The sequence below is a fragment of the Kineococcus rubinsiae genome, assembly GCF_011839805.1.
GTDB classification, from domain to species: domain Bacteria; phylum Actinomycetota; class Actinomycetes; order Actinomycetales; family Kineococcaceae; genus Kineococcus; species Kineococcus rubinsiae.
In genome coordinates this window covers 1-57,671 of the sequence record NZ_VWPY01000013.1, presented here as the reverse complement: position 1 = coordinate 57,671, position 57,671 = coordinate 1, and the positions used below count along the sequence as shown (strand labels likewise).

The 57,671-nt window shown below is 74.4% G+C and carries 52 protein-coding genes (1 of these 52 running past the window's edge); 34 read left to right on the top strand and 18 right to left on the bottom strand.

Going from position 1 to position 57,671, the window contains the following annotated elements; genetic code table 11:
• The 3 genes from rlmC to F1544_RS09430 form a co-directional block, all read right to left on the bottom strand.
• Nucleotides 1-216, bottom strand: the beginning of a protein-coding gene (gene rlmC, locus F1544_RS09440; RefSeq protein WP_167584559.1) for a 23S rRNA (uracil(747)-C(5))-methyltransferase RlmC. 909 nt of this gene lie to the left of the window's left edge; 216 of the gene's 1,125 nt are visible here — the first part of the coding sequence; it begins with the start codon at nucleotides 214-216; its stop codon lies off the left edge, out of view.
• Nucleotides 217-249: 33 nt separating this feature from the next.
• Nucleotides 250-1,065: an endonuclease domain-containing protein gene (locus F1544_RS26270; RefSeq protein ID WP_167584556.1), complete on the bottom strand. Its 816-nt coding sequence runs from the start codon at nucleotides 1,063-1,065 to the stop codon at nucleotides 250-252.
• 160 nt (nucleotides 1,066-1,225) lie between these two features.
• On the bottom strand, nucleotides 1,226-2,578 hold the full coding sequence (locus F1544_RS09430; RefSeq protein ID WP_208971578.1) for a dihydrolipoyl dehydrogenase family protein: 1,353 nt from the start codon (nucleotides 2,576-2,578) through the stop codon (nucleotides 1,226-1,228).
• Between the two features lie 83 nt (nucleotides 2,579-2,661).
• On the opposite strand from F1544_RS09430, the gene F1544_RS09425 reads away from it, so the two are divergent.
• From F1544_RS09425 to glgX, 5 genes are all read left to right on the top strand, one after another.
• Entirely contained in the window at nucleotides 2,662-3,612 is a 951-nt protein-coding gene (locus F1544_RS09425; protein ID WP_167584553.1) for an ABC transporter ATP-binding protein, read from the top strand.
• Nucleotides 3,605-4,495, top strand: a complete 891-nt coding sequence (locus F1544_RS26265; protein WP_167584550.1) for a hypothetical protein — start codon at nucleotides 3,605-3,607, stop codon at nucleotides 4,493-4,495. The genes F1544_RS09425 and F1544_RS26265 overlap by 8 nt, the downstream gene beginning before the upstream one ends.
• Entirely contained in the window at nucleotides 4,492-5,430 is a 939-nt protein-coding gene (locus F1544_RS26260; protein WP_167584547.1) for an ABC transporter ATP-binding protein, read from the top strand. Before F1544_RS26265 ends, F1544_RS26260 begins: the two co-directional genes overlap by 4 nt.
• Nucleotides 5,430-6,161, top strand: a complete 732-nt coding sequence (locus F1544_RS09410; protein WP_167584545.1) for an ABC transporter permease — start codon at nucleotides 5,430-5,432, stop codon at nucleotides 6,159-6,161. The genes F1544_RS26260 and F1544_RS09410 overlap by 1 nt, the downstream gene beginning before the upstream one ends.
• Before the next feature lie 73 nt (nucleotides 6,162-6,234).
• Complete coding sequence (gene glgX, locus F1544_RS09405; protein WP_167584543.1) at nucleotides 6,235-8,271, top strand: glycogen debranching protein GlgX; 2,037 nt, start codon at nucleotides 6,235-6,237, stop codon at nucleotides 8,269-8,271.
• Between the two features lie 80 nt (nucleotides 8,272-8,351).
• On the opposite strand, the gene galK is transcribed toward glgX, so the two are convergent.
• The 3 genes from galK to F1544_RS09390 are packed head-to-tail and all read right to left on the bottom strand — an operon-like array spanning nucleotide 8,352 to nucleotide 11,514.
• A complete protein-coding gene (gene galK / locus F1544_RS09400) occupies nucleotides 8,352-9,593 on the bottom strand; it encodes a galactokinase (RefSeq protein WP_308469972.1) in 1,242 nt (413 codons plus the stop codon).
• Entirely contained in the window at nucleotides 9,590-10,690 is a 1,101-nt protein-coding gene (galT, locus tag F1544_RS09395) for a galactose-1-phosphate uridylyltransferase (protein WP_167584629.1), read from the bottom strand. Before galT ends, galK begins: the two co-directional genes overlap by 4 nt.
• A 32-nt stretch (nucleotides 10,691-10,722) precedes the next feature.
• The gene (locus F1544_RS09390) at nucleotides 10,723-11,514 is read right to left on the bottom strand and encodes a DeoR/GlpR family DNA-binding transcription regulator (RefSeq protein WP_167584541.1); all 792 of its coding nucleotides are present in this window, start codon (nucleotides 11,512-11,514) and stop codon (nucleotides 10,723-10,725) included.
• Nucleotides 11,515-11,764: 250 nt separating this feature from the next.
• Here F1544_RS09390 and F1544_RS09385 point away from each other — a divergent pair, with 250 nt between their 5' ends.
• The 3 genes from F1544_RS09385 (at nucleotide 11,765) to F1544_RS09375 (ending at nucleotide 15,054) form a co-directional block, all read left to right on the top strand.
• Nucleotides 11,765-13,108: an ABC transporter substrate-binding protein gene (locus F1544_RS09385; protein ID WP_167584539.1), complete on the top strand. Its 1,344-nt coding sequence runs from the start codon at nucleotides 11,765-11,767 to the stop codon at nucleotides 13,106-13,108.
• Between the two features lie 66 nt (nucleotides 13,109-13,174).
• A complete protein-coding gene (locus F1544_RS09380; protein ID WP_308469970.1) occupies nucleotides 13,175-14,140 on the top strand; it encodes a carbohydrate ABC transporter permease in 966 nt (321 codons plus the stop codon).
• Nucleotides 14,137-15,054 carry a carbohydrate ABC transporter permease gene (locus F1544_RS09375; protein WP_167584537.1) on the top strand — a complete coding sequence of 306 codons (918 nt, stop codon included), beginning with the start codon at nucleotides 14,137-14,139 and terminating at the stop codon, nucleotides 15,052-15,054. The genes F1544_RS09380 and F1544_RS09375 overlap by 4 nt, the downstream gene beginning before the upstream one ends.
• Nucleotides 15,055-15,133: 79 nt before the next feature.
• Here the strand turns inward: F1544_RS09375 and F1544_RS09370 are convergent, their stop codons facing one another.
• Entirely contained in the window at nucleotides 15,134-17,161 is a 2,028-nt protein-coding gene (locus tag F1544_RS09370; protein ID WP_167584535.1) for a beta-galactosidase, read from the bottom strand.
• A gap of 9 nt (nucleotides 17,162-17,170) precedes the next feature.
• Here F1544_RS09370 and F1544_RS09365 point away from each other — a divergent pair, with 9 nt between their 5' ends.
• From F1544_RS09365 to F1544_RS09315, 11 genes are all read left to right on the top strand, one after another.
• Entirely contained in the window at nucleotides 17,171-20,254 is a 3,084-nt protein-coding gene (locus F1544_RS09365; protein ID WP_167584533.1) for a glycoside hydrolase family 2 TIM barrel-domain containing protein, read from the top strand.
• Nucleotides 20,247-21,263, top strand: coding sequence for a tryptophan--tRNA ligase (gene trpS, locus F1544_RS09360; RefSeq protein ID WP_167584531.1), 1,017 nt, complete (start codon nucleotides 20,247-20,249; stop codon nucleotides 21,261-21,263). The genes F1544_RS09365 and trpS overlap by 8 nt, the downstream gene beginning before the upstream one ends.
• Nucleotides 21,260-21,802, top strand: a complete 543-nt coding sequence (locus tag F1544_RS09355) for a 2'-5' RNA ligase family protein (protein ID WP_308469968.1) — start codon at nucleotides 21,260-21,262, stop codon at nucleotides 21,800-21,802. Before trpS ends, F1544_RS09355 begins: the two co-directional genes overlap by 4 nt.
• Nucleotides 21,803-21,829: 27 nt before the next feature.
• Nucleotides 21,830-22,948 (top strand): YihY/virulence factor BrkB family protein, encoded by a 1,119-nt coding sequence (locus F1544_RS09350; RefSeq protein WP_167584530.1) that lies wholly within the window; start codon nucleotides 21,830-21,832, stop codon nucleotides 22,946-22,948.
• A gap of 4 nt (nucleotides 22,949-22,952) precedes the next feature.
• On the top strand, nucleotides 22,953-23,186 hold the full coding sequence (locus F1544_RS09345) for an SCO4848 family membrane protein (protein WP_167584529.1): 234 nt from the start codon (nucleotides 22,953-22,955) through the stop codon (nucleotides 23,184-23,186).
• A gap of 13 nt (nucleotides 23,187-23,199) precedes the next feature.
• Complete coding sequence (locus F1544_RS09340; protein WP_167584527.1) at nucleotides 23,200-23,946, top strand: DNA-formamidopyrimidine glycosylase family protein; 747 nt, start codon at nucleotides 23,200-23,202, stop codon at nucleotides 23,944-23,946.
• Nucleotides 23,947-24,098: 152 nt separating this feature from the next.
• The gene (fdhA, locus tag F1544_RS09335; RefSeq protein ID WP_167584525.1) at nucleotides 24,099-25,361 is read left to right on the top strand and encodes a formaldehyde dehydrogenase, glutathione-independent; all 1,263 of its coding nucleotides are present in this window, start codon (nucleotides 24,099-24,101) and stop codon (nucleotides 25,359-25,361) included.
• 213 nt (nucleotides 25,362-25,574) lie between these two features.
• The gene (locus tag F1544_RS09330) at nucleotides 25,575-26,573 is read left to right on the top strand and encodes a TauD/TfdA family dioxygenase (RefSeq protein ID WP_167584523.1); all 999 of its coding nucleotides are present in this window, start codon (nucleotides 25,575-25,577) and stop codon (nucleotides 26,571-26,573) included.
• 155 nt (nucleotides 26,574-26,728) lie between these two features.
• On the top strand, nucleotides 26,729-27,271 hold the full coding sequence (locus F1544_RS09325; protein ID WP_167584521.1) for a SigE family RNA polymerase sigma factor: 543 nt from the start codon (nucleotides 26,729-26,731) through the stop codon (nucleotides 27,269-27,271).
• Nucleotides 27,268-27,921, top strand: a complete 654-nt coding sequence (locus tag F1544_RS09320; RefSeq protein ID WP_167584519.1) for a hypothetical protein — start codon at nucleotides 27,268-27,270, stop codon at nucleotides 27,919-27,921. The genes F1544_RS09325 and F1544_RS09320 overlap by 4 nt, the downstream gene beginning before the upstream one ends.
• A gap of 29 nt (nucleotides 27,922-27,950) precedes the next feature.
• The gene (locus tag F1544_RS09315; RefSeq protein WP_308469967.1) at nucleotides 27,951-28,973 is read left to right on the top strand and encodes an amidoligase family protein; all 1,023 of its coding nucleotides are present in this window, start codon (nucleotides 27,951-27,953) and stop codon (nucleotides 28,971-28,973) included.
• 131 nt (nucleotides 28,974-29,104) lie between these two features.
• On the opposite strand, the gene F1544_RS09310 is transcribed toward F1544_RS09315, so the two are convergent.
• The gene (locus F1544_RS09310) at nucleotides 29,105-31,183 is read right to left on the bottom strand and encodes a S53 family peptidase (RefSeq protein ID WP_167584517.1); all 2,079 of its coding nucleotides are present in this window, start codon (nucleotides 31,181-31,183) and stop codon (nucleotides 29,105-29,107) included.
• A 177-nt stretch (nucleotides 31,184-31,360) separates the two neighbouring features.
• The gene (locus F1544_RS09305; RefSeq protein ID WP_167584515.1) at nucleotides 31,361-33,016 is read right to left on the bottom strand and encodes an ABC1 kinase family protein; all 1,656 of its coding nucleotides are present in this window, start codon (nucleotides 33,014-33,016) and stop codon (nucleotides 31,361-31,363) included.
• Nucleotides 33,017-33,205: 189 nt separating this feature from the next.
• On the opposite strand from F1544_RS09305, the gene F1544_RS09300 reads away from it, so the two are divergent.
• Nucleotides 33,206-34,672 carry an HNH endonuclease signature motif containing protein gene (locus tag F1544_RS09300; protein WP_167584513.1) on the top strand — a complete coding sequence of 489 codons (1,467 nt, stop codon included), beginning with the start codon at nucleotides 33,206-33,208 and terminating at the stop codon, nucleotides 34,670-34,672.
• A 10-nt stretch (nucleotides 34,673-34,682) separates the two neighbouring features.
• Here the strand turns inward: F1544_RS09300 and F1544_RS09295 are convergent, their stop codons facing one another.
• From F1544_RS09295 to sdhC, 5 genes are all read right to left on the bottom strand, one after another.
• Nucleotides 34,683-35,354 (bottom strand): hypothetical protein, encoded by a 672-nt coding sequence (locus F1544_RS09295; RefSeq protein ID WP_167584511.1) that lies wholly within the window; start codon nucleotides 35,352-35,354, stop codon nucleotides 34,683-34,685.
• 115 nt (nucleotides 35,355-35,469) lie between these two features.
• Nucleotides 35,470-36,315 carry a succinate dehydrogenase iron-sulfur subunit gene (locus tag F1544_RS09290; RefSeq protein ID WP_167584509.1) on the bottom strand — a complete coding sequence of 282 codons (846 nt, stop codon included), beginning with the start codon at nucleotides 36,313-36,315 and terminating at the stop codon, nucleotides 35,470-35,472.
• Nucleotides 36,315-38,147 (bottom strand): succinate dehydrogenase flavoprotein subunit, encoded by a 1,833-nt coding sequence (gene sdhA / locus F1544_RS09285; protein WP_167584507.1) that lies wholly within the window; start codon nucleotides 38,145-38,147, stop codon nucleotides 36,315-36,317. Before sdhA ends, F1544_RS09290 begins: the two co-directional genes overlap by 1 nt.
• A 32-nt stretch (nucleotides 38,148-38,179) precedes the next feature.
• Entirely contained in the window at nucleotides 38,180-38,674 is a 495-nt protein-coding gene (locus F1544_RS09280) for a succinate dehydrogenase hydrophobic membrane anchor subunit (protein ID WP_167584505.1), read from the bottom strand.
• Nucleotides 38,675-38,685: 11 nt separating this feature from the next.
• Nucleotides 38,686-39,102: a succinate dehydrogenase, cytochrome b556 subunit gene (gene sdhC, locus F1544_RS09275; protein WP_167584503.1), complete on the bottom strand. Its 417-nt coding sequence runs from the start codon at nucleotides 39,100-39,102 to the stop codon at nucleotides 38,686-38,688.
• A gap of 312 nt (nucleotides 39,103-39,414) precedes the next feature.
• Between sdhC and F1544_RS09270 the strand changes: the two genes are divergently transcribed.
• From F1544_RS09270 to F1544_RS09215, 11 genes are all read left to right on the top strand, one after another.
• Nucleotides 39,415-40,545 carry a mannose-1-phosphate guanylyltransferase gene (locus F1544_RS09270; protein WP_167584620.1) on the top strand — a complete coding sequence of 377 codons (1,131 nt, stop codon included), beginning with the start codon at nucleotides 39,415-39,417 and terminating at the stop codon, nucleotides 40,543-40,545.
• A gap of 49 nt (nucleotides 40,546-40,594) precedes the next feature.
• The gene (locus F1544_RS09265; protein ID WP_167584501.1) at nucleotides 40,595-41,815 is read left to right on the top strand and encodes an amidohydrolase; all 1,221 of its coding nucleotides are present in this window, start codon (nucleotides 40,595-40,597) and stop codon (nucleotides 41,813-41,815) included.
• A 66-nt stretch (nucleotides 41,816-41,881) separates the two neighbouring features.
• A complete protein-coding gene (locus F1544_RS09260; protein ID WP_167584499.1) occupies nucleotides 41,882-42,982 on the top strand; it encodes a BMP family lipoprotein in 1,101 nt (366 codons plus the stop codon).
• 1 nt (nucleotide 42,983) lies between these two features.
• On the top strand, nucleotides 42,984-44,555 hold the full coding sequence (locus tag F1544_RS09255) for an ABC transporter ATP-binding protein (protein WP_167584498.1): 1,572 nt from the start codon (nucleotides 42,984-42,986) through the stop codon (nucleotides 44,553-44,555).
• A complete protein-coding gene (locus tag F1544_RS09250) occupies nucleotides 44,552-45,724 on the top strand; it encodes an ABC transporter permease (protein ID WP_167584496.1) in 1,173 nt (390 codons plus the stop codon). Before F1544_RS09255 ends, F1544_RS09250 begins: the two co-directional genes overlap by 4 nt.
• Entirely contained in the window at nucleotides 45,721-47,028 is a 1,308-nt protein-coding gene (locus F1544_RS09245) for an ABC transporter permease (protein WP_308469966.1), read from the top strand. Before F1544_RS09250 ends, F1544_RS09245 begins: the two co-directional genes overlap by 4 nt.
• On the top strand, nucleotides 47,025-47,456 hold the full coding sequence (locus F1544_RS09240; RefSeq protein ID WP_167584494.1) for a cytidine deaminase: 432 nt from the start codon (nucleotides 47,025-47,027) through the stop codon (nucleotides 47,454-47,456). Before F1544_RS09245 ends, F1544_RS09240 begins: the two co-directional genes overlap by 4 nt.
• 4 nt (nucleotides 47,457-47,460) lie before the next feature.
• Nucleotides 47,461-48,753: a thymidine phosphorylase gene (locus tag F1544_RS09235; RefSeq protein WP_167584492.1), complete on the top strand. Its 1,293-nt coding sequence runs from the start codon at nucleotides 47,461-47,463 to the stop codon at nucleotides 48,751-48,753.
• A gap of 416 nt (nucleotides 48,754-49,169) precedes the next feature.
• A complete protein-coding gene (locus F1544_RS23445; RefSeq protein ID WP_208971575.1) occupies nucleotides 49,170-50,129 on the top strand; it encodes a nitroreductase/quinone reductase family protein in 960 nt (319 codons plus the stop codon).
• A gap of 46 nt (nucleotides 50,130-50,175) precedes the next feature.
• Nucleotides 50,176-51,249 (top strand): medium chain dehydrogenase/reductase family protein, encoded by a 1,074-nt coding sequence (locus tag F1544_RS09220; protein ID WP_208971574.1) that lies wholly within the window; start codon nucleotides 50,176-50,178, stop codon nucleotides 51,247-51,249.
• Nucleotides 51,246-51,986 (top strand): TetR/AcrR family transcriptional regulator, encoded by a 741-nt coding sequence (locus tag F1544_RS09215; RefSeq protein ID WP_208971573.1) that lies wholly within the window; start codon nucleotides 51,246-51,248, stop codon nucleotides 51,984-51,986. The genes F1544_RS09220 and F1544_RS09215 overlap by 4 nt, the downstream gene beginning before the upstream one ends.
• A 19-nt stretch (nucleotides 51,987-52,005) precedes the next feature.
• On the opposite strand, the gene F1544_RS09210 is transcribed toward F1544_RS09215, so the two are convergent.
• Nucleotides 52,006-52,224 carry a hypothetical protein gene (locus F1544_RS09210; RefSeq protein WP_167584490.1) on the bottom strand — a complete coding sequence of 73 codons (219 nt, stop codon included), beginning with the start codon at nucleotides 52,222-52,224 and terminating at the stop codon, nucleotides 52,006-52,008.
• A 153-nt stretch (nucleotides 52,225-52,377) separates the two neighbouring features.
• Here F1544_RS09210 and F1544_RS09205 point away from each other — a divergent pair, with 153 nt between their 5' ends.
• Nucleotides 52,378-53,460: an adenosine deaminase gene (locus tag F1544_RS09205; RefSeq protein ID WP_167584606.1), complete on the top strand. Its 1,083-nt coding sequence runs from the start codon at nucleotides 52,378-52,380 to the stop codon at nucleotides 53,458-53,460.
• 54 nt (nucleotides 53,461-53,514) lie between these two features.
• Here the strand turns inward: F1544_RS09205 and F1544_RS09200 are convergent, their stop codons facing one another.
• Nucleotides 53,515-54,459, bottom strand: coding sequence for a helix-turn-helix transcriptional regulator (locus F1544_RS09200; RefSeq protein ID WP_167584488.1), 945 nt, complete (start codon nucleotides 54,457-54,459; stop codon nucleotides 53,515-53,517).
• Nucleotides 54,460-54,520: 61 nt separating this feature from the next.
• Between F1544_RS09200 and F1544_RS09195 the strand changes: the two genes are divergently transcribed.
• Both F1544_RS09195 and F1544_RS09190 read left to right on the top strand, forming a co-directional pair.
• Nucleotides 54,521-55,132: a TIGR03086 family metal-binding protein gene (locus F1544_RS09195; RefSeq protein WP_167584486.1), complete on the top strand. Its 612-nt coding sequence runs from the start codon at nucleotides 54,521-54,523 to the stop codon at nucleotides 55,130-55,132.
• Nucleotides 55,133-55,153: 21 nt separating this feature from the next.
• Nucleotides 55,154-55,750: a P-loop nucleotide/nucleoside kinase family protein gene (locus tag F1544_RS09190; protein ID WP_208971572.1), complete on the top strand. Its 597-nt coding sequence runs from the start codon at nucleotides 55,154-55,156 to the stop codon at nucleotides 55,748-55,750.
• A 33-nt stretch (nucleotides 55,751-55,783) separates the two neighbouring features.
• Here F1544_RS09190 and rsgA read toward each other — a convergent pair whose 3' ends face one another.
• Together rsgA and F1544_RS09180 are read right to left on the bottom strand one after the other, a co-directional pair.
• Nucleotides 55,784-56,812, bottom strand: coding sequence for a ribosome small subunit-dependent GTPase A (gene rsgA, locus F1544_RS09185; protein ID WP_308469964.1), 1,029 nt, complete (start codon nucleotides 56,810-56,812; stop codon nucleotides 55,784-55,786).
• A 197-nt stretch (nucleotides 56,813-57,009) separates the two neighbouring features.
• The coding region (locus tag F1544_RS09180; RefSeq protein WP_167584484.1) for an aldehyde dehydrogenase family protein at nucleotides 57,010-57,671 on the bottom strand (662 nt) is incomplete at its 5' end.

The following is a 57,671-nucleotide window of genomic DNA, read 5'->3' as shown; positions in this document are numbered from 1 at the left end:
GATGGTCGGCGCGTCCACGGTGCCGCCGACGACCATCTTGGCCTTGTTCCGGTAGTCCGACTCCGGGCTCTCGACGGGCGGCAGCCACGTCGTGCCGGGGTGCGCGGCGAGGACCTCGCGCACGCGGTCGCCGCGCCCGCTCAGCTGCAGGGGGTACGGCGTGCCCATGAGGGTGCACGAACGGCACGCACCGGAGTCGAAGTAGTCGCACTGCACAACCCCTCCAGGGTAAGCCCGCCACGCACCGGCTCAGCGCGGTCCGAGCACGTCGTGCACGACGCCGAGCCACCACTCCCGGCGGTGCACCACCTGCTCGAAGCTGAAGCGCAGCACCAGCAGGCCGAGCCGGTGCAGCTCCGCGTCCCGGCGCAGGTCCTCCGAGCGCTGCCGCGCGCTCGCGTGGAACGCGTAGCCGTCCACCTCCACCACGAGCCGGTCCTCGACGACGAGGTCGACCCGGCCCGCGGGCTCGATGCCCTGCTGGGTCCGCACGCGCAGGCCCGCCTCCAGCAGGTCCACGCGCGCCACCGTCTCCAGCGCCGACCCCGACCGCGGGTCGGCCATCCGCAGCAGCGCCCGGCGCGGGTCCCGGCGGTTCATCCGGGTGGCCGCGAGGTGCAGGTCCTCCACCGTCAGCCGGCCGGTGCGCAGGGCGCTGTCCGCCGGGACCAGCGCTTCACGCCGCGGCAGGCAGCGCAGGCAGTCGAGCACCGTCGTCAGGACGTCCGTGCAGCCGTCGAGGTCGGCGACCCGCCGGCGGTGCACCACGCTCCCGCGCCAGGTGCCGCGCGAGCCGGGCGGGCACGTGACGTGCGGCGTCGCCTCGACGTGCAGGACGTCGAGACCCAGGGCCACCGCGGCGCTCTGGCACGAGCGCACCCCGCGCGCCGCCGCCGCGGCGAGCACGTCGGGTGGGCAGCCGGGCACGCAGTAGAGGCCGGCCACCGGCCGCAGCAGCTCACCCGCGGCGACGGCGGCGACCAGGGCGCGCCGCGGGGTCAGACGCACGAGGCGTGCGGCGCGCGCGGCGCCCCCGCACGCGTGCACCGCCTCGACCGCCTCCACGCGCGAGACCCTGCCGCGGCGGGGCGTGCCCGCGCTGCAGCCTTGTGGACAAGGACGGGAGCCGTGCCGGAACGCTGGCCCCATCCGCCGACACGCCGCTCCTGCAGGGGCCTGCTGCGGCGTGTCCCGCGATGACGCCAGCGTTCCGGTACGCGCCTCGTCAGGCGCGGGCGTCCAGCAGGTCCCGCAGCGCGGGGTAGATCGCCTCCGACCAGGTCGGGAAGGCGCGGACGTGGTGGGCGAGCACGTCGACGTCGAGGCGGGCGCGGACGGCGAGCGCCAGCTCCGCACCCCAGGAGTCCGCCTCCGGGCCGAGGCAGGCCGCGCCGACGAGGACGCCCGTGGCGGTGTCGGCCACGAGCTCGACGCGGCCGCCGGTGCGCTTGCCGCGGGCGCCGGCCACGCCCTCGACGAGGTGCGCCCGGGCGACCTCGCCCACGTCGAAGGACGCCCGCAGCACGCCCTCGGTGCGCGCGGTGTCGCCCACGCAGAACACGGCCGGGTCGGTGTAGACGACCCGGGGAACCCCCGAGTAGTCGGCGTCGCGCCCGTGGCCGAGGACCTCCGCGACGACGGTCCGCGCCTGGTGGTTGGCGGAGTGCGTGTACTTCGAGACGCCCGTGACGTCGCCGACCGCGAAGAGCCCGGGGACCGGCTCCCCGTCCGCCAGGACCCGGCAGCGGGCGTCGACGGTCACCTCGTCGAGGCCCGGCGGGAGGTTCGGCGCCCGGCCGGTCGCGAGCAGGAGCCGGTCGAAGGGCAGGTCCGAACCGTCGTCCAGCGCGAGGGCGAACTCGTCGCCGGTGCGCACGACGGCCTTCGCCGAGGCGCCCGTGCGGACGTCGACGCCCTTGCGGCGCAGCGACTCCGCGAGCTGCTCGCCGACCCATGCGGGTTCGCCGGAGAGCAGGTGGCCGCTGCGCTGGACGAGCACGACCTCGCTGCCGAGGCCGCTGTAGGCCTCGGCGAGCTCGCAGCCCACCGCGCCCGCGCCGAGCACCACGAGCCGGGCGGGCAGCTCGGCGGAGGACAGCGCGTCGACGGAGGTCCAGGTGGGGGCGCCGTCGAGGCCGTCCACGGGCGGGCGCACGGGCGCGCTGCCGGTGGCGACGACCACGACGGGGGCGCGCACCTCGGTGTCGCCCACGACGACCCGCCCGCGGCCGGCCAGGCGGCCGAAGCCCCGCAGCACGTGGATCCCGTCCTCGACGAGCCCCTCGGTGGCGGCGGTGTCGTCGCGCTGCTGCGACGCCTCGTCGCGCACGGCCGCGGCCGCGGTCCACGGCAGGCCGGCCCGCGCGGACAGCAGCAGCGACTTCGCGGGCACGCACGCCACGTACGGGCAGTCCCCGCCGACGCGGGTGGCCTCGACGACGGCCACCGAGCGGCCGGCGCGCGCGAGCTCCTGGGCGACCATCTTCCCGCCCGAGCCGGTGCCCAGGACCACCACGTCCACCTCGAGGGTGCCCTCGTCCGTGCGGTGCGGTGCCTGTCGTCCCGGGGTGGTGGTCACCCGGTGATCGTCGCCGATGAGCCGACCCGCGGCGCGCCGATCGGCGGACGAGGCGGCCGGGCGCTGCGTGGTTGTGTGTCCGCGTGAGCATCGAGACCGCCGCCCCGCCGGGGCTGGAGTGCGTGCAGGTCAGCAAGACCTTCGGATCCGTGACGGCGCTGGACCACCTCAGCGTGACGTTCTCCGCGCCCGCGACCGGGCTGCTCGGCGCGAACGGCGCCGGCAAGTCCACCCTCCTGCGCACCGCGCTCGGCCTCGCCCGGCCGGACTCGGGGCAGCTGCGCGTCCTCGGCCTCGACGCCGTCGCCGACCGCCGCGAGGTCCGCCGCCGGGTCGGCTACATGCCCGAGCACCCGTGCCTGCCCGCGGACCTGTCCGCGCAGGACGTGTGCGTGCAGCTCGCCCGGATGCGCGGCCTGGGGCGGCGCGACGCGGTGCGCCGCACCAGCGAGGTCCTGTTCGCGGTCGGGCTGGAGGAGGAGCGCCGCCGCCCGGTGGGCTCCTACTCCCTCGGCATGCAGCAGCGCACCAAGCTGGCGCAGGCCCTCGTGCACGGCCCCGACCTGGTCCTGCTCGACGAGCCGACCTCGGGCCTCGACCCGGCGGGGCGCGAGGAGATGCTGACCATCGTGCGGCGGCTGTCCGCCGACCTGGGCATCCGCGTCATCGCCAGCTCCCACGTGCTGGAGGACATCGAGCGCACCTGCGACGAGGTCGTCGTCCTGCGCTCGGGAGCCCTCGCGGCGCAGCGCCCCGTCTTGGTGGAGCAGGCGCTCACGGGTCCCGTGGACCTCCTGGTCTCCGGCGACGTGGGGGAGTTCGCCCGCGCGCTGGAGCCGCTGCTCGCCCCGCTGGGCATCCGCGTCGCCCCCACGGCGACCGGGGACATCGGCCTCAACCGCAGCTCCGACGCCGCGCTCGACGTGGTGCGCGACCTGGCCGCCGAGCGCGGGGTCGGCCTGCGCCACCTCGTGCCCGCGGCCCGCGGGCTCGAGGACGTCGTCGTCGACGCCATGGGGGTGCACGGTGGCTGAGGACCTCGCCGGAACGTCGCAGGAGGTGGGGCCCCGCGCCGTCCTGCACGACATCCGCTACTCCCGCTACAGCGGCTCGCTGCGCCCGCGCTCCTCGGCGGTCGCGAGCTTCGTGGCCTCCAGCGTCCGGCGCCCGCTCGGCCTGCGCCGCAGCGCGGGCTCGAAGGTCTGGCCGTTCCTGCTGCTCGCCGTGGCCTACCTGCCGGCGCTCGCCGTCGTGGCGGTGCCGCTGCTCGTGCCGCAGGTGACGCTGCAGCCCACCGAGCTCATCAGCTACCCGAACCTGCTGGCCACCAACGGGGTCGTGCTGCTGGCCTTCGTCGCCACGGCCATCCCCTCGATGCTGACGCGCGACCGGCGCGACCGGGTCCTCGCCCTGTACTTCGCGACGGCGGTGTCGTGGCTGGAGTACCTCGTCGGCACGGCGCTCGCGGCGCTGTCGCTGCTCGCGCTCATCGTGCTAGGCCCGATGCTCGTGCTGTTCGTGGGCTCGATCGCCACGGCGGACGACCCGGGGCGGTGGATCGCGGACAACATCGGCGACCTGCCGCGCATCGTGCTGGCCGCGGCCGTGGTCGTCGTCTTCCACACGGTGCTGGGGCTGCTCGTCGGCTCGCTCACCTCGCGGCGCGTGTTCGCGGTCGGCGGCTACCTCGCGGTCGTGCTCGTCGCGCCGGTGGTCACGGTCCTGCTCTCCACCGTCCTCTCCGACGAGTGGCCGCTCGCGCTGGACCCGGCCAGCGGGCCGATCCGGCTCGCGGCGGCGATCGTCGACGGCACGGTCAGCGGCCCGGGCGGTCTCGCCTGGGTGGTCTGGACGGCCGTCGTCGTCGGCGGCTCCCTGGTCGTCGCGGCCCGCTACTCCCGCGGGAGCGACGCGTGAGCGCCGTGGTGGAGCTGACCGGGGTCAGCAAGTGGTTCGGCGACACGGTGGCGCTCTCGGACGTGTCCTTCGCGCTCGGGGCCGGCGTCACGGGCCTGCTCGGGCACAACGGAGCCGGCAAGTCGACGGCCCTGTCGCTGCTCGCGGGGTTCAGCCGCCCGAGCCAGGGCAGCGTGCGGGTGCTCGGCGTCGACCCGCACACCGACGCGGGCGTGAACCGCGGCCTCGGTGTCGTCTCCGACGGGGAGGGCACGTGGGCCCACGCCAGCGCGCGCTCGCAGGTGGAGTTCCTGGCCCGCCAGCGCGGGGTGCGCGACCCGCGGGCCGCGGCGCGCGCCGCGCTGGCCCGGGTGGGCCTGACCGAGGCCGCCGACCGGCGCGTCGGCGGCTACTCCAAGGGCATGCGGCAGCGCGTGAAGCTGGCGCAGGCCCTCGTGCACGACCCGCAGGTGCTGCTGCTGGACGAACCGCTGAACGGCCTCGACCCGGCGCAGCGCCGGGCCGACGTCGACCTGGTCGCGGCGCTGGGCGCGGAGGGCCGCACGGTCCTCGTCTCCTCCCACGTGCTGGCCGAGGTCGAGCGGATGGCGGGGCGGGTCCTCGTCGTCGTCAACGGCCGCCTCGTCGCCGAGGGGGAGCCCGCGGGCATCCGCGACCTCCTCGTCGACCGCCCGCGCACGCTGCGCCTGGACGGCACGCGCGTCGCCGAGCTCGCCGGCCTGCTGCTGGCCGAGGGGCTCGTGGTCGCCGTGCGCACCGACCCGGACGGGCGGGGCGTCGTGGTGGAGACCCCGCGCGGGGCCGGGCTGGCCGACGCCGTGCCCGTGCTGGCCCGCCGGGCCGGCGCGACCCTGCGGCGGGTCGAGCCCGTCGGGGAGGACCTGGAGAGCACGTTCGCGCACCTCGTGCGCGCCGCGAGAGGAGCAGGTCGCTGATGGGCACCACGCTGTTCGGCTTCAGCCTGCGGGGCATCCTGCTCCGCGGCCGCACCGCGGCCTTCGCGGCGCTGCCCCTGCTCGTCGCGGTCGTGGCGGTGGTCGTGATCGCCGTGACCAGCGTGGCCGGCCGCTACGGCGTGCAGTCCACGCTGACGGCGACCCTGCTCACGGGCCTCGTCGTGCCGATCGTCGCGCTCGTGCTGGGGATCGGGGCGTTCGGCGACGACCGCGACAGCCGCACCCTGCCGCTGCTGCGCGGCGTGGCGCGGCCCCGCTGGCACCTCGTCGTCGCCCGGTTCACGGCGGCGTGGCTGTCCACGTTCCTCGTCGTCCTGCCCGCGAGCCTCGCGTGCATGGCGGTCGGGATCTCGATCAACCTGCCGGTGGGGCACGTCGTCGGCGGGATCCTGCTCGCCACCGCGCTGACGTCCGCGGCCTACACCGGGGTGTTCGTCCTGCTCTCGCTCGTGACCCGCCGCGGGCTGCTCGCGGGGCTCGCCTACGTGGTGCTGTGGGAGACGTTCCTGGCCGGGCTCGCGCCCGCGCTGCGCGGTCTCTCGATCGGTTCCTACGGCCGGCGCGTGGCCACGCTGGCCATCCCGGGCGACGTCCCGGTCGGCACGGTGGCGACCACGGGCGTCACGACGTCGGTCGTCGTGCTCGCCGCGGTGGCCGTCGTGTCGGTGGTCCTGAGCTCGATCCGCCTGCAGCGCATGGACGTCGGCTAGGCGGCGGCCCCGGTCCCGGGGGGCGGGGCGTCGTGGGATCGCGGGGGCGGTTGCCCCCGGTTACCGTTGAACCGTGGACCATCCCGCTGCCGGACGCAGCACCCCGTACCCCCTCGGCCTGACCCTCCGCCCGGACGGCCTCAACGCCGCCGTGTACTCCGAGACCGCCGACGCGGTCGACGTCGCCGTCTTCGACGACGACGGGAAGGAGACGCGGCACCGGCTGGAGCAGCGGACCGGGCACGTCTTCCACGGCCTCGTCCCCGGTGGTGTCGGCACCCGCTACGGGCTGCGCGTGCACGGGGAGTGGGAGCCGGCCGAAGGCCTGCGCCACAACGCCGCCAAGCTCCTGCTGGACCCGTACGCCCAGGCCGTCGAGGGCCAGTGGGGGGCCGGGGAGGAGACCTTCGGCCACCGCTTCGACGACCCCGAGGAGCGCAACGACGCCGACTCCGCGCCGTCCGTGCCGCGCGGCGTGGTCGTCGACCCGGCCTTCGACTGGGAGGGCGACGAGGCGCCGCGCACCCCGACGGAGGAGACCGTCGTCTACGAGGTCCACGTCAAGGGGTTCACGCAGCTGCACCCGGACGTGCCCGAGGAGGTGCGGGGCACCTACGCGGGTCTCGCGCACCCGGCCGCGATCAAGCACCTCACCGACCTCGGCGTCACCGCGGTGGAGCTCCTGCCGGTGCACCAGTTCGTGCAGGACTCGCACCTGCTCGAGAAGGGGCTGCGCAACTACTGGGGCTACAACTCCATCGGGTTCTTCGCGCCCCATAACGAGTACAGCTCCGCCGGTGACGGCGGCGGTCAGGTCGCCGAGTTCAAGGCGATGGTCAAGGCGCTGCACGCCGCGGGCCTCGAGGTGATCCTCGACGTGGTCTACAACCACACCGCCGAGGGCAACCACCTGGGCCCGACGCTGTCGCTGAAGGGCATCGACAACGGCTCCTACTACCGCGTCGTCGAGGAGGAGCCGGAGAACTACTTCGACACCACCGGCACCGGCAACAGCCTCAACGTGTCCCACCCCGCTGCGCTGCAGCTGATCCTCGACTCGCTGCGCTACTGGGTGACCGAGATGCACGTCGACGGGTTCCGCTTCGACCTCGCGACCACCCTGACGCGCCAGTGGGGCGAGGCGCACGCGCACAGCGCCTTCCTCGACATCGTCCACCAGGACCCGGTGCTCGCCCCGGTCAAGCTGATCGCCGAGCCGTGGGACACGCAGGGCTACCAGGTCGGTGGGTTCCCGGCGCGCTGGGCGGAGTGGAACGGCAAGTACCGCGACGACGTGCGCGACTTCTGGCGCGGCGAGGGCTCCCTCGGCGCCCTCACCCAGCGGATCACCGGCAGCCCCGACGTGTACGAGGCCGACCGCCGCTCCCCGCTGTCGAGCGTCAACTTCATCACCGCCCACGACGGCTTCACCCTCGCGGACCTCACGGCCTACGACGAGAAGCACAACGACGCCAACGGCGAGGACGGCAACGACGGCGAGAGCGACAACCGCTCCTGGGGCGGTGGGGCGGAGGGTCCCACCGACGACGAGGCCGTGAACGCGCTGCGCGAGCGCCAGCGCCGCAACCTCATGACCACCCTGCTGCTGTCGGCCGGGATCCCGATGATCCTCGGCGGTGACGAGCTGGGCCGGACGCAGGGCGGCAACAACAACGCCTACTGCCAGGACGACGAGATCTCCTGGTTCGACTGGGCGGCGGTGGACACCGACCTGCTCGGCTACACCCGCGAGCTGCTGACGCTGCGCCGCGAGACGCCGGCCCTGCGGGCGCGGCGCTACCGCGGCAACGGCGAGGACGGCAGCCTCGACGCGGTCCTCGCCCTGCGGGCGGACGGCAAGCCGATGACACAGGACGAGTGGGACGACGGCAACGCCCGCGCCTACGGCATGCAGTTCAGCGCCGAGGACTCGGCGACCGTGCTGCTGCTGGTCAACGGCGCGACCAACCCCGTCGAGTTCAGCGTCCCGCCGGCCCCGGCCGGCGCGTGGAAGCTGGTCGTCTCCTCCGACCCGCAGCAGGAGGTCGGCCGCGAGGTCTCCGACCTGCTCGTGGGCGAGTGGTCGACCACGGTGCTGCGCTCGGCCTGAGCCCGGCGGTCCCACCGCGACGACGACGCCCTCCTCCCCGAGCACGGGGAGGAGGGCGTCGTCGCGTGTGCGCGTACCCGTCAGAGGTCGCGGGCCGCGCCCTGGCTCGGCAGGGCCGAGAGGAACTGCGGCGCCCGCAGCCCCGCCTCGGCGAAGGCCGCGGCCACGGCGCGCGCGACGGGCTGCACGGCGTCGACCTCGACGAGGGCGATGGCCGAGCCGCCGAAGCCGCCGCCCGTCATGCGGGCCGCGAGGGCACCCGCCGAGCGCGCCGTGTCCACCGCGAGGTCCAGCTCGCGGCAGGACACCTCGTAGTCGTGGCGCAGCGACTCGTGCGAGGCGTCGAGCAGGCCGGCGATCTCCCGCTCGCGGCCCGCGCGCAGCAGCTCCGCGGTGCGGCGCACCCGGTCGATCTCGGTGACGACGTGGCGCACGCGTCGGCGCAGCTCGTCGTCGCCGAGGCGCTCCAGCGCCTCGTCGAGGTGCGCGGGGTCGACCTCGCGCAGCGTGGGCACGCCGAGCAGCTCGCAGGCCCGCTCGACGCTGGCCCGCCGGGCGCCGTACTCGCCGCCCGCGTGGGAGTGCTCGGCGCGGGTGTCCATCACGAGCAGCGCGAGGCCCGCCGCGGCCAGGTCCAGCGGGACCTGCTGCACCGTGTCGTCGCGGGTGTCGAGCAGGATGCCGCCGCCCTCGGTGCAGCGCAGCGACGCGGCCTGGTCCATGCCGCCCGTCGGGGCGCCCGCGACCTCGTTCTCGGCCTGCACGCACGCCCCGGCCAGGACGGCGCGGCCCGCGTCGTCCAGCGGCAGCCCGGCCAGCTCACCGAGGGCGACGGCCACGGCGCACTCCAGCGCGGCGGACGACGAGAGCCCCGAGCCCAGCGGCACGTGGCCGTCCACGACGGCGTCGAACCCGCCGCTGATCGCGGAGCCGGTGAGGCCGCGCTCCCACATCGCCCACGGGACGCCGGCGACGTAGGCGGCCCAGCCCTGCGGCGACCCGGGCCCGACCTCGTGCAGGGACACCTCGGCGCCGGCGCCGGCCTGCAGCGAGCTGACCCGCACGACCCCGTCGGTGCGGGGCCGCAGCGCCACGAAGGTGCGGTGCGGCAGGGCCAGGGGCAGGCAGAGGCCCCCGGTGTAGTCGACGTGCTCGCCGATGAGGTTCACCCGTCCGGGCGCCGACCAGACCCCGGCGGGCTCGCCGCCGTGGGCGTCGCGGAAGGCGGCCGCCACCCCGGCCGCGGCCTCGGCGCGCTCCGGCGCGGGGGAGAACTCGGGACCGGACGGCGTCGCCGTGGACCCGTCGTCGTGCGTGCTCACTGCGAGACCTCCCGCAGCCGGGCGGCGACCCGCTCCGGCGTCGTGTCGTTGACCCAGGCGGCCATGGCGGACTCCGACCCGGCCAGGTACTTGACCTTGCCGGGACCGCGCAGCACCGAGAACACCTGCAGGTGCAGGCGGAACTCGTCGCGGCCGGTGTGCACGGGGGCCTGGTGCCACCCGGCGATGTAGGGCAGGGGGTGGTCGTCGGGGTAGTAGCGGTCCAGGCGCTGCAGCAGGTCCAGGTACGCCGTGACCAGGTCGGCCCGCTCGGCGTCGTCCAGGGCCGGCAGGTCCGGGACGTCGCGGCGCGGCGCGAGGTGGACCTCGACGGGCCAGCGCGCGGCCGCCGGGACGTACGCCGTCCAGTGCTCGGTCTCGAGCACGACGCGGGTCCCCGAGCGGCGCTCGGCGTCCAGGACGTCGCGGAACAGGTTGCGGCCCGTGGCCTCCCGGTGCTCCGCGGCCCGGCGCAGCATGGTCGCGGTGCGCGGCGTGACGAAGGGGTAGCCGTAGATCTGCCCGTGCGGGTGCGGCAGCGTCACGCCGATCTCCGGGCCGCGGTTCTCGAAGCAGAAGACCTGCTCGACGCCGTCGACCTGCGCGAGCGCCTCGGTGCGGTCCACCCACGCCTCGACGACCGTGCGCGCGCGGTGCGGGCTGAGCTGGGAGAAGGACCCGCTGGGCTCGGACGTGAAGCAGATGACCTCGCAGCGCCCCGTCGCGGGGCGCGTCGGGTAGACCTCCTCGCCGTCGACGAGGCCGAACTCGCCCCCGATGCGGGTGGAGAAGGAGGGGAAGCGGTTCTCGAAGACGACGACGTCGTAGCTGGAGTCGGCGATCTCGGTGGGGAACCTCCCCGGCAGCGTCGGGGCGAGCGGGTCCTCGTCCGGGGGCGGCATGAGGGTGCGGTCGTTGCGGTGCGAGGCCATGGCGATCCAGTCGCCGGTCAGCGGGTCGTAGCGGACCTGCGACCCGCCGCGGACGACCTCGTCGGCCGGGGGCAGCGGGCGGTGGTCGACGGCGTCGCGCACGGCGTCGCCCGACAGCCACGGCTCGGTGTCGTCGAAGTACAGCAGCTCGCGACCGTCGGCCATCCGGGTCGAGGTGCGGCGGAAGGCGTGCGGGCTCACAGGTGGTTCTCCTCCGTGGTGTGCGCCAGCAGCAGCCTGCCGACGCGGTCGGTGACGACGGCACGGGCGTCGTCCGGCAGTCCGGTGTCCGTCACGAGGACGTCGACGTCGTCCAGGTCGGCGATCGAGCTGAGCCCGACGACCCCCCACTTGGTGGAGTCGGCGACCACGACCACCGACGAGGCCGCCGCCATGAGGGCGCGGTCGGTCTCGCCCTCGACGAGGTTCGGGGTGGTCAGGCCGGCGCCCGGGGCGATGCCGTGCACCCCCAGGAACAGCCAGTCGACGTGCAGCGACTCGAGGCTGCGCACGGCCACGGGCCCGACGAGCGCGTCGGAGGGGGTGCGGATGCCGCCGCACAGGATGACGGTGCGGTCGCGGCGGGCGGGCTCGTGCAGCGCCTCGGCCACGGGCGGGGAGTTGGTGACGACGGTGAGGTCGAGGACGTCGCGCAGGGCCAGCGCGACCTCGACCGTGGTGGTGCCGGCCGACAGCGCGACGGAGGCGCCGGGCTCGACGAGGCTCGCGGCCAGCGCCCCGATGGCGCGCTTCTCCGCCTGCTGCAGAGCGGACTTGGCGGCGAAGCCGGGCTCGTCGCTGCTGCGCGCGTCGGTGGAGGCCGCGCCGCCGTGGACCCGGTCCACCAGCCCGCGGCGGGACAGCTGGGCGATGTCGCGGCGCACCGTCATGTCGGAGACGCCCAGGCGGTCGACGAGCTCCGAGACGCGGACGCTGCCGCGCGACCTGACCTGCTCGAGGATCAGGTCCTGGCGCTGTCGTGCGAGCACGGCGTCCACCCTCCCACGGCAGGGTCGCCCGGGGACGTCCACGGGCCTCGGCAGCACTGCACCGAGGCAGGATGACGAGTCTTCCACAGCCAAGTCAACAGCGCTGAACACGGTTGCACATTCGTGATGTCCGAGTCTGCGCGATTCGCTTGACAGAGATCGTGGGGCACCTCAGTCTCGGTCCTGCCCCTGCGCGATCGTGTGCACGGGTACCGGGGCGCCGACGCCCCCGAACGACGAAGGAGTCGCCATGACCCGCCCCTCCACGCAGGACGAGTACCTCGCCGGCCTGATCCCCGACTCCGTGCGCGCCACGTCGTTCAGCCGACGCGGCCTGCTGCGCGGCTCGCTGCTCGCCGGCGGCATCCCCGCCCTCCTCGCCGCCTGCGGCGACGGTGGCGGCACCACCGGTGGTGGCGGTGGCGGCGGCGCCCAGGTCACCCTCGGGTCGAACTTCTCCGACCCGGTCCCGGTCAAGGCCATGGACGCGATGGTCGCCGCGGCGCAGAAGGCCCAGGGCATCACCGTGAAGGTGAACAAGGTCGACCACACGACCTTCCAGAACAACATCAACAACTACCTGCAGGGCAGCCCGGACGACGTCTTCTCCTGGTTCGCCGGCTACCGGATGCGCTTCTTCGCGGGCCAGGGCCTCGCGGGCGACATCTCCGACGTGTGGGAGACCATCGGCGGCGACTACACCGACGCCTTCAAGAAGGCCTCCACCGGTGACGACGGCAAGCAGTACCTCGTGCCGACGACCTACGGCCCGTGGGCCGTCTTCTACCGCAAGTCGCTGTGGGCGGAGAAGGGCTACCAGGCCCCCACGACCCTCGACGAGATGACCGCGCTGTCCAAGCAGATGCAGACCGACGGCCTCGTCCCGCTCGCCTTCGCCGACAAGGAGGGCTGGCCGGCGATGGGCACGTTCGACCAGCTCAACATGCGCATCAACGGCTACCAGTTCCACGTCGACCTGATGGCCGGCAAGGAGGCCTGGACCGACCAGAAGGTCAAGACGGTCTTCGACACCTGGCGCTCGCTGATCCCCTACCACCAGACCGACGCCCTCGGCCGGACCTGGCAGGAGGCGGCCACCGGGGTCGTCAACAAGACCTCCGGCATGATGGTCATCGGCTCCTTCATCGGTCAGCAGTTCCCGGACACCGACCAGGAGGACATCGACTTCTTCAACTTCCCGGAGGTCGACCCGGCCGTCGGCGCCGACGCGGTCGAGGCCCCCCTGGACGGGTTCATGATGTCCAAGCGCCCCCGCGAGGAGGAGGGCGCGAAGAAGCTGCTCACCTTCTTCGGCTCGCCGGAGGACGGCGAGGTGCAGACCAAGGCCGACCCCTCGGGCATCGCGGCGAACACCAAGTCCGACCAGTCCGGGTACACGACGCTGCAGAAGAAGTGCGCGGAGTTCGTGGGCAGCGCCAAGTCCATCTCGCAGTTCATGGACCGCGACACGCGCCCGGACTTCGCCTCCACCGTCATGATCCCCTCGCTGCAGACCTTCCTGCAGAACCCGGCGGACATCGACGGCCTGGTCAACTCGATCGAGAGCCAGAAGAAGAGCATCTTCGCCTCGTGATGACCCGCCGGACCCGTCCCGACCTGTCCTGCACCGCACTGCCCCGCACCGACCACGGAGGTCGTCGTGTCGTCTCCTGACCTGCCCCTGGTGGCGCCCCAGACGGCGCAGCCACCACCCCGCGGGGGTTCGCACACCGGTGCCGCGAAGTCGGGCCGGGTCCGGCGCCTCAGCGGCTCGGACCGGATCGTCGTCGTCCTCATGGTGGCGATCCCGACCCTGATCGTCGTCGGCCTCATCTGGCTGCCCGCGATCGCGTCCGTGCTGCTGTCGTTCACCAACTGGAACGGCATCGGCGGCCTGTCCGACATCAAGGTCGTCGGGCTGAAGAACTACACCGACGTCTTCACCATCTACCCGCCCTTCAAGCCGGCGGTGGAGCACAACCTGCTCTGGCTCGTGGTGATGTTCGTGGTGGCGACGCCGCTGGGCATCTTCTTCGCGGTGCTCATCGACAAGGACCTCAAGGGCAGCCGGTTCTACCAGACCGCGCTGTACCTGCCGGTCGTGCTGTCGCTGGCGCTGATCGGCTTCATCTGGCAGCTCATGTACTCCCGCGACCAGGGCCTCATCAACGCCGTGCTGGGCACGCAGGTCGACTTCTACGGCGACCCGAAGTGGAACATCTGGGCGGCGCTGTTCGCGACGTGCTGGCGGCAGGTCGGCTACGTCATGCTCCTCTACTTGGCGGGCCTGAAGGGTGTGGACGCCTCGCTCAAGGAGGCCGCCCAGATGGACGGCGCCACCGAGGTCCAGACCTTCTTCCGGATCGTCTTCCCCGTGATGCGGCCCATCAACATCATCGTGCTCGTCATCACGGTCATCGAGTCGCTGCGCGCCTTCGACCTCGTCTGGGTCATCAACCAGGGCCGCAACGGCCTGGAGCTGCTGGCCACGCTCGTGACGCAGAACATCGTCGGTGAGGCGAGCCGCATCGGCTTCGGCTCGGCCCTGGCCACGATCATGCTGCTCATCTCGCTGGTGTTCATCAGCATCTACCTGAACGTCATCATGCGGGAGGACGAACGATGAGCACCTCCACCGCCCAGGCCGCCCGGCGTCGCACCGAGAGCGCGCCGGACCAGGCCCGTCGCCCGCTCACGCCGGCGCGCGTCGTGCTGTACGTCTTCCTGGTCGCCGCCTCCGTGCTGTGGCTGTTCCCGCTGCTGTGGGCCCTGTTCAACTCCTTCCGCGACTACAGCTACACGCAGGCGAACGGCTACCTGTCCTTCGGCGGGTTCACGCTGCACAACTACACCGAGGCGTGGGCTCAGGGCGACTTCGGCCAGCACTTCCTCAACTCGGTGATCATCACGGTGCCGTCCGTCGTCCTGGCGCTGCTGCTGGCCTCCTCGATCGGCTTCGTGGTCGCCCGGTTCAACTTCAAGTTCAACCTGGCGCTGCTGGGCCTGTTCACGGCGGCGAACCTGCTGCCGCCGCAGGCCCTGCTGATCCCGCTCTACCGGCTCTTCCGCTCGGTCGAGGTGCCCTACTGGTTCAGCTACTCGGGCACCCTGCTCGACAGCTACTGGGCGCTGATCATCGTCAACACGGCCTTCCAGACCGGCTTCTGCGCCTTCGTGCTGAGCAACTACATGAAGACGCTGCCGTACGAGCTGTACGAGGCCGCGCAGGTCGACGGCCTGAGCGTGCTGCGGCAGTGGTGGCAGATCACCCTGCCGCTGTGCCGGCCGGCGCTGGCGGCCCTGGCGGTCCTCGAGATCACCTGGATCTACAACGAGTTCTTCTGGGCCACCGTGCTGCTGCAGTCCGGGGACAAGTTCCCGATCACCAGCTCGCTGAACAACCTCAAGGGCCAGTTCTTCACCGACTACAACCTGCTGTCGGCGGGCTCGGTGCTCGTGGCCCTGCCGGTGCTCGTGGTCTTCTTCGCCCTGCAGAAGCAGTTCGTCTCGGGGCTGACCCTCGGCGCCACCAAGGGCTGAGGCACCCACCCCGAGGGGGGGGACGACGACGGCCGGCTGGATCCTCCAGCCGGCCGTCGTCGTGCGTGTGGGGTGCTGCTCAGGGGCGCGGGGTCTCCGCCACGACGGCGCTGGCCCCGGGGGCCAGGTGCAGCGTGCCGTCGACGTCGGCGCCCGAGACGGCGTCCACGCCGCTCACCCGGACCGTCGCGGTCTCCTCGCCGTGGTTCAGGGCGAAGAGCCAGCTGCGGCCCGTCGTCGCGTCGCGGCGGCGCACGACGTCGACGAACCCCGTCGCCGGGGCCGCGGGGGCGACGCCGCCCGCGGCGCAGACCGCCTGCAGCAGACCGTCGAGGGCCTCGTCGTCCAGCGTGGTGCCCACGTACCAGGCGGCGCCGCCGCCGGGCAGGGCGCGGCGCGTGAGGGCGGGGGAGCCCGCCACGGCGCCGTCGCCGTAGGAGGCCAGGACCTCGACGTCGGCGGCCACCGTGGCGCGCTCGGACCACACCTCGCCCGTGGACCCGTCGTCCAGGGCGGTGCCGACGCCCTCGAGCAGCGGGTGGAACTCCTCGACCCGCACGCCCAGCAGGTCGCGGAACGCGCCGGGGTAGCCGCCCAGGCGCACGCGGACCCGCTCGTCGACGGTGCCGGACAGGTACGTCACGACGACCTGCGCGCCGGCCTCGGCCGCCGCGGTGACGGCCGCGGCCGTGGCGTCGTCGCACAGGTACAGCGTGGGCACCACGACGACGCGGTAGCGCGCCAGCACCTCGGCCAGGTCGTCGGGGTGGGCGCCGACGGCGACGACGTCGGCCGTGGTCTGCCGCTCGCACAGCAGGCGGTGCACCTGGTGGGCGACGTCGAGGTGGCCCACGCGGGCCGACGGCAGCGTCGGGGCCTCCAGGGCCCAGGCGTTCTGGTAGTCCACGAGGACGGCGACGTCGGCCTCGACGTCGCTGCCGCGCACGTCGGCCAGGCGCTGCAGGACCGCGCCCAGCTCCACGACCTCGCGGAAGCGGTCGCTGTCGCGGCCCGCGTGCGGAACCATCCCGGAGTGCCACTGCTCGGCGCCGCCGGAGCTGGCGCGCCACTGGAAGAACATCACGCCGTCGGCGCCGCGGGCCACGTGCGCGAGGGAGTCGCGCAGCATCTCACCCGGCGCCTTGGCGACGTTGACGGGCTGCCAGTTCACGGCGCTCGTGGAGTGCTCCATGAGCAGCCACGGGCCGCCCGCGACGCCGCGGGTCATGTCCGCGGCGAAGGCCAGCTCGGCGCGGGGGTCGCCGAGGGCGTGCACGAGGTAGTGGTCGTTGGACACGACGTCCTGCTCGCGGGCCCAGCGGCCGTAGTCCATGGCCGTCTGGCCGGCCGAGACCATGAAGTTGGTCGTGGTCGGCACGTCGGGGGTGACCCGGCGCAGGACGGCCTGCTCGGCCAGGTGCTGGCCCAGCAGCTCGTCGGAGGAGAACCGGGCGAAGTCGAGGGCGTGCGCGGGGTTCGGGAACGAGCTCGACAGCGCGGGCACCTGCACCTGGTCGAACGACGTGTAGTGCTGGCTCCAGAACGCCGTGGCCCACGCGTCGTTCAGCGCGTCCACGCCGGAGTAGCGGCGCTGCAGCCACTCCCGGAACGCGGCGGCGCTCACGTCGCAGTAGCAGCGAGCGTTGTGGCAGCCCAGCTCGTTGCTGATGTGCCACAGGCGCAGCGCCGGGTGGCTCCCGTAGCGGGTGGCCAGCGCCTCGACCAGGGCGAGCGAGCGCTCCCGGTACACCGGCGAGCTGGGGCACCAGCTCTGCCGGCTGCCGAACGTGTGGCGGCGGCCGTCGTGGTCGACGGGCAGCACCTCGGGCCACCGCTGCGACATCCACGCCGGCGGCGAGGCCGTCGCCGTGGCGAGGTCGACCCCGATGCCTGCGCCGTGCAGGTCGTCGAGGACCCGGTCCAGCCAGCCGAAGTCGTAGCGACCCGGCTCCGGTTCGAGCAGGCCCCAGGAGAAGATGCCGACCGAGACCAGCGTGACGCCGGCCTCGCGCATCAGCTCGAGGTCCTCGCACCGCACCTGCTCGGGCCACTGCTCGGGGTTGTAGTCCGCACCGAACGCGATGCCGTCCTCAGTCCAGTTCCGCACGCGCCCAGCATGGCAGCAGGCCGTCGCCCGGGACGCCGACGCGACGAACAGGATCGAACACATCTTGACATCCGGAAACACCGCGGGGAGGGTTCCCCGGTGACCGACGACAGCGCCGCCGCCCGGACCAGCAGCACCGCCACCTGGATCGAGGAGCACACCCCGTCGCGGGGGGCGCTGCCCGCGCGCGCGTGGCTGCGCTCCGACGCCCCGCGGGTGGACCTGAACGGTTCCTGGCGCTTCCGGCTGTCCCCGCGCGCCGACGTGCCCCTGGACGCCACGGGCCCGGGGTTCGACGACAGCGCGTGGGACCGGATCACCGTCCCGGGCCACTGGCAGCTGCAGGGCCACGGCTCGCCGGCCTACACCAACGTCACCTACCCGTTCCCCCTCGAGCCGCCCTTCGTGCCGGCGGAGAACCCCACGGGCGACTACCGGCGCACCTTCGGCCTGCCGTCCGGTGAGGGCCGGGTCGTCCTGCGCTTCGAGGGCGTCGACTCCGCGTTCTCCGTGCACGTCGACGGCACCGAGGTCGGCCGCTCGGTCGGCAGCCGCCTGCCGGTGGAGTTCGACGTCACCGACGCCCTCGCCGCGGGGGAGGAGCACCAGCTCGCGGTGCGCGTGCACCAGTGGTCCTCCGGCAGCTACCTCGAGGACCAGGACATGTGGTGGCTCTCGGGCATCTTCCGCGACGTGGCGCTGCTGCGCCGCCCCGCGGGCGGCGTCGACGACGTGTTCTGCCACGCGGGCTTCGCCGACGGCGCGGGCACCCTGCGGGTCGACGTCGCCACCCGCGACGGGGCCGCGGCCCGCGTGCTGGTGCCCGAGCTGGGCCTGGACCTCGCCGCGGGCGAGGAGGCCGCCGTGCCCGGCGCCCAGCCGTGGTCGGCCGAGGTCCCGCGCCTGTACGACGCCGAGGTCGTGACGGGCACCGAGCGGATCGCCCTGCGGATCGGCTTCCGCACGGTCGCGATCGTCGACGGCGTGTTCACCGTCAACGGCCTGCCGGTCACCCTGCACGGCGTCAACCGCCACGAGGCGCACCCCGACCGCGGCCGCAGCGTCACCCGGCAGGACATGCTCGACGACGTCCTGCTCATGAAGCGGCACAACGTCGACGCGGTCCGCACGAGCCACTACCCGCCGCACCCGGAGTTCCTCGAGCTGTGCGACGAGTTCGGCCTCTGGGTCGTCGACGAGTGCGACCTCGAGACCCACGGGTTCTTCTTCGTCGACTGGCGCGACAACCCCTCCGACGACCCGCGGTGGGCCGACGCGATGGTCGACCGCATGCGCCGCACCGTGGAGCGCGACAAGAACCACCCCAGCATCGTGCTGTGGTCGCTGGGCAACGAGAGCGGCACGGGGCAGAACCTGGCCGCCATGGCCCGCTGGACGCGCGAGCGCGACGGGTCGCGGCCGATCCACTACGAGCACGACTGGTCCTGCCCCGACGTCGACGTGTACTCCCGCATGTACGCCGACCACGCCGAGACCGCGGCCATCGCGACCCGCACGGAGGAGCCGCTCGCGGACGCCGAGGCCGACGCCCGCCGCCGCGCGATGCCCTTCGTGCAGTGCGAGTACGCGCACGCCATGGGCGTCGGGCCCGGCGGTCTGGAGGAGTACCAGGAGATCTTCGACTCCTCCGAGCGCTGCATGGGCGGGTTCGTCTGGGAGTGGATCGACCACGGCCTGCGCCAGCGCGACGAGGTCGGCCGGCAGCGCTTCGCCTACGGCGGCGACTTCGGCGAGGACGTCCACGACGGCAACTTCGTCGCCGACGGGCTCGTGTTCCCCGACCGCGCGCCCTCGCCCGGGCTGCTGGACTACGCGGCCGTCGTCGCCCCGGCCCGCTTCAGCGTCGAGGACACCGCGGCCGGGCGGCTCCGCCTGACCAACCGCTACAACGTCGTGTCGCTGGAGCACCTGGAGCTCGTCGCCACCGTCGAGGACGGGGGCGAGCTGCGCGCCACGGCGAGCTGGGCGGCACCAGCCCTGGCCCCCGGGGAGTCCGTCCTGCTCGACGTGCCGGCCGAGCTGCTCGAGCTGGGTCCGGCCGCGACCGAGCGCTGGCTCACCGTGCGCGCCGTCCTGAGCGCCGGCACCCGGTGGGCGTCGGCCGGTCACGTCGTCGGCACCGGGCAGGTCCAGCTCGATGCCGGCCCCGCGCAGGAGCCCGCGGCGGACGGGCCGGCCCGCACGGCCCCGCGCCGCGAGCAGGGCGACCTGCTCGTCGGGCCCGCGCGCCTGGACGCCCGCACGGGCGACCTGCTGGCCCTCGGCGACCTCGCGGTCGGCGAGGCCCGCCTGGACCTCTGGCGCGCGCCGACGGACAACGACGCCGGCATGCACGGCGACCCGCTGGCCGGCCCGTGGCGCGAGCTGCGCCTGGACCGGCTGCGCCACCGCACCACCGCGGTGGAGGTCACCGGCGACGCGGTCGTCGTGCGCAGCCGCGTCGCCCCGCCCGGGACCGACCTCGGCTGGGTCACCACCTACCGCTGGAGCGCCGTCGAGGGCGGCGTGCGCGTCGACGTCGACGTGGTGCCCGAGGGGGAGATGACCGTCCCGCTGCCCCGCCTGGGGCTGCGGCTGCGGCTGCCCCGCCACCTCGCCGACGTGACGTGGTTCGGCCGCGGCCCGGGTGAGGCGTACGCGGACACGGGGTACGGCACGCGGGTGGGCCGCTTCACGGCGTCCGTCGACGCGCTGCAGACGCCGTACGTCTTCCCGCAGGAGAACGGCCAGCGCGCCGACGTGCGCTGGGCCGAGCTGACGGGCGCGGGTCCCGGCCTGCGCGTCGAGGGCCTGCCCACGACCGGGCTGACCGCCCGCCGCTGGAGCACCGCGCAGCTCGACGCGGCCCGGCACACCGTCGAGCTCAGCGACGAGGGGTCCGTCTGGGTGCACCTCGACGCCGCCCAGCAGGGCATCGGCACCGGCTCCTGCGGCCCCGGCGCCCTGCCGCAGTACCGGCTCGCCTCCGCGCCCACCAGCTTCGGCGTCGTCCTGCGCCCGCTGGGTGCGACGGGTGACGCGACGGGTGACGGGGCACCCGCCCGCGACTGGCAGACTGAGACGCATGGTTGAGGAGGCCCGCCCGCGGCTGCTGTCCGGCATGCAGCCCACGTCGGACTCGCTGCACCTCGGCAACTACCTCGGGGCGCTGACCCAGTGGGTGGCGCTGCAGGACTCCCACGACGCCCTGTACTGCGTCGTGGACCTGCACGCCCTCACCGTGGCCCCCGAGCCGGCCGCGCTGCGCGAGCGGACCCGCCGCACCGCGGCGCAGTACCTGGCCGGGGGGGTGGACCCGCAGCGCTCGGCGCTGTTCGTGCAGAGCCACGTGCCCGCGCACGCCGAGCTGGCCTGGGTGCTCAGCTGCCTCACGGGGTTCGGCGAGGCCAGCCGGATGACGCAGTTCAAGGACAAGTCCGCCAAGCAGGGCAACGAGGGCACGACCGTCGGGCTGTTCACCTACCCGGTGCTCATGGCGGCCGACATCCTGCTCTACCAGGCGGCCGAGGTGCCGGTCGGCGAGGACCAGCGCCAGCACCTGGAGCTGACGCGCGACCTCGCCCAGCGCTTCAACAGCCGCTTCGGGCAGACCTTCGTGGTCCCGAAGCCGTACATCCTCAAGGAGACCGGCAAGGTCTTCGACCTGCAGGAGCCGGGCGCCAAGATGAGCAAGACGTCGTCGTCGCCGGGCGGCATCGTCGACGTCATGGACGACCCGAAGGTGACGGCCAAGAAGATCCGCTCGGCCGTGACCGACACGGGCCGCGAGGTGCGCTTCGACCTCGCGGAGAAGCCGGGCGTCTCCAACCTGCTGAGCATCCACTCCGCGCTGTCCGGGCGCAGCGTCGCCGAGCTCGAGCAGGACTTCGCGGGCCGCGGCTACGGCGACCTCAAGAAGGAGCTCGCGGAGGTCGTCGCCGACGTCCTGGGCCCCGTGCGCGAGCGCACGCTGGAGCTGCTGGGCGACCCGGGCACCCTCGACGACATCCTCGCCGACGGCGCCCGCCGGGCGAACGCCATCGCCGAGGACACCCTCGCCCTCGTGTACGACCGCGTGGGCCTCGTGGGCCGGAGGCGGTGAACGGGCTGCGCTCCGCGCTGGCGGCGCCGACGATCGGCATCTCGATCGCCGTGCCGGAGCCGCACGCGGCCGACCTGGCGGCGTGGCGCAAGGCCTTCGGCGACCCGCTGGCCGACCAGGTCCCGCCGCACATCACGCTGCTGCCGCCCAGCGCCCTGCCGCGCACCCGGTTCCGCGCGGCGCGCCGACACCTGCGCGACACGGCGTCCCGGCTGGCGCCGTTCGAGGTGCACCTGCGGGGGACGGCGACGTTCCGCCCGGTGTCTCCGGTGGTCTTCGTCCCGCTGTCGCGCGGCATCTCCGAGTGCGAGCTGCTGCAGGCCGCGATCCGCTCGGGCCCGCTGGAGCGCGACCTGTCCTTCCCGTACCACCCGCACGTGACCGTCGCCCACGACGTGGACGAGGCGAACCTGGACCGTGCCGAGCTCACCTTGCGCGACTGGGAGGCGACCTTCACGGTGAGGGGGTTCAGCCTCTACGAGCACGGCGCCGACGGCGTGTGGCGCCCCCGGGAGGACTTCGCCTTCGGCGAGGCGTAGCCGACGACGACCCAGGCGAGGAGTGGCGTGAGCGCGCTGCAGCAGGTGACCGGCGGCATCGCGAAGGTCATGAAGACCCACCCGGGACGCGCGTACCAGCGCTACAACGACGCGCGGGGCAACGTCCTCGCGGGCGGGATCGCGTACTTCGCGTTCTTCTCGGTGTTCCCCGCGGTGGCCGCCGGGCTCACCGTGCTCGGCCTCGTCATGGCCGCGGTGCCCCAGGTGCGCGACCCCGTGGTCGCGGCCCTCGTCGAGGTGGGCCGGACCTACCTGTCGGGGCTGCTCAAGCCGGGCTCCCCGCCGGTGGGGCAGGAGGAGACCACGGGCATCTACATCGACGAGGTGCTCAACAGCTCGACGCTGAACTGGGCGCTCGTCGTCTCGCTGGGCACCCTGGCGTTCACCGGACTCGGCTGGATCGACGGCATGCGGCAGGGCATCCGCGCCGTCTTCGGCGAGGACGCGGGCGGCGGGTTCTTCCTGCTCGTGAAGCTCCGCGACCTCGCGGTCCTCGTCATCATCGGCCTCGGGGTCCTGCTGTCGGTGTCCTCCGTGCTGGTCACGAAGGTCGCCGCCCAGTACCTGCTCGGGTTCCTGGACGTCGACGACACCACGGCCGGGCGCTGGCTGGTCACCGCGGCGGGCTTCCTCGTGTCCTTCGTCCTGGACACCGCCACCTTCCTCACCGTCTTCCGCATCCTGCCGGGCGCGAACATCCCCCTGCGCCAGCTGCTGTCGGGGGCCGTCCTCGGCGGGATCGGGCTGGGGCTGCTGAAGCAGTTCGGGACCGGCATCGCCCAGCGCAGCGCGGAGGGCAACGCCTTCCTGGGGGCGGCCGCGAGCATCATCGTGCTGCTCGTCTTCATGAACCTCTTCGGCCGCCTGGTCCTGTGGGCCGCCGCCTGGGCCGCGACCACGGCGGAGGACGCCGGGACGCTGGTCGCCGCGCAGGTACCCGTGCGGGCCGACCACGAGGTCCCGCTCGGCCCGCGGGCCGTCGACGCGCCCTCCTTCAGCCGACGCGCCGAGGACCGGACCACGCTGGCCGCGGGCGTCGTGCTCGGGGCACTGGGCGCCGGGGTCGCCGTGGCGGGCCGGGCGGCGGTCCGCTCGGTGGCGCGCGCGGCGGGCAGGAGAGGATGAGGCCATGGTGCTCTCCCGCCGGACCAGCGTGTTCCTCGTCCTGTTCGGCGTCTGGAGCTGGATCATCTGGCCGACGTTCCTCAAGAACATCTGGGCCGATCCCCGCTCCTTCGCCGACGGGCCGCAGCCGTTCCTGCTCGTCCACCTCGTCCTCGTCGTCGTGAGCCTGGTCCTGGGCGCGACGATCGCCGTCATCGGGGTCCGGGGCCTGCGCCGCCGGGCACCCGCCGGGCGCTGACGGGAGCGCGGCCGTGCCCGAGGGACACCTGCTGCACCGCTACGGCCGCGAGCACGCGGCCGCGCTCGCGGGGCACGTCGTCGCCGCGTCCAGCCCGCAGGGCCGCTTCGACGCGACCCCCTTCGACGGCCACGTCGTGCGCGGCGTCGACGTCTGGGGCAAGCACCTCTTCTACGACGTCGAGGACGCGCCCGCCCTGCACGTCCACCTCGGCCACGACGGCTTCTTCCTGCGCACCGACGACCCGGGGCTCCCGCCGCGCGCGGGGACCCGCCTGCGCCTGGCGACGCGGGAGGTGGCGTTCTCGCTGGTGGCGCCCATGCGCTGCGAGGCCATGACGCCCGACGCGCGCGACACCCTGGTGGCGGGTCTCGGCCCGGACCCGCTGCGCGACAGCGGTCCCGCCGCGCGCGAGGAGGCCGTCCGGCGGCTCACGGCCAAGCGGGCGCCCGTCGGCACCGCGCTGCTCGACCAGGCGGTGTGGGCGGGGCTCGGCAACGCCTGGCGCGCCGAGCTGCTGTTCCTGGCGGGGGTGGACCCGGCCCGCCGAGTCGACGCGGAGGAGGCCGGGCGGATCTGGGACCTGGCCGTCGTCCACCTCACCCTCGGCCTGGAGGCCGGCGTCGTCGTGAGCGACCCCGACGCCCCCACCGAGCGGTGGGTCTACAAGCGCAACACCTGCCGCCGCTGCGGCGCGCCGGTCCGCACGTGGCAGCTGGGGGGGCGCACCACCTACGCCTGCCCCGCCGAGCAGCGCTGAGCCGGGGCGTCCCCAGCCTCCGCAGGACCGGCCGGGAGCGGTGACGGGCCGGCCGCCGCGCCGTGGGCGGCTTGCGGTGGCGGCTCGCGTGGAGTGCACTGCAGCTCCAGGCTCCGACGCCGACGTCGGGGCCTCCGCAGAAGGGCAGCCACGTGACGACCACTGCAGCCGACCCGAGCGTCTCCAGCTCGCGCCCCTCGGGCAACCGCGCCGTCGCCTACCTCGAACCGGGCAAGGTCGAGGTCCAGTCCATCGACTACCCGGACTTCGTCCTCAAGGACGGCCCCGGGGTGAACCCCGCCAACGTCGGCCGTCGCGTCGACCACGGCGTCATCCTCAAGCTCGTCGCCACCAACATCTGCGGTTCCGACCAGCACATGGTCCGCGGCCGCACGACCGCACCGCCGAACCTCGTCCTCGGCCACGAGATCACGGGTGAGGTCGTCGAGAAGGGCCGCGACGTCGAGTTCCTCGAGGTCGGGGACCTCGTCAGCGTGCCGTTCAACATCGCGTGCGGCCGCTGCCGCAACTGCAAGGAGCGCAAGACCGGCATCTGCCTGAACGTGAACCCGGACCGGCCGGGCTCGGCGTACGGCTACGTCGACATGGGCGGCTGGGTGGGCGGGCAGGCGGAGTACGTGCTCGTGCCCTACGCCGACTTCAACGCCCTGAAGTTCCCGGACAAGGCGCAGGCGATGGAGAAGATCCTCGACCTGACGATGCTGTCGGACATCTTCCCCACCGGTTTCCACGGCTGCGTCAGCGCGGGCGTCGGGCCGGGTTCCACGGTCTACGTGGCGGGCGCCGGCCCGGTCGGACTCGCTGCGGCCGTGGGGGCCCAGCTGCTCGGGGCGGCCGTCGTCATCGTCGCCGACCTGAACGCCGACCGGCTGGAGCGGGCCCGCAGCTTCGGCTGCGAGACCGTCGACATCTCCAAGGGTTCGCCGCAGGACCAGATCGAGCAGATCCTCGGCGTGCCGGAGGTCGACTGCGGCGTCGACGCCGTCGGGTTCGAGGCGCGCGGGCACGGGTCCGGCTCGGGCACGGAGGCGCCCGCGACCGTCCTGAACTCCCTCATGGAGGTGACCGCGGCGGGCGGCGCCCTCGGCATCCCCGGGCTCTACGTCACGGGTGACCCGGGCGGGATCGACGAGGCCGCGAAGAAGGGTGCGCTGTCCCTGGACCTCGGCACCGGCTGGGCGAAGTCGCTGTCGTTCACGACCGGCCAGTGCCCGGTCATGAAGTACCACCGCGGCCTGATGATGGCGATCCTGCACGACAAGGTGCAGATCGCGAAGGCCGTCGGGGCGACGCCCATCACCCTCGACGAGGCCCCGGACGCGTACGCGAAGTTCGACGCCGGCGCGGCGCAGAAGTTCGTCATCGACCCGCACGGCATGATCCCGCGCGGCTGACCTGTCCCTCCACCCGCGGTGATCATGCAGGTACTACCTGCATGATCACCGCCGAGGAGCGAGCGGGCGACGAGACGGTGCGCGGATCGTGGTCGGGCGGTGCAGACGTCAGACGTCACTCTGACGGCTCTGGCCGCCTCGAGTGGGCAGGATGCGCACGTGCGGAGGGCTACGCTGCACAGCACCTGTTCATCGTCGATCGGAGACCCGTCCATGTCCGCGTCCGTGTTCCTGTCCAGCTCCGCTGCGGTCCCCACGTTCCACGAGCTGAGCAGCGACGAGAGGGGCGCGCTGGCCGCGCTCGGGCAGCAGCTGGACGTCGACCCCGTCGCGCAGCCCGAGGACTTCTGCCGCCGGGCGCGCCTGCTCGTGCCGCAGCTGCCCGCGACGCTGCTGGAGAAGCTGTGGGCCTTCGAGGAGCGCGGCTCCGACTCGGGCGTCCTCGTGCTGCGCGGGCTGGACACGGGCGAGCTGCCCGCCACGCCGGTCGACAACACCGGGGGCATCGGCGGCCGCACCCTGCTGGCGCGCCAGCAGGGCATCGTCAGCCACGCGCTGGGCCACATGGTGGGCTACGCCGCCGAGGGCCACGGCCACCTGCTGCAGGACATGGTCCCCAACCCGAAGCTCGCCGCGACGCAGCAGTCGCAGGGCTCGAAGGTGGAGCTCGAGGCGCACACCGAGCAGTGCTTCTCCGCCCTGCGCCCCGACTACGTCGTCCTCGGCTGCCTGCGCGGCGACAGCCAGGCCGCGACCTACGCCTTCCGCGGGCTCGACCTCGCGGCGCACTTCGACCCGAGCGACCTCATGGAGCTCTACCGGCCGCTGTGGACGACGCTGGTCGACGAGTCCTTCGCCGACTACCTCGACACCCGCGAGGTGCGCGGGCCGTTCCCGATCCTCTCCGGGGACCCGGACGACCCGACGCTGCTCGTCGACCAGGACCTCATGCACGGCATCACCAAGCGCGCGCAGGCGCTGCTGGAGCGCGTGCTCGAGGTCTACGTCGCCCACCGCCACGCCGTGGTCCTGCAGCCCGGTGACGTGCTGCTGCTGGACAACCTGCGCGCGATGCACGGCCGCTCGTCGTTCGCGCCGCGCTTCGACGGCACCGACCGCTTCATCAGCCGCGGCTTCGTCGTGCGCGACCTGCGCCGCTCGCGCTTCGCCCGCCCCGGTGGCGAGCGGGTCGTGCAGGCCAGCTTCAGCTGATCCGGCCGTCCCCGGGGGATCGGGGCAGGACGAGGGCCGCACCGGGCAACCGGGGCGGCCCTCGCGGCGTCTAGGGGGGTGCACGGGCCGGTCGCGCGGGTCCGTGCGGAGAGGGCAGGCGCGAGGAGTCGGACGAGCGGGGACGGGGAGGCGGCGTGCGCGAGGACTACGACGCGTTCGTGCGGGCCGGGGGGACGCGGCTGCTGCGGGTCGCGCTGCTCATGACGGGCGACCGGGGGGCGGCCGAGGACCTCGTGCAGGAGGTGCTGGAGCGCATGTACGTGCGCTGGCCGAGCATCGACGACCCGCACGCCTACGCCCGCGCCGCGATGGGCCGCCACGTCGCCGACCGGTGGCGTCGGCTGTCCCGGCGGCCCCGCGAGGTCGCCATGCAGCCCTGGCACGACCGGGCCGCCGACGACGGGGCCGACGCCCGGGCGGAGCGCTCCGCGATCGTCGGGCACCTGGCGGCCCTGCCGCCGCGGCAGCGGGCCGTGATCGTCCTGCGGTACTTCGAGGACTGGTCGGAGGAGCGCATCGCCGACGAGCTCGACGTGTCGCGGGGAACCGTGAAGAGCCAGGCGTCCAAGGGGCTGGACCGGCTCCGGCGGGCGCTGGGTGGAGAGAGCACTGACGGCCGCCGGGCACCGGCGTCCGTCCTCAGCACGCACGAGGCCGAGGAGGCGAAGCAACGGTGAACCCGTTCGAGGACCAGCTCAGGGGCGAGATGCAGCGGGCGACCGCGGGGGTCGAGGCCCCCGACGGCCTGGCGGCGGCGGCCGGTGCCGGGGGGCGCCGGCGGCTGCGGCGGCGACGGGCGGCGCAGGCCGCGCCGGTCGCCGCCGTGGTGGCGGGGCTGGCGGCGTTCGCGCCCCAGCTCAGCGGCCTGGGCCGCGCACCGGCCGGGACGGTGGTCGGCTCCCCGGGGGAGGGTGCCGTCCGCCCGACCCCGACGGTGCCGGCGACCAGCGCGCCGCTCGGTGGGGACGGCGAGTGGACCACGCCGGACTCCTGGCCGGCCTTCTTCTCGGCGGGCTACGACTACGACGACGCCGTCGCGCTGGCGGCGCTGTGGGGCAGCGCCACCGTCGAGGACGCCAAGACCCGGGCGGGTGAGGAGCTGCTCGCGGGGGCGACGCTCCCCGTGGCGCCGGGCAGCGCGCCGCCGGCGCCCGGGACGTCCCCCTCCGGCGACGACGCCACCGCGGTCGAGGCGTTCTTCGCGGCCGGCTACGACTACGACGACGCGGTCGCCCTGGCGCGGCTGTGGGGCGGCGACCCGTACGAGGCGAAGGTCACGGCCGGGCAGAAGCTCACGGCGGGGGAGACCCTGCCGGTGGCCCCCTGATCGGCTCCGGGACCCACCTGCACCTGCGGGTGGGTCTCGAGGTCGAGCTGCTGGCCCCGCGCGGGGCCAGCCGCCGCGACCTCGCCGACGAGCTCGCCCGCCGCTGCGGCGGGCGGGTCCGCCCGGTCTTCCACACCGACAGCGAACCGTCCGCGGCCCCGGGCGTCGAGCGGTTCCTGCACCTGACCCCGGGCTTCGACGTCCTCGACGCCGCGGGGGCGTTGCGCTGCAGCCTGGTCGACGACACGACGATCGTCGCGGACCTCGACCCGGGGGCACCGCCGCGCCCGGGCTGGTACCGGATCCTCAGCGACGACCCGCGTCTGCTGCGCCTCGTCGCCGCGCGCACCGACCCGGCGGAGGGGATCGGGTCGGTGCTCGCGCCGGTGGCGGAGCTGTTCGGCGTCGAGGTTGAGACCCTCGGGGCGGTCCGCCGCGTCCAGGACGCCGCGGGGGCGACCATCGCCCTCGCGGCGCCGCTGCCGGGGGAGCGGGAGCGGCCCTGCGAGGTGGTCACCCCGCCGCTGGCGGCGGGTCACCGGGAGGCGCTGGAGCCCCTGCTGTCCGCGGCGCGCGACCTGGGCTTCACCGTGCCGCGCGAGGCCGCGGTGCACCTGCACGTCGACGGGGCCCCGTTCCAGCAGGCGGTCGCGTTCTCGAACGTGGTGCGGCTGTTCGGGACGTGGCGCGCGGCGCTGTGGGAGCTGTTCGCCACGAACCCGCACTGCCGCCGCCTGGCGCCGCTGCCGGCCGCGCTGGTCGAGCTCGTCGAGGAACCGGGCGCGGACTGGGAGCGGCTGCGCACGCAGGCCGCCGGCACGGGGGTGTCGAAGTTCTGCGACGTGAACCTCGCCCGCGTGCTCGGGCTGCGCCCGGGACCGCAGACGCTCGAGGTGCGGCTCCTGCCCGGGGCGATCGACGCGGACGAGGTGCTGGCGCAGGTCCTCCTGGTCCAGCGCCTCCTCGACCGGTGCCGGGACGAGCGGCCGTTCCCGCGCCCACGCGCGGGGGAGGGGTCCGCCGCCGAGCTCCTCGCCCTCGTCGGCGGCTGAAGCGGCACGCCAGCACGTTCCGCACGCGCGGAGAGGGCGGCCGGAGTCGCCCCCGACCGCCCTCCTCGGAACTCCGCCGTTGAACTCCGACCAGGAGCTCACCGGCGGAACCCTCCCCGGAACTCCCGGGCCTACCGTCCGGTCAGCGCCGTCAGGAACGCGTTGCCGTTGGGCGTCCCCACCCCGGTGCTGCCGTCGTAGTCCCGCACCGTGTCCAGCGTCGTCAGCGGGTCGGCCTCCAGCGTGCGGATGCTGTAGGTGCGTCCGCCGGCCGGGGACACGTCGTCGGCGTAGTTGACGCGGACGACGGCGGGAGTGGAGCCCAGGTCGGCTTGGTCCGGGTCGTACAGCGGTGTCGTCGAGGCGGTCGCCGACGGAGTCGTCGAGGACCCGGCACCGCGGGCGTAAGCGCGGTAGATGAGCGGGTTCAAGAACCCGAGGGGGGTTCCCGCGCGCTGGTTGGCGACCGCGGCGATGCCGGCCATCAGCGGCGCCGACAGCGACGTGCCGCCGATGCGGTACTCGTCGTAGAGAGTGCCTTCGGGGAACGACTGCGTCTGCCCTACCAGGAGACCGGTGTTCGGGTCGGCGAGTGCGGAGACGTCGGGCACGGACCGGCCCGAGGCGGTGATGCCGGCGGCCTGCTGGTAGGCCGGTTCCGCGAAGAGGCGGCTGGTGCCGCCACCGGCTCCGCCGTTGAGGGTGCCCGGCAGGGCGCCGATCGTCCCGGTCAGGGTGTAGGTGGGTGCGCCACTGGTCGTCGGGGTGATCGTGCCGCCCGTGACCGGGGCCAGGCCGGTCTGCCAGCCCACCTCGAACTCCCGCGTCCAGTCTGCGGCCGCGGTGAGCGCCGACGTACCGGCTCCGCCGAGGCGACCGGCGCTGCCGGTGGACGGGACGATGGCCGCGGACGTTCCGCCGACGGCGGTCACGTACGGGTCGTCGGCGTAGAAGTCCGGCTGCAGCGTCCCGGTGGCGGCCTCGTCACCGTTGTCGCCGCTGGAGACGAAGACGCCGACGCCCGTCGCGACCGCCTGCTGGAACGTCTTGTCGAGGCTGTTGATGAAACCCTGCGGAACGCCTTCGCCGCCGAACCCGTAGCTGATGGAGATGATCGAGGCGAGGTGCTTGTCGACGATCGAGTTGACGGCCGCGTCGAAGTCCTGGTTGGCGTTGGAGGACGCCACGTAGAGCAGGGTCGCGTCCGGGGCCGTGGAGTGGATCGCCTCGGCGTCCAGCGTCTGCTCGCCGTAGTAGTCGCCGGGGACCTGCCGCGGGGTGTCGGGGTGCTTGTAGACGCCCGGGGCGACGCGCTGCTGGATCTTCGGGTCGGGCAGCCCGTGCTTCCGGCTGTAGGTCGTGACGTCCGCGACGATGGTCGGGCTCGCGTTCGCACCCACGAAGGCGACGGTCTGGCCCGCCCCCGTGTCGGTCGACGCGAGGCCGTAGAGGCCCCGGACCTGCGCCGGCGTGTACCCGCACGGCGCGAGCGGGGTGGTGGGGGAGCCGTACACGGGAGCGGGTGTGGTCACGCTGGACGCGCCGTAGTACGGGGCGCAGGGCTGACCCGCGCGGAAGCCCACGCCCGGGGCGCCGTGCACCTGCTTCGGGTCGTTCCCGGTCGAGGCGTTGCCCGTCAGGAGCAGCGTGCTGTCGTCCAGGCCCACCACGGCGCTCACGACGCCGGTGAGGGCGGCGGGCACGCTCGGGACGGTCTCGGGGGCACGCAGCGTCTGCCCGTAGGCGCTGTAGAGGCCGAGCGTGGTGCCGAAGGCCGCCTCGGCCTGGGCCACCGTGCCCTCGACGGCGACGTAGTGGCCGTTGTCGGGGGTGTCGGCGATGGTCAGGCCGGCGCCGCGCAGCCACTGCTGGACCGCGGTGACGTCCTTCTGGGTGGGCGCGAAGCGGCTCCGGAACTGCTGGGCGGTCAGGAAGGCGCCGTACTGCGGGGAGCCGGGCGTGCTCACGGCTGCGGTCAGGGCGTCCAGCGACGCCTGGTCCCGCCAGGGCAGGTAGACCCGCGCGTGCACGACGTCCCCGGCCGACGCGGCGCGCCGCAGCGCGGAGGACTGCGCCCAGGTGGGTCGGCTGGTGGTCAGGGCGCCGCGCCCGGGGGCGGCGGACGCGGCGGTGGCGGTGAGCGACAGCCCCACGGTGCAGGCCAGGACGGCGGCACCGGTGAGGGCGTGGACACGAGACGTTCGACGCACTTCGACCTCGAATCGGAGCGGGCCGCTCCTGTGAGTGGCCGCGTGGGGGACACGCAACCACGAGTTCGCCCGGGCAACAGGATTTCGGGTGAACTCACAGCGACGCTGCGTTCGCCGGGTGGCGGGTGCTGGACGGGTGGCCCGCCCCGCGGGCGCCGGCGGGTCGTTCGGGCCGGGTCAGCGGCGGCGGCGCTGACCCCGGGCGGTCCAGCCCAGGTAGGCGGTCAGCGACCCGACGACGGCGACCCCGACGGCGGTCACCTTGGCCTCGTGGGGGCGCAGCCGGTCGGCGTCGGTCGAGATGATGGTCGCGAGGGCCCCGATGCCCGCCGAGGCCACCAGGCCCACGACCAGCCGGTTGCCGATCCGCTCCACCCGGGCGACCAGCGGTTCCAGCTCGTCGGTGCGCACCGAGACGGCCACGCCGTCGCGGTCCAGGACGTCGAGCAGGCGGACCAGCTGCCCGGGCAGCTCCACGCCGAGCGCGGCCGTGTCCACGCCCGCCTGGCGGACCCGCCGGGCCAGGGCCAGGGGGTCGAGGTGGCGGCGCACCAGCCGGCGCGCGTAGGGGCCGAGGATGCGGCCGAGCTGGAAGTCCGGGTCCAGGCTCGCGCCCAGCCCCTCCGTCATGACGATCATCTTCACGACGAGGGCCAGGTTCCGCGGCAGCGCGAGGTGGTGGCGGCGCAGGATCGCGAGGACGTCGCGCACCACGTCGCCGACCTTCAGCCGGCCCAGCGGGAGACCCTCGTAGGTGCGCAGCAGGTGCGCGGTGTCCGCGGTCAGGCGCACCCGGTCCACGCGGTGCTCGGTGATGCCGATCGTCGCGAACGCCGCCGCGATCCGGGCCGGGTCGCGGCGGTCGAAGGCGGCCAGCAGCATCGCGAGCTGCTCGCGGGAGCGCTCGTCGACCTCCCCGACCATCCCGTAGTCGAGCAGCCCGATCCGACCGTCGGGCTCGATGAGGAAGTTGCCCGGGTGCGGGTCGGCGTGGAAGAAGCCGTGCTCGAACACCATGTCGGCCAGCAGGCGCGTGGCGCGCGCGGCCAGCAGCGAGCGGTCGACGCCCGCCCGGCCCAGCGCCTCCGTGTCGCTGATCTTCATGCCGCGCAGGCGCTCGAGGGTGATGACCCGCGACGTCGTGGTGTCCCAGTGCACCGCCGGCACCCGGATGTCCGGGTCCCCCGCGAAGTTCTTCCCGAACCGCTCGGCGTTGTGGCCCTCCTGCAGGTAGTCCAGCTCCGCCCGCAGGGTGTCGGCGAAGTCGCTGGCCAGGCCGACGACGTCGTAGTCGGCGGCCACCGACCAGCGCCGGGAGGCCTGCACGGCCAGGGCCCGCAGGATCTCCAGGTCGCCCTCGACCTCCTCGACCACCCCCGGCCGCCGGACCTTCACGACGACCTCGCTGCCGTCGGCCAGCACGGCCGCGTGGGCCTGCCCGATCGACGCGCTCGCCAGGGGCGTGTCGGCGAACTCCGCGAACAGCTCCTCCGGCTCGGCGCCCAGCTCCTCGCGCACGGCCGCGCGGATCACGTCACCGGGCACCGGCTTGGCGGAGTCCTGCAGCTTCTCCAGCTCGTGCTGGAAGGCGGGGGAGAGGAGGTCGGGGCGGGTCGAGAGGATCTGGCCGATCTTGACGGCGGTCGGCCCGAGCTCCTCCATCACGAGCCGGACGTGCTGGGCGCGGGTGTACCGCTCGCGGTCCGAGGAGCGGCCGATGCGCTGGAAGTCGGGCCGCACCCAGCGCTCCAGGCCGAGGGCGTCGATGAAGTAGCCGAGGCCGTGGCGCGTCAGGACCCGGCTGATCTGCAGGTACCGGTCCTGGTGGCGCACGACCCCCATCATCCACGGCGTCGCTCCGCGCGCCGCTCCGCGAGGGGGTCAGGCGGCCTGCCGGGTGGCGGCGGCCGGACCGCGGCACCCTCCACGGAGACGGCAGTGGGAGCCACGAGGAGTGGCGAAACCGTTGCAGCACAGAAGGTTAGCATGGTCATCGAACGTTCGTTCGACTAGACTGCAGGCATGACCTGGAACGGTGAGCACCCCCTGCACCAGCCGTTCGCGGCGTTGCAGGTGGCGCTGTCGCAGGTCGCGGACGTCAAGGCGTCGAGCTTCTCCCTGGCCTCCGCCCAGGAGGCCGTGACGGCGTTCCTGCGGCTGCGTCACCAGGCCGATTCTGCCTACCTGCACCTGGTCCGCGTCCTCGTTGAGGCCGGTTCCTCGGCGTCGGACACGGCCACGTTCCTGGCCTGCGCCCCCAACCGCCTACCGAGGGGTCAGGCCCGGCGTGACGTGGAAGCCGCGAAGGTCACCGACCCCTCCGTCATCTGGGACGGGGTCATCGGAGGCGTCGACGGCGACCGCGGCGCCTTGCAGCACCTCGGTGACGCCCTCGCCGCCGGCGACGCCTCCCGGGCCCACCTCGACGTCGCCGTCACCGCGCTGTCCCGCATCCCGACCACCATCCGGCGCGGGACGACCACCCTCACCGATGGAGTCACGGGTGAGGTCGTCGAGCACCGCAGCGCGGAGCTCCTGGACGCCCACCTGACCCGCAACGCCGCCCGGCACTGCCCGGGTGTCGCGGGGCAGCTGGCCCGCGAGCTGGTCCTCACCATCGACCCCGACCACGAGGACCGCACCTTCCGCGACCCCGACGCGACCACCCGCCGCGGTCTGGTCTTCGGGGCCCTCGTCGACGGGATGTGCCGCATCACCGTAGACCTGGACGAGACGGCCACCGTCATCGTGAAGCAGGCCGTCAACGCCGCCTCCGCACCCCTTCCCGTGCAGGTCGAGGCGAACGGTGAACTGATCCGCGACCCGCGCTCGAAGCGCCAGCGCGACGCCGACGCCTTCGTCACCCTCCTGCAGCGCGGGGCGCAGGCGTCCGAACCGGTGGTGGCCGAGACGGCGCGCGTCTCCGTCGTCGCGACGGTGGCGGACGTCCAGGCCGCGATCGAGCACCGCGATGCGCAGACCACCGCCACCGTCGACGGCCACGGACCCGTCTCCACCGCCACCCTGGGGTACCTCGTCTGCGGTGCCACCCTCCAGCGCGTCCTGACCAGCGCTGCGGGCGCGGTCCTCGACCTCGGCCGCAGCACCCGCCTCGCTACCCGCAGCCAGCGCACCGCCCTCGCGGTCCGCGACGGCGGCTGCGCCGCCCCCGGCTGCATCACCGCCCCCTGGGCGTGCGAGGCCCACCACTTCCCCGCGTGGGAGGACGGCGGCACCACCGACCTGGACCGGATGGTCCTGCTCTGCCCGACCCACCACCGCGCCTGGCACGCCCACCACCTCGAGGTCCGGCTCCGCCCCGACCGCACCACCGAAGCCCGCTGGATCACCCGCGACCCGAGGTGGCCCGGAAACCCCGTCACCCGACCCTGGGTCCGCAACACCTACCCCGCCGACCGGCGCCTCACCCGAGAACTCGGGGCACACCTGCGCGCCCCCGCAGCCCCGCCGACAACCTCACGGCAGTAGGCCGGCCGCCTCACCCTCGTTCCAGCAGGCCGCTCGTGGCGACGAGCTCCACGGCGGCCCCCGGCTCACGGCGGGTCAGCAGTGACGCCCGCAGCACGTGCCCGCCGCGGAGCAGCTGCCACGTCAGGTGCACGACGCCCGAGGTGTCGACCTGGACGCCGACCTCGGTGCCGGCGACCGTCACGACCGTGAAGTCGTCGCCGCCCACGTCGCGGGAGCTCGCGACGCGCTGTGGCCACGGGGTGGTGGGTCGCGTGTCCGCCTGCTGAGCCCGGACGTCCAGGACCGAGGCGCCCTGCCGCACGACCGGCCACAGCAGCGCGTGCTCCCAGCGCTGGGCGGCCGGCAGGGACGCGAGGCGCAGGTGCAGGGTCAGCCACCCCGCCTCGAGCTGGGCCCGCAGCGGTTCGGTGGGCAGGCCGCGGTGGACCGAGAGGTGCTCGACGACGTCGGGGCCGCGGAGAGCGGAGAGGGACGGCACCGGGCCGCCCAGCAGGTCCGCCGCCTGCGCCTCGTCGACGCGCACGTGCCGCCACGACAGGCTCCCGCCGCCTCGGGCGCCGCGACCGAAGGCCCGCTGGAGCGCCTCCTGCGGGACCAGGGCGGCCAGGGCGCGGGTCACGTCCGGGGACAGGCCCGGGCGTGCCTCCTGGGCGCCGGGGACGGGACCGCTCAGCTCCACCGCTGGAGTGTCCCCCGCCGCGGCGCGAGGCGGAGGCCGCCGCCCGGGTGGGCCCGGGAACGACGACGGGCCCCTCGCGCAGAGCGAGGGGCCCGTCGGTCGTGCTGGTGGTGCGTCAGAACTTGCGGGCGATCAGGGCCTGCTTGACCTCGGCGATGGCCTTGGTGACCTGGATGCCGCGGGGGCACGCCTCGGAGCAGTTGAAGGTCGTGCGGCAGCGCCACACGCCCTCCTTGTCGTTCAGGATCTCCAGGCGCAGGTCCGAGCCGGAGTCGCGGCTGTCGAAGATGAACCGGTGCGCGTTGACGATCGACGCGGGCCCGAAGTACTGGCCGTCGGTCCAGAACACGGGGCAGCTCGACGTGCACGCGGCGCACAGGATGCACTTGGTCGTGTCGTCGAAGCGCTCGCGGTCGGCCTGGGACTGGATGCGCTCCCGGGTCGGCTCCGCGCCCTTGGTGATGAGGAACGGCATGACCTCGCGGTAGGCCGCGAAGAACGGCTCCATGTCGACGATGAGGTCCTTCTCCACCGGCAGGCCCTTGATGGGCTCGACGAGGATCGGCTTGTCGATGTTGAGGTCCTTCAGCAGCGTCTTGCAGGCCAGGCGGTTGCGGCCGTTGATCCGCATCGCGTCGGACCCGCACACGCCGTGCGCGCAGGAGCGGCGGAACGCCAGGCGGCCGTCCTGCTCCCACTTGATCTTGTGCAGGGCGTCGAGGACGCGGTCGGTGCCGTGGGCGGTGACCTGGTAGTCCTCCCAGTGCGGCTCCGTGTCCTGCTCCGGGTCGTAGCGGCGCAGGCGGACGGTGATCTCGAAGGACGGGATCTCGCCCGTCCCCGACTCGTTGCCGCCCTTGCGGGGAGCGACCTTGCCGCTGCCCTCGTGGGCGGTCTCGGCGGACTTGGCCGGGCCGGCTTCCCCGTTGGTCTCCCGGGGGGAGGTCTCGAACGTCGACATCAGTACTTGCGCTCCATCGGCATGTAGCGCGTCTGGACGACGGGCTTGAAGTCCAGGCGCATCGAGTGCTGTCCGGCGGCGTCGGTCGTGCGGTAGACCATCGTGTGCCGCATGAAGTTGACGTCGTCGCGGTTCGGGTAGTCCTCGCGGAAGTGCCCGCCGCGGGACTCCTTGCGCTCCAGGGCACCGAGCACCATGACCTCGGCGAGGTCGAGGAGGAACCCGAGCTCGAGGCCCTCCAGCAGGTCGGTGTTGAAGCGCTTGCCCTTGTCCTGCACCGACGCCCGCGCGTAGCGCTCCTTCAGGCGGTCGATGTCGGTCAGGGCCTGCTTGAGGGTCGCCTCGGTGCGGAACACCTGGGCGTTGAGGTCCATCGAGTCCTGCAGCTCGCGGCGGATGTCGGAGATGCGCTCGCCCTGGGGCCGGTCGCGCAGCTCGGCCATCGACGCGACGACCGCGGCCTCCGGGTTGGCCGGCAGGGCCACCCACGACGCCTTCGACGCGTACTCGGCGGCCGCGAGGCCCGCCCGCCGGCCGAACACGTTGATGTCCAGCAGCGAGTTGGTGCCGAGGCGGTTCGACCCGTGCACCGAGACGCAGGCCACCTCGCCGGCGGCGTAGAGCCCCGGGACGACGTGGGTGTTGTCCTCGAGCACCTCGGCCTCGACGTTGGTCGGCACGCCGCCCATCGCGTAGTGCGCGGTGGGGTAGACGGGCACCGGCTCGGTGTACGGCTCGACGCCGAGGTAGGTGCGCGCGAACTCCGTGATGTCGGGGAGCTTGGCGTCGATGTGCGCGGGTTCGAGGTGGGTCAGGTCGAGCAGGACGTAGTCCTTGTTCGGCCCGGCGCCGCGGCCCTCGCGCACCTCGTTGGCCATCGCGCGGGCGACGATGTCGCGCGGCGCGAGGTCCTTGATGGTGGGGGCGTAGCGCTCCATGAACCGCTCGCCGTCGGCGTTGCGGAGGATGCCGCCCTCACCGCGCGCGGCCTCGGACAGCAGGATCCCCAGGCCCGCGAGGCCCGTCGGGTGGAACTGGAAGAACTCCATGTCCTCCAGCGGCAGCCCGCTGCGGTAGGCGATGCCCATGCCGTCACCCGTGAGGGTGTGCGCGTTGGAGGTCGTCTTGAAGACCTTGCCGGCACCGCCGGTGGCGAGCACGACGGCCTTGGCCTGGAACACGTGGATCTCGCCGGTCGCCAGCTCGTAGGCCACGACGCCCGCGACGCGCTTGCCGCCGGGCACGCCGATCGACGGCGGCGCGGTGACCTCGGGCTGCTCGGTGCTGCCCTCGATCTCGGCGCCCGTCTTCGCCTCGTCGGCGTCGACCAGCAGCAGGTCCAGCACGTAGAACTCGTTGAAGAACTCCACCTCGTGCTTCACGCACTGCTGGTAGAGGGTCTGCAGGATCATGTGGCCGGTGCGGTCCGCGGCGAAGCACGAGCGGCGCACGGGCGCCTTGCCGTGGTCGCGCGTGTGCCCGCCGAAGCGGCGCTGGTCGATCTTGCCCTCGGGCGTGCGGTTGAAGGGCAGGCCCATCTTCTCGAGGTCGAGGACCGCGTCGATGGCCTCCTTGCACATCACCTCGGCGGCGTCCTGGTCGACGAGGTAGTCACCGCCCTTGACGGTGTCGAAGGTGTGCCACTCCCAGTTGTCCTCCTCGACGTTGGCGAGGGCGGCGCACATGCCGCCCTGCGCCGCGCCGGTGTGGGACCGGGTGGGGTACAGCTTGGTCAGCACCGCGGTGCGCTGGCGCTTGCCGGACTCGAGGGCGGCGCGCATGCCCGCCCCGCCCGCACCGACGATGACCACGTCGAACTGGTGCGTCTGCATGGCTCGGCTCCCTCGAGGTGTGGTGGTGTGGATCAGTTGGTGATGGTGGGGACGGTCGAGCCTGCCGCCCGGCAGATCTCCAGCATGGAGTTGGGGTCGGCGCACGGGTCGAACGTGAAGATGACGAGCGTGCCGACGACGATGACGATCGTGGTCGCCAGGTACAGCGCCATCTTCAGCCAGAAGCGCGTCGCGTCCCGCTCGGCGTAGTCGTTGATGACGGTGCGCACGCCGTTGGTGCCGTGCAGCTGGGCCAGCCACAGCATCAGCAGGTCCCAGACCTGCCAGAACGGGCTGGACCACTTGCCGGCGACGAAGCCCCAGTCGACCTGGTGGATGCCGTCGCCGGTCATGAGGTTGACGAAGAGGTGCCCGAAGACGAGGACCACGAGGGCCAGGCCGGACATCCGCATGAAGAGCCAGCCGTACAGCTCCCAGTTGGTCCGGGTCGCCTTGCTGCGCCGGTACGGCGAGCGGGGGGTCTCGAGGGCGGGGGCGTAGCTCGCGCCGGGTGCTTGATCGCTCATGGCTGCGGCCCTCAGTGGGTGAAGACGTTGGTCAGGTGGCGGACGAGGAAGGGCACCATCAGCACGACCCACAGGGCCACGACGCCCCAGAAGAGCTTGCGCTGGTGCTTGGTGCCGCCGGACCAGAAGTCGACCAGGATGATCCGGATGCCGTTGAGGGCGTGGAAGACGACCGCGCCGACGAGGCCGGCCTCGCCGAGGCCCATCACGGGGTTCTTGTACTGGCCGATGACCGCGTCGTAGACCTCCGGGGAGATCCGCACCGTCGCGGTGTCCAGGACGTGCACGAAGAGGAAGAAGAAGATCAGGACCCCGGAGATGCGGTGCATCACCCAGGACCACATGCCCTCGCGCCCGCGGTAGAGCGTCCCCGCCGGCTTCTGCCGCCCGGGCTTCACAGGCTTCGTGGCTGAGGTGCTCGTGGCCACCGGCTTCCTCCTCGCGTCGGAACGCCGCGCGAGCTCGGGTGCCATCACTCCAACGGCGGCGTCTCCTCCGATGGTAGGCGCGTGCGGCGCCGGAGCCGGTGCCGGGGAGCGGGGTGGGGAGGATTTGTGACGAAGGACTCACGGGGCGGTGGAGACGCAGGTCACGCGAGGCCAGGCTCACCTCAGAGCAGTGATCCGCAGCGCTGCGTGACCGGCCGCCGGTAGGTTCCGGGCATGAGCGATGCGGGGGCAGCGACGGCGGGGACGGACGGGCCCGGCCCGGGCCGGGTGGCGGGGGGCCCGACGGGCTGGATGGAGGACGACCTCGAGGACGCCACGATCGACCTGAGCGACTTCTACGCCGTCGTCCCCGCCGGCGGGGCCGGCACCCGGCTGTGGCCGCTCTCGCGCAGCGACCGGCCCAAGTTCCTCCTCGACCTCGCGGGCCGCGGGCGCACCCTGATCCAGTCGACGTGGGACCGGCTGCTGCCGCTGTCCACCGCGGAGCGGACCCTCGTCGTCACCGGGCGCTCGCACGTCGACGCCGTGCGCGAGCAGCTGCCCGACCTGCGCGGCGACAACGTGCTGGCCGAGCCGAGCCGACGCGAGTCCGCCGCGGCCATCGGCCTGGCCGCGGCCGTGCTGGTGCGCCGGAACCCGGACGCCGTCATCGGCTCCTTCGCGGCCGACCAGATCATCTCCGGCCGCGACGACTTCGAGGGCTCGGTCGAGGAGGCCGTCGTCACGGCCCGCCGCGGCTTCGTCGTGACCATCGGCATCGCTCCCTCCCACCCCGCCACGGCCTTCGGCTACATCCGCCTCGGCAAGCGGCTGCGCCTGCAGGGCGCGCCCAACGCGCGCCGCGTCCTGCAGTTCAAGGAGAAGCCCGACGCCCGCACGGCGGCCGCCTACCTGTCGACGGGGGACTACCGCTGGAACGGCGGCATGTTCGTGGCGCGCGCCGACGTCCTGCTCGAGCTGCTGTCGGTGCACGCCCCGGCCCTGCACGCCGGCCTGCAGCGGATCGCCGACGCGTGGGACACCCCGCAGCGCGACGCGGTGCTGGAGGAGCAGTGGGACGCGCTGCCGGCCATCGCGATCGACCACGCCGTGGCGGAGCCCGCCGCCGAGGAGGGCCGCGTCGCGGTCGTGCCCGCGACCTTCGGCTGGGACGACGTGGGGGACTTCTCCTCCCTCGCGGAGCTGCTGCCCGCCGACGTCGGCCGGCCCCACGTCCTGGGCGACCCCGACCTCGTCGTCACCGAGGGCGTCGCGGGCGGCCTCGTGGTCCCCGGCAACGGCCGGATCGTCGCGCTGCTCGGCGTGGACGACATCGTCGTGGTCGACACCCCCGACGCGCTGCTGGTGACGACCCGGGCGCGCTCGCAGGAGGTCAAGAAGCTCGTGAGCCGGCTGGAGGAGGCCGGGCTGCACGTCACGTGACGCGCGGTCCCCGGGGGCGCCGGTGGCGCTGGAGTAGCGTCTCGTCCTCGTGAGCAGCCTCTCCCCTCCGCCGGGACCCCCCGTCCCCGCCGACCTGCTCGCCCCGCACCTCGCGACGGCGCTCGCTCTGCGCCGACAGGTGCACGCGCACCCGGAGCTGAGCCACGACGAGCACGCGACCACGGACGCCGTGGCCGCGCTCATGCGCGGCGCGGGCTACCGCGTGCGGCTGCTGCCCGGGACGGGGCTGACGGCCGACATCGGCCCCGGCGTGCCCGTCGTCGCGCTGCGCGCCGACCTCGACGCCCTGCCGCTGCAGGAGGCCACGGGGCTGCCCTACGCCTCGACGCGCCCCTCGATCGCCCACGCGTGCGGTCACGACGTGCACACCGCCGTCGTCGCGGGCGCCGGTCTGGTCCTGGCCGACCTGCACCGCGCGGGCGCCCTCCCGCACGGCGTCCGGCTGATCTTCCAGGCCGCCGAGGAGGTCATGCCGGGCGGCGCCCTGGAGGCGCTGCGCGCCGGCGTGGTCGACGGCATCGGCGCCATCTACAGCCTGCACTGCGACCCGAGCCTGGACGCCGGGACCGTGGGCCTGAAGGCCGGGCCGATCACCTCCGCCTCCGACCACGTGACGGTCCGGCTGTTCGGGACCGGCGGGCACACCTCGCGCCCGCACCTGGCCGGGGACCTCGTCTTCGCGCTCGGCCAGGTCGTCACCCAGCTGCCGGCCGTGCTGACCCGCCGCGTCGACCCCCGCTCGGGCGTGAACCTCACCTGGGGGATGGTCAGCGCCGGCGAGGCCGCGAACGCCGTGCCCAGCACCGGTGTCGCGTCGGGGACCCTGCGCTGCATGGAGACCGAGGCGTGGCAGCACGCCGGCGAGCTCGTCGAGGGCGTCGTCGCCGACCTCGTGCGCCCCTACGCCGTCCGGGCGGAGGTCACGCTGCAGCGCGGCGTGCCGCCCGTCGACAACGACGTGCTGGCCACCGCCGTCCTCGAGACCGCGGCGCGCGCGGAGCTCGGCGACCTCGCGGTCCTGCCCACCCGGCAGTCGCTGGGCGGGGAGGACTTCGCCTGGTACCTGCACCACGTGCGCGGCGCGATGGTGCGGCTGGGGACCCGCACCCCGGGCGGGGTGACCTACGACCTGCACCGCGGCGACTACCAGCCGGACGAGGCGGCGCTGGGGCCCGGCATCCGGGTGCTGGCCGCGACTGCCGCGTCACGGCGCGCTCCGCTGGACGATCTGCGGCCCGGAACGGTCTAGTCAGGGCAAGGCGCACACTAGGCTGGGCCGTCGATCGTCGATCTGCCCCCCTGGAGGAGCACCCCCATGACGAAGTTCACCCGCCTCGCCCCGGCGGCCGCGATCGGCGCCGCCGCGCTGATCCTGGCGTCCTGCGGTGCCCGCCCCACCGACGCGCAGAGCGGTTCCTCCGCCTCCGGGTCCGCCGCCTCGGGCGCGAAGTTCTCGGCCTGCATGGTGCTCGACACCGGTGGCGTCGACGACCGCTCGTTCAACCAGTCCTCCTACGCGGGCCTCACGGCCGCGAAGGAGGCGAACGCGGACATCGACATCTCCTACGTGCCGTCCACCGACGACACCGCCTACACGCCCAACCTCAACGCCGAGGTGGCCAAGGGCTGCGACACGATCATCGCCGTCGGCGGCCTCATGAGCGACGCCGTCAAGGAGGTCGCGACCGCGAACCCGGACCAGCAGTTCGCGGAGATCGACTCCTCCTCGGGCGCGTCGAACGTCTACGGGTTCCAGTACAACACCGCCGAGGGCGGGTTCCTGGGCGGCTACCTCGCGGCCGGGATGACCAAGACCGGCACCGTCGGCACCTGGGGCGGCCTGCCGATCCCGCCCGTCACCATCTACATGGACGGGTTCTGGGAGGGCGTGCAGTACTACAACGCCCAGAAGGGCAAGGCCGTCAAGGTGCTCGGCTGGGACGAGGGCGACCAGAAGGGCGGGTCGTTCTCCAACAGCTTCACCGACCAGGCCGCGGGGCGCTCGATCACCGAGACCCTCGCCGGCCAGGGCGCCGACATCATCATGCCGGTGGCGGGCCAGGCCGGCCTGGGCGCGGGCGCCGCGGCCGAGGCCGCGGGCGGCAAGCTGAACCTCATCTGGGTCGACACCGACGGCTGCGTCAGCGCCGAGCAGTACTGCGACTACTTCATCTCCTCGGTCACCAAGAACCTCACCGACGCGGTGACGGACTACGTGACCGCGGCGGCCGGCGGCACCTTCCCGACCGGCGGCTACGTCGGGAACCTGAAGAACGAGGGGACCGGCCTGGCGCCGTTCAACAAGTTCGACGCGCAGGTCCCGGCCGAGCTCAAGACGGAGCTCGACCAGGTCAAGGCCGACATCGTCGCGGGCACGATCAAGATCACCTCGCCGAGCGCGATCGCCGCCAGCTGAGGTGGAGCTCGAACTGCGGGGCATCACGAAGCGCTTCGGGTCGCTCGTCGCCAACGACGCGATCGACCTCGTGGTCCGGGAGGGCGAGATCCACGCCCTCCTGGGCGAGAACGGGGCGGGCAAGAGCACGCTCATGAACGTGCTCTACGGGCTGTACACGCCCGACGAGGGCGAGATCCTCGTCGACGGCCGGCCCGTGACGTTCTCGTCGCCCGGTGATGCCATGGACGCCGGGATCGGCATGGTGCACCAGCACTTCATGCTGGTCCCGACGTTCACCGCGACCGAGAACATCGTCCTCGGGTCCGAGCTCGTGAAGGGCGGCGGTCTGCTGGACCGCCGCCGCGCCCGCAAGCGGGTCGTGGAGACGTCCGAGCGGTTCGGCCTCGCCGTGCCGCCGGACACCCTGGTCGCCGACCTCGCGGTCGGCGTCCAGCAGCGGGTCGAGATCGTCAAGGCCCTGCTGCGGCAGGCGAAGGTGCTCGTCCTGGACGAGCCGACGGCGGTCCTCACGCCGGCCGAGACCGACGACCTCATGCGGGTCATGCGGGAGCTCGCCGACGCGGGGACGTCGATCGTCTTCATCACCCACAAGCTGCGCGAGGTCCGCGCCGTGGCCGACCGGATCACCGTGATCCGGCGCGGCCGCGTCGTCGGCGAGGCCTCGCCCAGCGCCTCCGCGCAGGAGCTCGCCGCGCTCATGGTGGGCCGCGACGTGCGCCTCACCGTCGAGAAGGCCCCCGCGACACCGGGCGACGTCATGCTGGAGATGGCCGACGTGCGCGTCACCGACAGCGCCGGCACGGTCCTGCTCGACGACGTCAGCCTCACCGTCCGCGCCGGCGAGGTGCTGGCGGTGGCGGGCGTCGACGGCAACGGCCAGACCGAGCTGACGCGCAGCATCGTCGGGCTGCAGGCCGTGGACTCCGGGACCCTGCGTCTCTCGGGCGAGGACGTCACGGGGGAGGGCGTCGCGAGCCTGCTCGGCCGCGGCGTCGGCTACGTCCCCGAGGACCGCCTGCACGACGGCCTCGTCGGCTCGTTCAGCATCGCGGAGAACCTCGTCCTGGACCTGTCCTCGTCGCCGGAGTTCTCCTCCGGCCCCGTCGTCGACCGGGCCGCGGTGCAGCGCAACGCCTCCGAGCGCGTCGCGGAGTTCGACATCCGCACGTCCTCGCCGCAGGCCGCCGTCTCGACCCTGTCGGGCGGCAACCAGCAGAAGGTCGTCCTGGCGCGCGAGATGTCGCGGCCGCTGAAGCTGCTCGTCGTCGCGCAGCCCACCCGCGGCGTCGACGTCGGCAGCCAGGAGTTCGTGCACCAGCGCATCGTGGCCGAGCGCGACCGCGGCGCCGCCGTGGTCCTCGTGTCCACCGAGCTCGACGAGGTGCGGGCGCTGGCCGACCGCATCGTCGTGCTCTACCGGGGCCGGATCGCCGGCGAGGTCGGCCCCGACGCCAGCCAGGAGGACCTCGGCCTGCTCATGGCCGGGGCGCAACCGTCCGCGGGCCCGCCCGCCGGGGGCCCCGCCCCCGGTGGCCCCGCCGGACCGACGGTGGAGAGGGACGGCGCGTGAAGCGACTGCGCTGGGGCGGCACCTGGCTCGTCACGGTGTTCGCGGTGGTCGGGGCGCTCGTCGTGGGGGCCGTGCTCATCGCGATCGGCGACGCCCGCACGCGCGACGCCGCCACCTACTTCTTCACCTACCCGTGGGACACGTTCACCGAGGCCGGGTACGCCGTGCGCGACGCCTACGTCGCGCTGGTGCAGGGGGCGGTGTTCAACCCGAACCTCTCCGGCACCGCGGCCCTCGGCCCGATCTCGGAGACCCTCGTCAACGCGACCCCGCTGATCCTCACGGGGCTCGCGGTCGCGCTGTCGTTCCGCGTGGGGCTGTTCAACATCGGCGCGCAGGGGCAGATCATCGCGGGCGCCATCGTGGCCGCCTACGTCGGCTTCACGTTCGACCTGCCCGTCGGCCTGCACCTCGTCGTCGCGCTCGTCGGGGGCATCCTCGGCGGGACGCTCTGGGGCGGGATCGTCGGCTGGCTCAAGGCCCGCACCGGGGCCCACGAGGTGATCACCACCATCATGCTGAACTACGTCGCCATCAACCTGCTGACGTTCCTGCTCGGCCTCGAGGGGTTCCAGCGGCCGCCCTACGGGCAGGCGATCTCGGAGTCCGTGGCCGCCTCGGCCCGCCTGCCGCACCTGCTGGGCTCCTCGCTGCGGGTCCACCTCGGCCTCCTGCTCGCGCTCGCCGCGGCCGTCGGGGTCTGGTGGCTGTTCACGCGCTCGACCCTCGGGTTCCGGCTGCGGGCCGTCGGCGCGAACCCCGACGCCGCGCGCACCGCGGGCATGGCCGTGGGCCGGCTGCAGATCGCGGCCATGGCGATGGCCGGCGGGCTCGCCGGCCTGGCCGGGGCCTCGCAGGTGCTCGGCGTCACCGGGTCGGTGACCGGGTCGGTCGCCGGGACCATCGGCTTCGACGCCATCACCGTCGCCCTGCTGGGCCGCAACAACCCCTACGGCGTCATCGCCGCGGGGCTGCTGTTCGGCGGCATGCGCGCCGGGTCGGTGCAGATGCAGTCCTCCACGGGCGTGCCCGTCGACCTCGTCGGCGTCCTGCAGGCCCTCGTCGTCCTCTTCATCGCCGCGCCCGCCCTGGTGCGCGCGGTGTTCCGGCTGAAGCCCGGCGGCGCGAAGGCCGTCGGCAGCGAGCTGGCGGCGGGGTGGACCCGGTGAGCGCGCAGACCCCGCCCGTCGCGGTCCCCGACGCCGTCGTCGTCCACGAGCGCGTCGAACCCGTCATCGGCGTCCGGCGCCGCGTCGTCACCGGTCTGCTGCTCGTCGTCGTCGGCCTCGTCACGGTCCTCGGCTGGGGCTTCGGCTCCGGCACGGGGGACGCGACGTTCCGCTTCGGCGGCGGCGCCGCGATCGCCCTGCCCGACCTCACCGTCCCCGGCACCACCACCCCGGTGCTGCTCGGCGCGGTGGTCCTCGCCCTGGGCGTCTTCCAGCTCGTGCGCGGGTTCCGCCTGCGCCGCACGCCCGTCCTCATCGGCGTCACGCTGGCCTGCTTCGTCATCGCCTTCCTCGCCTGGGCGATGTCCGGCCGCGACGGCGGGTCGATCGACGTCGTCCAGCTGCTGCAGTCGACGGTGTTCCTGGCCACCCCGCTGATCCTCGGCGCGCTCGCGGGCGTCCTCGGGGAGCGCTCGGGCGTCGTCAACGTCGCCATCGAGGGGCAGATGCTCACCGGGGCGTTCGCGGGGGCGCTCGTCGCGACCCTGGCCGGGAGCCTCGGGGCGGGCGTCGTCGGGGCCGTGCTCGCGGGCGCCCTCGTGGGCTGGGTCCTCGCGGTGTTCGCGATCCGCTACCAGGTCAACCAGGTCATCCTCGGCGTCGTCCTGAACGCGGCCGCCCTCGGGTTCACCGGCTGGGCCTACAAGGCGCTCATGCAGACGAACACCGAGCGCTACAACTCCCCGGGCGTCCTGGAGCCGCTGCCGATCCCGGGCCTGGCCGACCTGCCCGTCGTCGGCCCGCTGCTGTTCCGCGCCAACGTCGTCGTCTACCTCATGTACGTGCTCATCGTGGCGCTGCAGGTCGTGCTGTTCCGCACCCGCTGGGGCCTGCGCACGCGGGCCGTGGGGGAGCACCCGAAGGCGGCCGCGACGGTCGGCATCCCGGTGCTGCGCGTGCGTTACGTCAACGTCGTCGTCGCGGGCGGCATGGCCGGGCTCGCGGGCGCGTACCTGTCGATCGGGACGATCGGCCCGTTCACCGAGAACATGTCGGCCGGCAAGGGGTTCATCGCCCTGGCCGCGGTCATCTTCGGCCGCTGGAGCCCCAAGGGGGCGGTCGGCGCGTCCCTGCTGTTCGGGTTCTTCGCCGCGCTGCAGACCCTCGTCGGCATCCTGCCCACGCCGGGCGCGGTGCCGTCCAGCTTCCTCGCGATGCTGCCGTACCTCGCGACGATCTTCGCCGTGGCCGGCTTCGTCGGCCGCGTCCGCCCGCCCGCCGCCAGTGGGGAGCCCTACCCGTGAGCCCGACGACCGACGCTGACCGCACCGGACCCGACTTCGACGCGCTGCGGGCCGCGGCGCGCGAGGCCCTGGAGCACTCGTACTCGCCGTACTCGAAGTTCCCGGTGGGGGCCGCGGCCCTCGTCGACGACGGCCGCGTGGTCGCGGGCGCGAACATCGAGAACGCCTCCTACGGCGTGACGCTGTGCGCGGAGTGCACCCTCGTCGGGCAGCTGCAGATGACGGGCGGCGGACGGCTCGTGGCCTTCGCGTGCGTCGACGCGGCCGGCGGGGTGCTGATGCCCTGCGGGCGCTGCCGCCAGCTGCTGTACGAGTTCGGCGGGCCGGACCTGCTGGTGGACACCCCGCGCGGGGTGCTGCCCATGACGCAGGTGCTGCCCGACGCGTTCGGGCCGCACGACCTCACCGACCCGTCCCGGAAGGCCTGATCCCGTGACCCAGCAGTTCGCCGCCGTCGACGTCATCCGCACCAAGCGGGACCGCGGCGAGCTGTCCGACGCCCAGATCGACTGGGTCGTCGACGCCTACACGCGCGGCGCCGTCGCCGAGGAGCAGATGTCGGCGCTGGCCATGGCCGTCCTGCTGAACGGGATGACGCGGCGCGAGACCAGCCGCTGGACGCACGCCATGATCGAGAGCGGCTCGCGCCTCGACTTCACCGACCTGCCGCGCCCGAGCGTCGACAAGCACTCCACGGGCGGGGTCGGCGACAAGACGACCCTGCCGCTCGCGCCGCTCGTCGCGGCCTGCGGGGCCGCGGTGCCGCAGCTGTCCGGCCGCGGCCTCGGCCACACGGGCGGGACGCTCGACAAGCTCGAGGCGATCCCCGGCTGGCGCGCCTCGCTGACGCTGGCGGAGATCCGCCGCCAGCTCGTCGACGTCGGGGCCGTCGTGTGCGCGGCGACGGGCGACCTGGCGCCGGCCGACAAGAAGCTCTACGCGCTGCGCGACGTGACGGCCACGGTCGAGGCCGTGCCGCTCATCGCCAGCTCCATCATGAGCAAGAAGATCGCCGAGGGCACCAGCGCGCTCGTGCTCGACGTGAAGACCGGTTCGGGCGCCTTCATGGCCGAGCTGGCGCAGGCCCAGGAGCTCGCGCGGGCCATGGTCGACCTCGGCACCGACGCCGGGGTGCGCACCGTCGCGCTCATCACCGACATGTCCACGCCGCTGGGCCGCACCGCGGGCAACGCGCTGGAGGTGCGCGAGTCCGTCGAGGTCCTCGCGGGCGGCGGCCCGGCCGACCTCGTGGAGCTCACCCTCGTGCTGGCGCGCGAGATGCTCGCCGCCGTGGGGCTCGACGCGGTCGACCCCGCGGACGCGCTCGCGGACGGCCGCGCGATGGACTCCTGGCGCGCCATGGTCCGCGCCCAGGGCGGCGACCCCGACGCGGCCCTGCCGACGGCGCGCGAGACGCACGTCGTGCACGCGGAGTCCACGGGCGTGCTGGCCGACGTCGACGCCATGGCCGTCGGCGTCGCCGCGTGGCGCCTGGGCGCCGGGCGCTCGCGGCGCGAGGAGGCCGTGCAGGCGGGGGCGGGGATCGAGCTGCACGCCGTGCGCGGGGAGTCCGTGCGCGCCGGTGACCCCCTCATGTCCCTGCACACCGACACCCCCGAGCGCTTCGCGTGGGCCCTGCAGGCCCTCGAGGGCGGGGTGCGCGTCGTACCCGCGGGCGATGCCCCCGCGCCGCCGCCGCTCGTGCACGAGCGCGTCACCGCCTGAGCGGTCGGCTCTCCGCGGCGCCCCGGTCGCCGCTCGCGTCCCCGGCCCGGTAGGGGCCCCGCCGAAGCTCGGCGGCCGAGGCTCGCCCGCACCACCCTGCCCGCTGAGGCTCCGCGTGCTGCTGCCTCACGCCCCGGCTCGACGCGGCGGCGTCTCCCGGCGACGTCACCACCCCCTCGCACGCCCGTCCGCCGTCCCGCGGCCCGGTCCTCCGTCGACCCGCTCGACGGGGTCGAGGTCCCCGGGCGTGCCCGTGCCTCCCGGCGGAGTCGGCTGCGTCGATCACCGCCGGGGATCCGGGGATCCCGGAGGAGCCGACGCGATGGCTATACATGCGTTAAGCGAACGTGTAGCTTTACGCCCGTAAAGCCACGGAGCGGACGGCTCCGGGTCCTGCGGACGACCGGGAGACGACCATGATCGACACCGAGGTCACCAGCGCCACCGAGGCGGCCCAGCCCACGAACCAGGAGCGCGCGACGGCCCAGCTCGTCGGGGCGTGGTTGCGGCTGTGGAACGGGGACGCGGGCCAGGCCGACGCGCTCGTGGCCGACGGGTTCCGGCTGCACGCGGCGATGACGGACGGCGGCGACGGCAGCGCGGTGGACAGCGCCGCGACCCTCGTCGCCTGGATCTCCCAGACCCGCACGGCGTTCCCGGACCTCACCTTCTCGATCCAGGTCGGCCCGCTCGTCGACGGCGACCTGATCGCGCTGCGCTGGAACGCGACCGGCACCTACGCGGGTGGTGTGCCCGGGGCCGGGGCCCCCGTCGGCACCCGGATCGCCTTCACCGGCACGGACGTCCTGCGCGTGGCCGGTGGCCGGCTGGCGGAGTACTGGGTGAACTCCGACACCCTCCTGCTGATGACCCAGCTGCAGGTCGGTGCCCCCGCCGCCCCGTCAGTCCCGGCCGAAGCCGCCCGCCGGCGCCCCGCCTACCTCCGGCCGACCAACGCCGTCGTCCGGCTCCTGTCCCGCCTCGGCGTCTCCACCGGCGTCATCAAGGTCCTCACCGTCCCCGGCCGCACGAGCGGCCTGCCGCGCTCGACCCCGGTCTCGCCGCTGCGCCTGGACGGCCGCCGCTTCGTCCTGGCGCCGATGCCCGAGGGCGACTGGGCGCGCAACGCCCGCGCTGCGGGCCGCGGCACCCTCACCGACGGCCGCCGCACCGAGGACGTCGTGCTGCGCGAGCTCGACGCCACCGGCGAGGCCGGGCTGCGCCGGCGGCTCATGACGGCGTTCCCCGCCGCCGTCCCGGACGGGGTGCGCTTCTTCAAGGCGCTGGACCTCGTGACCAGCGCCGACCCGGCCCAGTTCGCCGCCGTCGCCGACCGGGTCACCGCCTTCGAGCTGCTGCCCGTCCCCACCGCCTGACGTCCCCCGCCCTCCCCTTCCCGCCCAAAACCCCCCAGGAGCAGCCGTGAACACGCCCGAGAACACTCCGACCGACCTGAGTGCCACCCCCGCGACCGTGACGGCCACCGAGGTCGTGCTGCCGGGCCGCGTGGAACCGTCCGGCCTGCAGGTGCGCACCCGCGAGCTGGGCGCCCCCGGCCCGGGGCAGGTGCTCGTCGCGGTGGAGGCGACGGGGATCTCCTTCGCCGAGCAGTCGATGCGCCGCGGCCGCTACCCCGGCCAGCCCGCCTTCCCCTTCGTCCCGGGCTACGACCTCGTCGGCACGGTCCTCGCCACGGGGCCCGGCGTCGACGCGGCCCTGACCGGGACCCGCGTGGCGGCCATGACCAAGACGGGCGGCTGGGCGAGCCACGCCTTCGTGACGGCGGCCGACCTCGTGCCCGTCGCCGCGGACCTGGACGCGGCCGAGGTCGAGACCCTCGTCGTCAACGGCGTCACGGCGTGGCAGATGCTGCACCGCACGGCGTCCGTCCGGGCCGGCCAGACGGTCCTCGTCCACGGCGCGAGCGGCGGCGTGGGCACCGTCCTCGTCCAGCTCGCCGTCCAGGCGGGGGTCCGGGTCGTCGCGACCGCGAGCCCCCGCCACCACGACGCGATGCGCGCCCTCGGTGCGGAACCCGTCGACTACGCCACCCCCGACCTCGAGGGCGCGCTGCGCGCCCTGGCCCCGGGCGGCTACGACGCCGTCTTCGACCACCTCGGCGGCGCGAGCCTGCCGCGCTCGTGGCGCCTGCTGGCCCGCGGCGGGACCGTCGTGGCCTACGCGATCGCCTCCACGCTCGACGAGCCCGGCAGCATGTGGGGGCCCTTCCTCGCCGCGATCGGGCGCGTCGCCGTCTGGCAGGTCCTGCCCAACGGCCGCCACGCCGCTTTCTACGACCTCTGGTCCGGGCACCGCCGCCGCCCCGCGGCCTTCCGCGCGCGCACCCGCGCCGACATGACGGCCGTCCTCGACCTGCTCGCGGCGGGCGTGCTCACCGCGCAGGTCGCGGCCCGCCTGCCGCTGACCTCGGCCGCGGAGGCGATGCAGCTCGCGGAGTCCCACACCGTCCGTGGCAAGGTCGTGCTCGTCCCGTGAGAGCCCCCACCGTCGCCGCCGTCTCCACCGTCCCCGCCGGCCCGAGCGCCGGGCCCGCCCGTCCCGTCCCCGAGGTGACCGCCGTGACCGACCCCGCTCCTGAGGCCGTCGTCCGCGAGCGCAACCGCCGCGGGCAGGGGGGCCGGCTGCGCGCCGACATCGTCGCCGCGGCCACGGCCCTGCTCGACGAGAGCGGCACGGGGGAGGCGGTCACCCTGCGGGCCGTCGCCCGCCGCGCGGGCATCACCGCGCCCGCGATCTACCCGCACTTCCCGCACCGGGAGGCGATCCTCCTGGCCGTGGTCCAGGACGCCTTCGCCGAGCTGCACGAGCAGCTGCGGACCGCCACCACCGCAGGCGATCCCGTGGCGCGGATGCACCAGGCGTGCGCGGCGTACCTGGCCTTCGCCGCGGACCGGCCGCACCGCTACCGGGCCATGTTCGGCGGCGTGTGGAACACCGAGCAGGCCCTGGAGCGCGACGAGGTGGACGCGGCCGACCTCACCGCGCTGGGCCGCGACGCGCTCCTCGTCCTCGCGACCTGCCTGCAGGACTGCGTCGACGCGCGCCGCTCCGCCAGCCGCGACGCGGGCGCGGACGCCGTCGCCCTGTGGCTCGGCCTGCACGGCCTGGCCGACCAGCGCGCCGTCACCGCGGCGTTCCCCTGGCCGCCGGACATCACCGACCGGCTCGTGGCGCCGCTGGCGCGCCTGCTGCCCGGGGCACCGCAGGACTAGGCGGCCCGCGCGTCGGGCGTCAGCGCCGCAGGAGGCGACGGGCGAGGGACCGCTTGCGGCGCGGCGCGTTCGAGCTCGTCACGAGCGAGGACGCCGAGCGCAGCGTGCGCGTCAGCTTCGTCGCACCGCCGCGCGACTCGATCCGGCCCGCGACCCCGCCGAGCGCCTTGGCGCCCAGGGGGATGGCGATGGACGCGATGAGCCACCGGCGCAGGCCGGAGGACAGCAGGACCCACATGTGGAACTCCTCGGTCGGGTAGGGGGCACATGCCCCCCACCGGGCCGGCCAAACCCTCGCCCCCTGGCTGGTCGCCCGCGGTGCGCGGCTCCGGCCGCACCCCGGTCGCCCCCGCGCCGGTGGGAGGATCGGCCGGTGAGCACCTTCGAGACCATGCGACGCCTGCCCAAGGTGTCCCTGCACGACCACCTGGACGGCGGGCTGCGCCCCGCGACGATCGTGGAGATCGCCTCCGCCAACGGCCACGTCCTGCCGACGACCGACCCCGAGGAGCTGCGCGCCTGGTTCCGCGACAGCGCCGACTCCGGTTCGCTCGTGCGCTACCTGGAGACGTTCGACCACACCGTGGCCGTCATGCAGGACGCGGAGTCGCTGGCCCGCGTGGCCACCGAGGCCGTCCTCGACCTCGCGGCCGACGGCGTCGTCTACGGCGAGCTCCGCTACGCCCCCGAGCAGCACCTCGCCGGCGGTCTGAGCCTCGACGAGGTCGTCCTCGCCGTCGAGGAGGGCATGCGCCGCGGCGAGCAGCAGGCCGCGGCCGCCGGCACCCCCATCCGCGTCGGCACCCTCGTGACCGCCATGCGCCACGCCGACCGGTCGCTGGAGATCGCCGATCTCGCGCTGCGCCACCGCGACGCGGGCGTCGTGGGCTTCGACATCGCCGGCGCCGAGATCGGGTTCCCGGCGTCGAACCACGTCGAGGCGTTCGACCGGCTGCACGCCGCGGACTTCCCCGTCACGATCCACGCGGGGGAGGCGTCCGGCCCGGAGAGCATCGCCGACGCCCTGCACACCTGCGGCGCCGAGCGCATCGGGCACGGCGTGCGCATCGCCGACCAGGTCGAGCTGACGGGCGGCACCGACCGGTTCGGGATGCCCGCCGCCCGCCTCGGCCGCCTCGCCGCCTGGGTCCGCGACCGCGGTGTCGTCCTCGAGCTGTGCCCGTCGAGCAACGTGCAGACCGGTGCGGCCACCAGCGTCGCCGAGCACCCCGTCACCGCGCTGAAGGACCTCGGGTTCGCCGTCGCGGTGAACACCGACAACCGGCTGATGTCCGGCACCAGCCTCAGCCGGGAGTTCGCGCTGCTGGCCGACGAGGCCGGCTGGCGCGTCGCGGACGTCGAGCGGGCCACGGTCACGGCGCTGTCCGCGTCGTTCCTGCCCTTCGACCAGCGGCTGGCGCTCGCGGAGGACGTCCTGCGCCCCGGCTTCGCGGCCGCGGTCACCACGGCCTGACGCGCACCGGTCCGCCGGCGCCCGCCGCACCCGCGGGGGGCACCGGCGGACCGGTCAGCCGCCGTACGCGCCGAGCACCTCGCGGGCGGTGGTGACGAGGTCGGCGACGAGCTCGGGCGGTGCGAGGACGTGGACGTCCGTGCCGAGGCCGAGCAGCGCCGCCGTGGCGGCCGGCACGGCGCGGAACGGCGCGGTGAACTCCCGCCACCCGTCGTCGGGACCGCCCACCGGCTCCGCGGGGCCGGTCAGCTGGGCCGCGACGACCCGCAGGACGCGGTCGGCGACCGCGCCGCGCACGCGGAAGCGGACCTCGACGGGCGGCACGCGGGGGCGTTCGACCTCCGCGCGCAGCCGCGCCCACACCTGCGCCAGCGGGGCCTCGGGTGCGGCGGCCGGCGCGCCCGTCGCCCGCACGCCGCTCACCCGGTCGACGCGGAAGAGCCGCGGGGTGCCCCGGTGCGCGGCCACGAGGTACCAGATCCCGCCCTTGGCGACGAGGCCGTGCGGGTCCACCGTCCGCCGCCGCGGTGCGTCCTGCCCGCTGTGGCGGTAGTCCAGGACGACCCGGGAACCCGCGAACACGGCCTCCTGCAGCGCCGCCAGGTGGGGGCCGGGAACCGGCGCGCGGTGCCACCCGGCGGGTTCCGACAGGACCCGCTCACCGGCGCGCTGCAGCTGGTCGCGCTGCGGCGCAGGCGCACTGGCCAGGACCTTGCGCAGCGCCGAGCGGAACTCCGGCCCCTGTCCGGGTGCGCTGACCAGCGCCCGCCCCTCCGCCGCGGTCAGCCCCACGACGTCGGTGCGCCAGCCCGGGAGCAGGGCGATCCCGCCGTGGCGGCCGCGCTCGGTGAACACCGGCACCCCCGACGCGGACAGCGCCTCGACGTCGCGCAGCACCGTGCGCACCGACACCTCCAGCCGCTGCGCGAGCTGCGGCGCGGGGAGCCGGCCGTGGGTCTGCAGCAGCAGGAGCATCGAGAGCAACCGGTCCGCACGCACCCCGGGATCGTGCCAGGGATACCTGACAGGAGGTGTCGTGATGAGGCGGGAGGCTGCCGCCATGACCTCCTCGGAAGCCCCCGCAGCCCCCGCAGCCCCCGCAGCCCCCACCGACCCCCGGCCCGTCCTGGGCGCCGCCCTCGGCCTGGTCGGGGAGCTCGTCGACGTCGTCGACGTGGCCGACCTCGACCGGCCGACGCCGTGCACGGAGTTCGCCGTCCGCGACCTGCTGTCCCACCTGGTCGCGGTCACCCACCGGGTCGCCTACCTCGCCGGCGGCGGTGACGCCTACGACCGCCCGTCCTTCGTCAGCGGGGTCCCGGACGACGGCTGGCCGGCGGCCTTCCGCGCGGGCGCCGGCGAGCTCACGGCCGCCTGGGCGGACGACGCGGTCCTCGCGCGCACCGTGCGCCACCCCGCCGGGCCGATGCCCGGGGCCTTCGCGGGCCTCGCCTACGTGCAGGAGCTCACGACCCACGCGGGTGACCTCGCGGTCGCGATCGGCCGCGAGGACCTGCTCGACGAGGACCTCGCGGAGGCCGCGCTCGCCACCTCGCGGCGGTTCCTGCCCGCCGAGCCGCGGGGCGGGCCCATCCCCTTCGGCCCCGTCGTGGCGGTGCCCGACGACGCGCCGGCGCACGTCCGCCTCGCGGGGTGGCTCGGGCGCGGCTGAGCCGTCCTACCCTCGTCGTCCGTGACCACGCCGCCTGCCGGGACCGCGACCGGCGGTCGCCGCCCCCACCTCGTCGTCATGGTCGGCCTGCCGGCGGCCGGCAAGACCAGCCGGGCCCGGGAGATCGCCGCGCAGCGCGGGGCGCTGCGGCTGACCCCGGACGAGTGGATGCTCCCGCTGTTCGGGCAGGAGCAGCCCGAGGGCCGGCGCAACGTCCTCGAGGGGCGGCTGATCTGGACCGCCCTCGCCACGCTGCGCCTCGGCGTCGACGTCGTGCTCGACTTCGGCGTCTGGGCCCGCGAGGAGCGGACGGCGCTGCGGGCGCTGGCCGCCTCCGCGGGGGCCACGAGCGAGCTCGTGTACCTGCCCGTCACCGCGCAGGAGCAGCGGCGCCGCGTCCGGGACCGCGCCCGGACCGACGCCGCAACGACCTTCGCCATGACGGACGCCGACCTCGACGGGTGGCGGCTCCTGTTCCAGGAACCGGACGCGGCCGAGCTCGCGGCGACGGACCTCGACCCCCCGCCGGCGGGCCACGACTCCTGGCTGAGCTGGGTGGCCCGGTGGTGGCCGACGGCCCTGCCGGGAGACGAGCCGGCGGGGTCGGATCCCCCCTGACCCGTTCGCCTGCAACCGGTTCCGGCCTCCCGCTCAGGGGCGGGGCCGGTGCGCCCGCTGCTGCTTGGCGACCACCTTCCAGGCCCGCAGCCGCTCGGCGCGCAGCCGGGCGTCCGTGCGGGCCTCGAAGTGCTGCTGCTCGCGCACCAGCGTGCGGTAGCTGTCCAGGCGGCGGGCGCTGAGCAGGCCCGCCTCGATCGCGGCGAGCACCGCGCACCCGGGTTCCGCCCGGTGGCCGCAGTCGGAGAACCGGCAGTCGACCGCGAACTCGTCGAGGTCGGCGAACACCCGTTCCAGGCCCTCCTCGCCCCCGGCCACGCCGACGCTGCGCAGCCCCGGGGTGTCGACGAGGCAGAGCCCGTCGCCGAGGACGGCGAGCTCCCGGTGGACCGTCGTGTGCCGGCCCTTGCCGTCGACGGCCCGGACGTCGCCCGTGGCGAAGCGCTCGGTGCCGAGCAGCGCGTTCGCGAGCGTCGACTTCCCCGCGCCCGAGGAGCCGATGAGGACGACGGTGCCGGTGAGCGCGGCCCGCAGCGCGTCGAGCCCCGCCCCCGTCTCGGCGCTGACCGGGACGACGTCGACGCCGGGCGCCGCCACGGCCACGTCCCGCAGCACCGGCGCCGGGTCCGCGACGAGGTCGGCCTTGCTGAGGGCGAGCAGCGGCCGCGCGCCGCTCTCCCAGGCGAGGGTGAGGAAGCGCTCGACGCGGGAGAGCGCGGGGCGGTCGTCGAGGGCGAGGACCACGACGACGGTGTCGACGTTCGCGGCGAGCACCTGGGTGTGGGAGCGGCCGGACACCGAGGACCGCACCAGGCAGGTGCGGCGGGGGAGCAGGGCGGCCGGCCGGTCGCCCGCGACGGCGCACCAGTCGCCCGTGGCGGGCTCGCCGGTGCTGCGGTCGACGGCCAGGCGCCGCGGGCCGTCCGCGGCGACGACGTCGCACGCGCCGCGGTGGACGGTGGTGACGCGGGCGGGCGCCGTCCCGGGCGGGAGCAGGGCCGCCCAGCCGTCGTCGTAGCCGAGGGGCAGCAGGGGGTGGGTCGGGTCGGGAGCAGAGGACACGCGGGACTCCAGGAGAGGGGGCCCCGGGGCGCGCGTCAGGTCAGCGCGTCCGTGCGGGGCGGGGGAGCAGAGCTTCGGGGAGCAGGGTTCGGAGAGCGGGGGGCTCGTGCGCGGGCACCTTTCCCGCGGCCGTCGTCGTCACCACGACCCACCTCCTCGTCCTGCTGCTGGTCCCCGGACTGCCGGGAGGCCCGACGCTAGGGCGGCGAGGTCGCCCGCAGCCACGGGTTTTCCGCCGGCAGGTGCGGGGCCACCCGCGCGGCGTCGTCCAGGTCGTGCGCCCGGCGGCCCCCGGGCAGCTGCAGCACGAGCCCACCGGCCCCCGCCGCGGCGGCGCGGACGGCCCGCAGGTCCTCGGGGCACCAGCGGGCGTCCAGGCGCGCCACGGCCGCCGCGAGCGCGGGGGCCGTGCCGCCGTCGGCGTGCAGGACGGTGAGGCAGCCCCCCGGCAGCGCGGTCGCGACGGCCTGGCCCAGCAGCTCCGCGGGACGCGGCGCCGCCGCGGAGGCCACGAGCACGACCGCGCCGCCCGCGGCGAGCACCGGCAGCACCGCCCGCGCCGGCGCGAGCAGCACGTCACCCTCCGGGGCCAGCACCCCGACGACCCCGGGAGCCGCCCGCCGCCCGGGCGCCAGGACGTCGAGCTTGTCCGCCCAGCCCGCCCAGCGCACCGCGTCGTCCACGGCCGCGTCGACCGCCGCGACGGCCTCGGTGACGCGCACCCCCTCGCCGCGGCGGACCTCGTCGACGAACTGCGCCCGCCGCGACTCCAGCTCCGCGGCCACGGCGAGCAGCGCCCGGCCGCGCGCGACGCCCGGCTGCCCCGCCCACGCGGCAGCCGCGCGGGCGGCCCCCGCGA

Excerpts from the sequence above, each read along its gene's own strand:
- F1544_RS09410 (WP_167584545.1), top strand. The coding sequence starts at position 5,430 with ATGGGCACCACGCTGTTCGGCTTCAGCCTGCGGGGCATCCTGCTCCGC.
- galT (WP_167584629.1), bottom strand. The coding sequence starts at position 10,690 with ATGGCCGACGGTCGCGAGCTGCTGTACTTCGACGACACCGAGCCGTGG.
- F1544_RS09385 (WP_167584539.1), top strand. The coding sequence starts at position 11,765 with ATGACCCGCCCCTCCACGCAGGACGAGTACCTCGCCGGCCTGATCCCC.
- F1544_RS09375 (WP_167584537.1), top strand. The coding sequence starts at position 14,137 with ATGAGCACCTCCACCGCCCAGGCCGCCCGGCGTCGCACCGAGAGCGCG.
- F1544_RS09365 (WP_167584533.1), top strand. The coding sequence starts at position 17,171 with ATGGCAGCAGGCCGTCGCCCGGGACGCCGACGCGACGAACAGGATCGA.
- trpS (WP_167584531.1), top strand. The coding sequence starts at position 20,247 with ATGGTTGAGGAGGCCCGCCCGCGGCTGCTGTCCGGCATGCAGCCCACG.
- F1544_RS09345 (WP_167584529.1), top strand. The coding sequence starts at position 22,953 with ATGGTGCTCTCCCGCCGGACCAGCGTGTTCCTCGTCCTGTTCGGCGTC.
- F1544_RS09330 (WP_167584523.1), top strand. The coding sequence starts at position 25,575 with ATGTCCGCGTCCGTGTTCCTGTCCAGCTCCGCTGCGGTCCCCACGTTC.
- F1544_RS09300 (WP_167584513.1), top strand. The coding sequence starts at position 33,206 with ATGACCTGGAACGGTGAGCACCCCCTGCACCAGCCGTTCGCGGCGTTG.
- F1544_RS09290 (WP_167584509.1), bottom strand. The coding sequence starts at position 36,315 with ATGTCGACGTTCGAGACCTCCCCCCGGGAGACCAACGGGGAAGCCGGC.
- sdhA (WP_167584507.1), bottom strand. The coding sequence starts at position 38,147 with ATGCAGACGCACCAGTTCGACGTGGTCATCGTCGGTGCGGGCGGGGCG.
- F1544_RS09280 (WP_167584505.1), bottom strand. The coding sequence starts at position 38,674 with ATGAGCGATCAAGCACCCGGCGCGAGCTACGCCCCCGCCCTCGAGACC.
- F1544_RS09270 (WP_167584620.1), top strand. The coding sequence starts at position 39,415 with ATGGAGGACGACCTCGAGGACGCCACGATCGACCTGAGCGACTTCTAC.
- F1544_RS09260 (WP_167584499.1), top strand. The coding sequence starts at position 41,882 with ATGACGAAGTTCACCCGCCTCGCCCCGGCGGCCGCGATCGGCGCCGCC.
- F1544_RS23445 (WP_208971575.1), top strand. The coding sequence starts at position 49,170 with ATGATCGACACCGAGGTCACCAGCGCCACCGAGGCGGCCCAGCCCACG.
- F1544_RS09210 (WP_167584490.1), bottom strand. The coding sequence starts at position 52,224 with ATGTGGGTCCTGCTGTCCTCCGGCCTGCGCCGGTGGCTCATCGCGTCC.
- F1544_RS09205 (WP_167584606.1), top strand. The coding sequence starts at position 52,378 with ATGCGACGCCTGCCCAAGGTGTCCCTGCACGACCACCTGGACGGCGGG.
- F1544_RS09195 (WP_167584486.1), top strand. The coding sequence starts at position 54,521 with ATGACCTCCTCGGAAGCCCCCGCAGCCCCCGCAGCCCCCGCAGCCCCC.